General features: G+C 41.4%; 63 protein-coding genes, 1 pseudogene and 1 riboswitch (1 of these 65 only partly in view). Of the genes and pseudogenes, 38 read left to right on the top strand and 26 right to left on the bottom strand.

From position 1 onward, the window contains the following. Window positions 1–503, bottom strand: partial view of a class II fructose-bisphosphatase gene (glpX, locus tag HRJ06_RS02535; protein ID WP_174728350.1) — the 5' portion only. It extends 466 nt beyond the left edge of the window; the window shows 503 of its 969 coding nt (coding positions 1–503); its start codon is at window positions 501–503; the stop codon falls past the left edge of the window. A gap of 243 nt (window positions 504–746) precedes the next feature. On the opposite strand from glpX, the gene HRJ06_RS02530 reads away from it, so the two are divergent. After that, window positions 747–1,184, top strand: a complete 438-nt coding sequence (locus tag HRJ06_RS02530) for a HepT-like ribonuclease domain-containing protein (RefSeq protein ID WP_174729289.1) — start codon at window positions 747–749, stop codon at window positions 1,182–1,184. Window positions 1,185–1,253: 69 nt separating this feature from the next. Further along, window positions 1,254–2,021, top strand: coding sequence for a TIGR01457 family HAD-type hydrolase (locus HRJ06_RS02525; RefSeq protein ID WP_174728346.1), 768 nt, complete (start codon window positions 1,254–1,256; stop codon window positions 2,019–2,021). Between the two features lie 341 nt (window positions 2,022–2,362). On the opposite strand, the gene HRJ06_RS02520 is transcribed toward HRJ06_RS02525, so the two are convergent. Next, the gene (locus HRJ06_RS02520) at window positions 2,363–2,866 is read right to left on the bottom strand and encodes a phosphatidylglycerophosphatase A family protein (RefSeq protein ID WP_174728343.1); all 504 of its coding nucleotides are present in this window, start codon (window positions 2,864–2,866) and stop codon (window positions 2,363–2,365) included. Window positions 2,867–3,074: 208 nt separating this feature from the next. Here HRJ06_RS02520 and yutH point away from each other — a divergent pair, with 208 nt between their 5' ends. From yutH to thrB, 5 genes are all read left to right on the top strand, one after another. After that, window positions 3,075–4,085: a spore coat putative kinase YutH gene (gene yutH / locus HRJ06_RS02515; protein WP_422392708.1), complete on the top strand. Its 1,011-nt coding sequence runs from the start codon at window positions 3,075–3,077 to the stop codon at window positions 4,083–4,085. 79 nt (window positions 4,086–4,164) lie between these two features. Further along, window positions 4,165–5,148, top strand: a complete 984-nt coding sequence (locus HRJ06_RS02510; RefSeq protein ID WP_174728338.1) for a 2-hydroxyacid dehydrogenase — start codon at window positions 4,165–4,167, stop codon at window positions 5,146–5,148. A gap of 440 nt (window positions 5,149–5,588) precedes the next feature. After that, complete coding sequence (locus HRJ06_RS02505) at window positions 5,589–6,887, top strand: homoserine dehydrogenase (protein ID WP_174728335.1); 1,299 nt, start codon at window positions 5,589–5,591, stop codon at window positions 6,885–6,887. Next, a complete protein-coding gene (gene thrC, locus HRJ06_RS02500) occupies window positions 6,884–7,945 on the top strand; it encodes a threonine synthase (RefSeq protein WP_174728332.1) in 1,062 nt (353 codons plus the stop codon). The genes HRJ06_RS02505 and thrC overlap by 4 nt, the downstream gene beginning before the upstream one ends. Next, a complete protein-coding gene (thrB, locus tag HRJ06_RS02495; protein WP_174728330.1) occupies window positions 7,942–8,862 on the top strand; it encodes a homoserine kinase in 921 nt (306 codons plus the stop codon). The genes thrC and thrB overlap by 4 nt, the downstream gene beginning before the upstream one ends. 75 nt (window positions 8,863–8,937) lie before the next feature. Here thrB and HRJ06_RS02490 read toward each other — a convergent pair whose 3' ends face one another. Beyond that, window positions 8,938–9,183, bottom strand: coding sequence for a NifU family protein (locus HRJ06_RS02490; protein ID WP_174728326.1), 246 nt, complete (start codon window positions 9,181–9,183; stop codon window positions 8,938–8,940). Window positions 9,184–9,332: 149 nt separating this feature from the next. Here HRJ06_RS02490 and HRJ06_RS02485 point away from each other — a divergent pair, with 149 nt between their 5' ends. Next, on the top strand, window positions 9,333–9,659 hold the full coding sequence (locus tag HRJ06_RS02485) for a YuzD family protein (protein ID WP_174728323.1): 327 nt from the start codon (window positions 9,333–9,335) through the stop codon (window positions 9,657–9,659). A 106-nt stretch (window positions 9,660–9,765) separates the two neighbouring features. Here HRJ06_RS02485 and HRJ06_RS02480 read toward each other — a convergent pair whose 3' ends face one another. Then, complete coding sequence (locus HRJ06_RS02480; protein WP_174728321.1) at window positions 9,766–10,833, bottom strand: NAD(P)/FAD-dependent oxidoreductase; 1,068 nt, start codon at window positions 10,831–10,833, stop codon at window positions 9,766–9,768. A 312-nt stretch (window positions 10,834–11,145) separates the two neighbouring features. On the opposite strand from HRJ06_RS02480, the gene HRJ06_RS02475 reads away from it, so the two are divergent. After that, on the top strand, window positions 11,146–11,385 hold the full coding sequence (locus tag HRJ06_RS02475; protein ID WP_174728318.1) for a YuzB family protein: 240 nt from the start codon (window positions 11,146–11,148) through the stop codon (window positions 11,383–11,385). A 300-nt stretch (window positions 11,386–11,685) separates the two neighbouring features. Here the strand turns inward: HRJ06_RS02475 and HRJ06_RS02470 are convergent, their stop codons facing one another. Next, complete coding sequence (locus HRJ06_RS02470) at window positions 11,686–11,895, bottom strand: hypothetical protein (RefSeq protein ID WP_174728315.1); 210 nt, start codon at window positions 11,893–11,895, stop codon at window positions 11,686–11,688. A 172-nt stretch (window positions 11,896–12,067) separates the two neighbouring features. Between HRJ06_RS02470 and HRJ06_RS02465 the strand changes: the two genes are divergently transcribed. Then, complete coding sequence (locus HRJ06_RS02465) at window positions 12,068–12,430, top strand: HesB/IscA family protein (protein WP_174728312.1); 363 nt, start codon at window positions 12,068–12,070, stop codon at window positions 12,428–12,430. A 66-nt stretch (window positions 12,431–12,496) separates the two neighbouring features. On the opposite strand, the gene HRJ06_RS02460 is transcribed toward HRJ06_RS02465, so the two are convergent. Both HRJ06_RS02460 and HRJ06_RS02455 read right to left on the bottom strand, forming a co-directional pair. Next, window positions 12,497–12,715 carry a hypothetical protein gene (locus tag HRJ06_RS02460; RefSeq protein ID WP_174728309.1) on the bottom strand — a complete coding sequence of 73 codons (219 nt, stop codon included), beginning with the start codon at window positions 12,713–12,715 and terminating at the stop codon, window positions 12,497–12,499. A 150-nt stretch (window positions 12,716–12,865) separates the two neighbouring features. After that, window positions 12,866–13,861 (bottom strand): FAD-dependent oxidoreductase, encoded by a 996-nt coding sequence (locus HRJ06_RS02455; protein ID WP_174728306.1) that lies wholly within the window; start codon window positions 13,859–13,861, stop codon window positions 12,866–12,868. Window positions 13,862–14,304: 443 nt separating this feature from the next. Here HRJ06_RS02455 and HRJ06_RS02450 point away from each other — a divergent pair, with 443 nt between their 5' ends. The 5 genes from HRJ06_RS02450 to HRJ06_RS02430 all read left to right on the top strand — a co-directional run bounded on the left by HRJ06_RS02450 (window position 14,305) and on the right by HRJ06_RS02430 (window position 18,196). Then, complete coding sequence (locus HRJ06_RS02450) at window positions 14,305–15,522, top strand: NAD(P)/FAD-dependent oxidoreductase (protein WP_174728304.1); 1,218 nt, start codon at window positions 14,305–14,307, stop codon at window positions 15,520–15,522. A 102-nt stretch (window positions 15,523–15,624) separates the two neighbouring features. Then, on the top strand, window positions 15,625–16,107 hold the full coding sequence (locus tag HRJ06_RS02445) for an NUDIX domain-containing protein (RefSeq protein ID WP_174728302.1): 483 nt from the start codon (window positions 15,625–15,627) through the stop codon (window positions 16,105–16,107). Between the two features lie 156 nt (window positions 16,108–16,263). Continuing rightward, window positions 16,264–16,389 (top strand): YuiA family protein, encoded by a 126-nt coding sequence (locus tag HRJ06_RS02440; protein ID WP_174728299.1) that lies wholly within the window; start codon window positions 16,264–16,266, stop codon window positions 16,387–16,389. Window positions 16,390–16,809: 420 nt separating this feature from the next. Further along, window positions 16,810–17,133, top strand: coding sequence for a YuiB family protein (locus tag HRJ06_RS02435; RefSeq protein ID WP_174728297.1), 324 nt, complete (start codon window positions 16,810–16,812; stop codon window positions 17,131–17,133). Window positions 17,134–17,485: 352 nt separating this feature from the next. Next, window positions 17,486–18,196 (top strand): 3D domain-containing protein, encoded by a 711-nt coding sequence (locus tag HRJ06_RS02430; RefSeq protein WP_174728294.1) that lies wholly within the window; start codon window positions 17,486–17,488, stop codon window positions 18,194–18,196. 45 nt (window positions 18,197–18,241) lie between these two features. Here the strand turns inward: HRJ06_RS02430 and HRJ06_RS02425 are convergent, their stop codons facing one another. Both HRJ06_RS02425 and HRJ06_RS02420 read right to left on the bottom strand, forming a co-directional pair. Next, the gene (locus HRJ06_RS02425; protein WP_174728291.1) at window positions 18,242–19,018 is read right to left on the bottom strand and encodes a cobalamin-binding protein; all 777 of its coding nucleotides are present in this window, start codon (window positions 19,016–19,018) and stop codon (window positions 18,242–18,244) included. Between the two features lie 17 nt (window positions 19,019–19,035). Then, complete coding sequence (locus tag HRJ06_RS02420; RefSeq protein WP_174728287.1) at window positions 19,036–19,506, bottom strand: divergent PAP2 family protein; 471 nt, start codon at window positions 19,504–19,506, stop codon at window positions 19,036–19,038. A 394-nt stretch (window positions 19,507–19,900) separates the two neighbouring features. Between HRJ06_RS02420 and HRJ06_RS02415 the strand changes: the two genes are divergently transcribed. The 5 genes from HRJ06_RS02415 (at window position 19,901) to HRJ06_RS02395 (ending at window position 24,434) form a co-directional block, all read left to right on the top strand. Next, window positions 19,901–20,281, top strand: coding sequence for a DUF309 domain-containing protein (locus HRJ06_RS02415; RefSeq protein ID WP_174728285.1), 381 nt, complete (start codon window positions 19,901–19,903; stop codon window positions 20,279–20,281). Window positions 20,282–20,344: 63 nt separating this feature from the next. Next, window positions 20,345–21,847 (top strand): leucyl aminopeptidase, encoded by a 1,503-nt coding sequence (locus HRJ06_RS02410; protein WP_174728282.1) that lies wholly within the window; start codon window positions 20,345–20,347, stop codon window positions 21,845–21,847. Between the two features lie 221 nt (window positions 21,848–22,068). Beyond that, the gene (locus tag HRJ06_RS02405; protein ID WP_174728279.1) at window positions 22,069–23,382 is read left to right on the top strand and encodes a Na+/H+ antiporter family protein; all 1,314 of its coding nucleotides are present in this window, start codon (window positions 22,069–22,071) and stop codon (window positions 23,380–23,382) included. 121 nt (window positions 23,383–23,503) lie between these two features. Continuing rightward, the gene (locus tag HRJ06_RS02400; protein ID WP_174728276.1) at window positions 23,504–24,100 is read left to right on the top strand and encodes a sulfite oxidase-like oxidoreductase; all 597 of its coding nucleotides are present in this window, start codon (window positions 23,504–23,506) and stop codon (window positions 24,098–24,100) included. 118 nt (window positions 24,101–24,218) lie between these two features. Continuing rightward, window positions 24,219–24,434: a hypothetical protein gene (locus tag HRJ06_RS02395; RefSeq protein ID WP_174728274.1), complete on the top strand. Its 216-nt coding sequence runs from the start codon at window positions 24,219–24,221 to the stop codon at window positions 24,432–24,434. Between the two features lie 94 nt (window positions 24,435–24,528). On the opposite strand, the gene HRJ06_RS02390 is transcribed toward HRJ06_RS02395, so the two are convergent. Next, window positions 24,529–25,011 carry a YuzC family spore coat inner layer protein gene (locus tag HRJ06_RS02390; protein ID WP_174728271.1) on the bottom strand — a complete coding sequence of 161 codons (483 nt, stop codon included), beginning with the start codon at window positions 25,009–25,011 and terminating at the stop codon, window positions 24,529–24,531. A gap of 270 nt (window positions 25,012–25,281) precedes the next feature. On the opposite strand from HRJ06_RS02390, the gene HRJ06_RS02385 reads away from it, so the two are divergent. Both HRJ06_RS02385 and HRJ06_RS02380 read left to right on the top strand, forming a co-directional pair. Next, window positions 25,282–25,890: a DedA family protein gene (locus HRJ06_RS02385; protein ID WP_174728268.1), complete on the top strand. Its 609-nt coding sequence runs from the start codon at window positions 25,282–25,284 to the stop codon at window positions 25,888–25,890. A 59-nt stretch (window positions 25,891–25,949) separates the two neighbouring features. Next, entirely contained in the window at window positions 25,950–26,336 is a 387-nt protein-coding gene (locus HRJ06_RS02380) for a hotdog fold thioesterase (RefSeq protein ID WP_174728265.1), read from the top strand. 582 nt (window positions 26,337–26,918) lie between these two features. Here the strand turns inward: HRJ06_RS02380 and mnhG are convergent. Genes mnhG through HRJ06_RS02345 form a run of 7 tightly spaced genes read right to left on the bottom strand, consistent with a single transcriptional unit; the run spans window position 26,919 to window position 32,663 of the window. Beyond that, complete coding sequence (gene mnhG, locus HRJ06_RS02375) at window positions 26,919–27,278, bottom strand: monovalent cation/H(+) antiporter subunit G (protein ID WP_174729286.1); 360 nt, start codon at window positions 27,276–27,278, stop codon at window positions 26,919–26,921. After that, the gene (locus HRJ06_RS02370; protein WP_422392709.1) at window positions 27,262–27,498 is read right to left on the bottom strand and encodes a Na(+)/H(+) antiporter subunit F1; all 237 of its coding nucleotides are present in this window, start codon (window positions 27,496–27,498) and stop codon (window positions 27,262–27,264) included. Before HRJ06_RS02370 ends, mnhG begins: the two co-directional genes overlap by 17 nt. Before the next feature lie 47 nt (window positions 27,499–27,545). Beyond that, window positions 27,546–28,022 (bottom strand): Na+/H+ antiporter subunit E, encoded by a 477-nt coding sequence (locus HRJ06_RS02365; RefSeq protein WP_174728259.1) that lies wholly within the window; start codon window positions 28,020–28,022, stop codon window positions 27,546–27,548. A gap of 4 nt (window positions 28,023–28,026) precedes the next feature. Further along, complete coding sequence (locus HRJ06_RS02360) at window positions 28,027–29,508, bottom strand: Na+/H+ antiporter subunit D (RefSeq protein WP_174728256.1); 1,482 nt, start codon at window positions 29,506–29,508, stop codon at window positions 28,027–28,029. After that, window positions 29,501–29,842: a Na(+)/H(+) antiporter subunit C gene (locus HRJ06_RS02355; protein WP_174728253.1), complete on the bottom strand. Its 342-nt coding sequence runs from the start codon at window positions 29,840–29,842 to the stop codon at window positions 29,501–29,503. The genes HRJ06_RS02360 and HRJ06_RS02355 overlap by 8 nt, the downstream gene beginning before the upstream one ends. After that, window positions 29,842–30,264, bottom strand: coding sequence for a Na(+)/H(+) antiporter subunit B (locus tag HRJ06_RS02350; protein WP_174728250.1), 423 nt, complete (start codon window positions 30,262–30,264; stop codon window positions 29,842–29,844). The genes HRJ06_RS02355 and HRJ06_RS02350 overlap by 1 nt, the downstream gene beginning before the upstream one ends. After that, a complete protein-coding gene (locus HRJ06_RS02345) occupies window positions 30,261–32,663 on the bottom strand; it encodes a Na+/H+ antiporter subunit A (protein WP_174728247.1) in 2,403 nt (800 codons plus the stop codon). The genes HRJ06_RS02350 and HRJ06_RS02345 overlap by 4 nt, the downstream gene beginning before the upstream one ends. 356 nt (window positions 32,664–33,019) lie before the next feature. Here HRJ06_RS02345 and HRJ06_RS02340 point away from each other — a divergent pair, with 356 nt between their 5' ends. Further along, entirely contained in the window at window positions 33,020–33,217 is a 198-nt protein-coding gene (locus HRJ06_RS02340; protein ID WP_174728244.1) for a hypothetical protein, read from the top strand. A gap of 229 nt (window positions 33,218–33,446) precedes the next feature. On the opposite strand, the gene HRJ06_RS02335 is transcribed toward HRJ06_RS02340, so the two are convergent. Then, the gene (locus HRJ06_RS02335; RefSeq protein ID WP_338421048.1) at window positions 33,447–34,655 is read right to left on the bottom strand and encodes an MFS transporter; all 1,209 of its coding nucleotides are present in this window, start codon (window positions 34,653–34,655) and stop codon (window positions 33,447–33,449) included. 210 nt (window positions 34,656–34,865) lie between these two features. Here HRJ06_RS02335 and kapD point away from each other — a divergent pair, with 210 nt between their 5' ends. Further along, window positions 34,866–35,486 carry a 3'-5' exonuclease KapD gene (gene kapD, locus HRJ06_RS02330; RefSeq protein ID WP_174728241.1) on the top strand — a complete coding sequence of 207 codons (621 nt, stop codon included), beginning with the start codon at window positions 34,866–34,868 and terminating at the stop codon, window positions 35,484–35,486. A 62-nt stretch (window positions 35,487–35,548) separates the two neighbouring features. On the opposite strand, the gene kapB is transcribed toward kapD, so the two are convergent. After that, complete coding sequence (kapB, locus tag HRJ06_RS02325; RefSeq protein ID WP_174728238.1) at window positions 35,549–35,929, bottom strand: kinase-associated lipoprotein KapB; 381 nt, start codon at window positions 35,927–35,929, stop codon at window positions 35,549–35,551. Window positions 35,930–36,047: 118 nt separating this feature from the next. Here kapB and HRJ06_RS02320 point away from each other — a divergent pair, with 118 nt between their 5' ends. From HRJ06_RS02320 to HRJ06_RS02310, 3 genes are all read left to right on the top strand, one after another. Next, window positions 36,048–36,794 (top strand): peptidylprolyl isomerase, encoded by a 747-nt coding sequence (locus HRJ06_RS02320; protein ID WP_174728235.1) that lies wholly within the window; start codon window positions 36,048–36,050, stop codon window positions 36,792–36,794. A 43-nt stretch (window positions 36,795–36,837) separates the two neighbouring features. Further along, entirely contained in the window at window positions 36,838–37,041 is a 204-nt protein-coding gene (locus tag HRJ06_RS02315; protein WP_174728232.1) for a hypothetical protein, read from the top strand. A 372-nt stretch (window positions 37,042–37,413) separates the two neighbouring features. Next, the gene (locus HRJ06_RS02310; protein WP_174728229.1) at window positions 37,414–37,866 is read left to right on the top strand and encodes a hypothetical protein; all 453 of its coding nucleotides are present in this window, start codon (window positions 37,414–37,416) and stop codon (window positions 37,864–37,866) included. Between the two features lie 62 nt (window positions 37,867–37,928). On the opposite strand, the gene HRJ06_RS02305 is transcribed toward HRJ06_RS02310, so the two are convergent. Both HRJ06_RS02305 and HRJ06_RS02300 read right to left on the bottom strand, forming a co-directional pair. Further along, window positions 37,929–38,318, bottom strand: a complete 390-nt coding sequence (locus tag HRJ06_RS02305; protein WP_174728226.1) for a hypothetical protein — start codon at window positions 38,316–38,318, stop codon at window positions 37,929–37,931. Window positions 38,319–38,909: 591 nt separating this feature from the next. Next, window positions 38,910–40,079 (bottom strand): MalY/PatB family protein, encoded by a 1,170-nt coding sequence (locus HRJ06_RS02300; protein ID WP_174728222.1) that lies wholly within the window; start codon window positions 40,077–40,079, stop codon window positions 38,910–38,912. 82 nt (window positions 40,080–40,161) lie between these two features. Between HRJ06_RS02300 and HRJ06_RS02295 the strand changes: the two genes are divergently transcribed. Further along, the gene (locus HRJ06_RS02295) at window positions 40,162–40,422 is read left to right on the top strand and encodes a DUF1871 family protein (protein ID WP_174728219.1); all 261 of its coding nucleotides are present in this window, start codon (window positions 40,162–40,164) and stop codon (window positions 40,420–40,422) included. Between the two features lie 66 nt (window positions 40,423–40,488). On the opposite strand, the gene HRJ06_RS02290 is transcribed toward HRJ06_RS02295, so the two are convergent. Next, complete coding sequence (locus HRJ06_RS02290; protein WP_174728217.1) at window positions 40,489–41,316, bottom strand: alpha/beta fold hydrolase; 828 nt, start codon at window positions 41,314–41,316, stop codon at window positions 40,489–40,491. A 180-nt stretch (window positions 41,317–41,496) separates the two neighbouring features. On the opposite strand from HRJ06_RS02290, the gene HRJ06_RS02285 reads away from it, so the two are divergent. Both HRJ06_RS02285 and HRJ06_RS02280 read left to right on the top strand, forming a co-directional pair. After that, window positions 41,497–41,997 carry an Lrp/AsnC family transcriptional regulator gene (locus HRJ06_RS02285; RefSeq protein ID WP_174728214.1) on the top strand — a complete coding sequence of 167 codons (501 nt, stop codon included), beginning with the start codon at window positions 41,497–41,499 and terminating at the stop codon, window positions 41,995–41,997. Beyond that, complete coding sequence (locus tag HRJ06_RS02280) at window positions 41,997–43,166, top strand: aminotransferase (RefSeq protein WP_174728211.1); 1,170 nt, start codon at window positions 41,997–41,999, stop codon at window positions 43,164–43,166. The genes HRJ06_RS02285 and HRJ06_RS02280 overlap by 1 nt, the downstream gene beginning before the upstream one ends. A gap of 265 nt (window positions 43,167–43,431) precedes the next feature. On the opposite strand, the pseudogene HRJ06_RS02275 reads toward HRJ06_RS02280, so the two are convergent. Then, a pseudogene (locus HRJ06_RS02275) lies at window positions 43,432–43,617 on the bottom strand (helix-turn-helix domain-containing protein); the annotation flags it as partial. A gap of 96 nt (window positions 43,618–43,713) precedes the next feature. Continuing rightward, window positions 43,714–45,057 carry a sodium-dependent transporter gene (locus HRJ06_RS02270; RefSeq protein WP_174728205.1) on the bottom strand — a complete coding sequence of 448 codons (1,344 nt, stop codon included), beginning with the start codon at window positions 45,055–45,057 and terminating at the stop codon, window positions 43,714–43,716. Window positions 45,058–45,265: 208 nt separating this feature from the next. On the opposite strand from HRJ06_RS02270, the gene HRJ06_RS02265 reads away from it, so the two are divergent. From HRJ06_RS02265 to HRJ06_RS02250, 4 genes are all read left to right on the top strand, one after another. Next, window positions 45,266–45,823, top strand: coding sequence for an RNA polymerase sigma factor (locus tag HRJ06_RS02265; RefSeq protein WP_174728202.1), 558 nt, complete (start codon window positions 45,266–45,268; stop codon window positions 45,821–45,823). Next, a complete protein-coding gene (locus HRJ06_RS02260) occupies window positions 45,816–47,489 on the top strand; it encodes a hypothetical protein (protein ID WP_174728198.1) in 1,674 nt (557 codons plus the stop codon). The genes HRJ06_RS02265 and HRJ06_RS02260 overlap by 8 nt, the downstream gene beginning before the upstream one ends. Before the next feature lie 131 nt (window positions 47,490–47,620). After that, window positions 47,621–48,022 carry a S1 domain-containing post-transcriptional regulator GSP13 gene (gene yugI / locus HRJ06_RS02255; protein ID WP_174728195.1) on the top strand — a complete coding sequence of 134 codons (402 nt, stop codon included), beginning with the start codon at window positions 47,621–47,623 and terminating at the stop codon, window positions 48,020–48,022. A gap of 149 nt (window positions 48,023–48,171) precedes the next feature. Next, on the top strand, window positions 48,172–49,365 hold the full coding sequence (locus tag HRJ06_RS02250) for an ornithine--oxo-acid transaminase (protein WP_197969818.1): 1,194 nt from the start codon (window positions 48,172–48,174) through the stop codon (window positions 49,363–49,365). A gap of 290 nt (window positions 49,366–49,655) precedes the next feature. Here HRJ06_RS02250 and HRJ06_RS02245 read toward each other — a convergent pair whose 3' ends face one another. Further along, the gene (locus tag HRJ06_RS02245; RefSeq protein WP_174728192.1) at window positions 49,656–49,889 is read right to left on the bottom strand and encodes a DUF378 domain-containing protein; all 234 of its coding nucleotides are present in this window, start codon (window positions 49,887–49,889) and stop codon (window positions 49,656–49,658) included. Window positions 49,890–50,033: 144 nt separating this feature from the next. Between HRJ06_RS02245 and HRJ06_RS02240 the strand changes: the two genes are divergently transcribed. The 4 genes from HRJ06_RS02240 (at window position 50,034) to HRJ06_RS02225 (ending at window position 55,894) form a co-directional block, all read left to right on the top strand. Next, a complete protein-coding gene (locus HRJ06_RS02240) occupies window positions 50,034–51,197 on the top strand; it encodes an iron-containing alcohol dehydrogenase (RefSeq protein WP_174728189.1) in 1,164 nt (387 codons plus the stop codon). A 157-nt stretch (window positions 51,198–51,354) separates the two neighbouring features. Next, a riboswitch (cyclic di-GMP riboswitch) is annotated at window positions 51,355–51,455 on the top strand. A 183-nt stretch (window positions 51,456–51,638) separates the two neighbouring features. Continuing rightward, a complete protein-coding gene (locus HRJ06_RS02235) occupies window positions 51,639–53,561 on the top strand; it encodes an LPXTG cell wall anchor domain-containing protein (RefSeq protein WP_174728185.1) in 1,923 nt (640 codons plus the stop codon). A gap of 66 nt (window positions 53,562–53,627) precedes the next feature. After that, window positions 53,628–54,383 carry a class D sortase gene (locus tag HRJ06_RS02230; protein ID WP_174728182.1) on the top strand — a complete coding sequence of 252 codons (756 nt, stop codon included), beginning with the start codon at window positions 53,628–53,630 and terminating at the stop codon, window positions 54,381–54,383. A 161-nt stretch (window positions 54,384–54,544) separates the two neighbouring features. Further along, entirely contained in the window at window positions 54,545–55,894 is a 1,350-nt protein-coding gene (locus HRJ06_RS02225) for a glucose-6-phosphate isomerase (protein WP_174728179.1), read from the top strand. Window positions 55,895–55,958: 64 nt separating this feature from the next. On the opposite strand, the gene HRJ06_RS02220 is transcribed toward HRJ06_RS02225, so the two are convergent. Beyond that, window positions 55,959–56,048 (bottom strand): IS3 family transposase, encoded by a 90-nt coding sequence (locus HRJ06_RS02220; RefSeq protein ID WP_338421047.1) that lies wholly within the window; start codon window positions 56,046–56,048, stop codon window positions 55,959–55,961. Window positions 56,049–56,055: the final 7 nt, after the last annotated feature.

Below are 56,055 nucleotides of genomic sequence, written 5' to 3'. Positions count from 1 at the left end.
TCATGCCGATCCCGTTCCTGAATGATCACTGTAAGATCCTGGATTCGTTTGTTATTTGCTTTGGCGACAATGTCGATTGTTTTTTCAATCGGGTCATCCAGGCTGATTTTGCCAGCTGCAAGCTTTCCAACAGCAATTTTTTCCATATACATATCAGGGGCATGCAGGAGTGTTCCTTTGTCAGCAACAGCAATGACGGCCATAGCATTGTTATGGCCTTTGGCGACAATGCTTGTTCCTTCAAGTGGATCCACTGCAATATCTACTTCAGGCCCCATGCCAGTCCCTAACTTTTCTCCAATATATAACATAGGAGCCTCATCCAGCTCCCCTTCCCCGATGACGACAGTTCCTGCCATATTGACTGAATCAAACATTCTCCGCATTGCTGAAGTTGCAGCATCATCTGCCTCATTCTTTTTTCCGCGGCCCATCCACTGTGCCGAAGCAAGGGCTGCAGCCTCTGTCACTCGAACTATCTCTAAAGCAAGTTCACGTTCCAACCTTTTCCCTCCATCTTGGCAATTCCTCATCCCTATCTTACCAGAAAATGATTTTCTTTTTTAAAAAAGTTGTATTTTTCTGGTTATATAAAAAAGGACAAAGGCTATTTTGCTGGATGAACAAAGGATTGTGATTAGAAGATTATGATACAATAAAAGAGATGAGCTTATTTTAATTAGAATCTTCCGTTGGTGGGAGCGTTACTCTTTTAAAATAATGTTATTTGAGAGGATGAACGAGTGGTGTATTTTGTCGACCGTGAAAAAATTTCACAGCTTCTGCTATTTTTCGAAGGGCAGCTCGAGCATTTTGAAAGTAGGCAGGAATGGAGCACGCCTACTGAAAAAGCAGCATTGGAACGCCTTACTCATACGATGACCGAGGCGATTCTAGATGTGGGTAATGCTATGATCGATGGTTTTATCATGAGAGACCCAGGAAGCTATGAGGACATTGTGGATATTCTGGATGATGAAAAAGTTATTACCGAAGAGATGAATGAAAGTTTTAAAAAGATAATAGCCTACCGAAAACTACTTGTGCAGAGATATACTGAGGTTGATCACAGTGCACTTCAGCAGGATTTTAAGGCTGAATTGCCGATGTTAAAACAGTTTCCTCAAAAGATCAGCAGCTACCTTATTGATGAGTTAGGACCTGTTTCAGCTTTTAAAAAGTAAGCTTGGACCCTGGACTACTTTCTTAAAAGGGCAGTCGAGCTATCAGGGTAAACAGTTGGGAGTGATTTGGTGAAAAAGTATAAAGGGTACCTTATTGATTTGGACGGTACCATGTACCGAGGTTCAGAGCGAATAAGAGAAGCGGAAGGTTTTGTAAGACTTTTGATTGAAAAAGAGATTCCCTATTTATTTGTGACAAATAACTCTTCGCGAACCCCGGAACAAGTGGCTGAAAAATTAAGAAGTTATGACATTCCAGCTAAAGAGAGCCAGGTGTTTACAACAAGCCAGGCAACAGCTAATTACATATATAATCGAGTAAAAAATGCCACTGTTTTTGTAATTGGGGAAGAGGGCCTTAAGAAAGCAATTAGCGACAGGGGACTTATTGTCGCGGATGAACAGGCGCAGTTTGTAGTAATGGGTATCGATCGCAGTATATCTTATGAAAAACTCGCTGTGGCCTGTTTGGCAGTTCGGAATGGTGCTGCATTTATCTCAACGAATGGAGATATTGCGATTCCAACAGAAAGAGGACTGCTGCCTGGGAACGGCTCATTAACAGCGGTTGTTGCCGTTTCAACGCAGACCCAGCCAGTTTTTATTGGAAAGCCAGAAGCGATTATAATGGATCAGGCTCTTGAAGTACTAGGAACAACAAAGGAAGAAACACTAATGGTGGGGGATAATTACGACACTGACATTATGGCTGGAATGAATGCAGGAATGGATACTTTGCTTGTCCATACAGGGGTAACAACCAAGGAACATCTTGACGGCTATGAGAATAAACCCACCTATGTGATAGACTCACTGGACCAGTGGGAGATCCTATAGAAAAAGATTGACCTGCAAAGCAAGTAATTCGGAATTCAGACAAGTGATGGGAAGGCTATACGGACAGCGGAAGCAGGAAAAGCGGTTGATGAGTCCGACTGGGAAGGTTATTCGGACAGTACAAGCAGGAAATACGATGCGAATCCTAAACTCTGTACCCAGGGCCTCCAGTAGTTTAATTATTATAATGCTGTAATTTTGTATCGTTTTTGACCAATCTATTCAAGGGAATACAAAAGACCAAATCATTGACGATTTGGTCTTTTAATACACCATTTTTATGGTGTCCCGAAAATTTAGCACATCCTTTAGTCCGAAAATCCGTTGTGTTAGAAGGCAAATTATTCAGTATTAGCTGCACGGTGGGCAAGTCGGCTTGATGCCGCTGCAGCAATGGCTCCAACCAGATCATCTAAAAAGGTATGGCATTGCCCGGTACCTTTCTCGTTAAGCTTTACAAGTATGCCTGGTTTTTGCTTATCAATGTATCCATAATTCGTGAACCCGATTGATCCATAAATATTAACGATAGAAAATGCCAGTATTTCATCCACACCATATAAACTTTCATCTGTCTCAATAATGGACTGTAAAGGTTCCCCAAGTTGCTTTTTTTCAGCGAGGATATCAAGCTGTATGCCAGTCAAAATAGCATTTTGTACTTCTCGTTTGGATAATACCCGTTCGACATTTTCAAGGCAGTCTTCCATTTTAAGATTCGGTACATACTTCTCCTGCAGGTAAAAAACGAGTTCGCCAATGTCTTCTATTTCGACTCCTCTTTCATGAAGCCATCTTCTGGCTGTTTCTTCTGTCAAATCAATTGCACTTTTTTTCTCTTCCATCAGCGTCACCTTTTCATCGGAATTTTCCCTATATATATACCTATTTATCCTAAATTATTCGAGTTAATCGGATTTGTGCTGTTTTAAGGGAATTAATGCTCTTTTACATCTTTTCCTGAACCTGGACTCTTATTCATCTAGCAAAGTCTTAAACAAGTTTTTATCAGGGGTGAATATACATTACCTATAAAAGGTTTACGGGAGGTGTATGGAATTGTTTCAGCAAATGCTTGAAAATCAATACGGAATTAAGGCAAATAGTGAAGTAACCGATGGCCGTTTTCGGGGGTTTCAAAAAAATAATGATTTATATTTTGTTTTAAATGCATCTGCTTACGATCCGGAAGAACTTCAGGAATTAAATATGCTGTCTCGATTTATGTACGGGACCGGTGACTGGTCTGTATCACAGCTCTGCTTGACGAAAGATGGAAACATTTTATGCGAGTGGGAGGAAGGAAGGTATTGTGTATGGGAAAGCCGTAAACAGGAGCCTCCTGAGCCTGCTAAACTCGGGAGAAGGCTCGCCAAATTTCATCAACGGGGGAAACTAGTACCATTTAAACTGGAAAAGGTAAACCGAATAGGGCAATGGAAGCAGCTTTGGGAAAGGCGGCTTGATCAAATGGAAAGTGTTTGGAACAGTATGCTGTACCAGCCGCCGGAGTCGGAATTTGAGCGAATGTTTCTTGAATCTTTTCCGTATTATATGGGTCTCGCAGAAAACTCGATTCAATACCTAGTCGATACTGAAATCGACGAAAGGCCATCAGAACTGGACAGCGGGACAATTTGCCACGATCGATTCTCGGCTAAATCATGGGGGACACAATTTTACATCAAAAATCCAGTTGATTGGGTGTTTGACCATCGCGCTCGTGATGTAGCCGAATGGATAAGATCCAATTATTTCATTAATACTCAAACGTACCAGCCTGGTTTAAGGCAATTTATAAAGGATTATCAGCAACGCAGTCCTTTGTCAGTCTTTTCTTGGCGGCTTCTGTATGCGCGGCTCCTGTTTCCGCTGCACTATTTTGACTGCGTAGAAACTTATTTCATTACTGGCTCCGAACAAGAAAAGCACTTCCGCAGTGACCAGCTGCGAAAATATTTGAATCAAACCCAAGAGCATGAAGGATTTCTTGGACACTTTTTTCAAATGGCTGAAGTTCCTGTCCGCAGGCTGAAGCTCCCCAGAGTAGAGTGGCTCTATTAGTGAAATTAACTCTTCTGTAACTAGCTTAAATTGTCTGATACAATAAAAAGAAATGCTTTCGTTAAAAGGCGGGAAAAAAATGAAGCCGTATATTTTTATTACAAGAAAGCTTCCTAACGATATTGTAGATCAATTATCGCTTCGATATGAAGTAAGTATGTGGGGATATGAGGACATAGCTGTACCAAAGGAACGTCTTCTTCAGGAGGCAGCTAAGGCTAACGCTTTGTTGACGATGCTGTCAGAGCAGGTCTCGGAAGAAGTCCTTTCTGCAGGCCCTAACCTAAAAGTCGTAGCGAACATGGCAGTGGGCTATGATAATGTTGATGTAAATACGGCTGCAAAAAAAGGGATTGCCGTGTGTAATACTCCGGACGTTCTGACCGATTCGACAGCCGACCTTACTTTTGGTTTGATGCTCGCAGCGGGACGCAGAATGGTTGAATCCTCCGAATATATTAAACAAAATAAATGGCAAAGCTGGAGTCCAATGCTTTTGGCCGGACAGGATATTCACCATAAAACGCTTGGGATTTTCGGTATGGGAAAAATCGGTGAGGCGGTTGCACAAAGGGCAAAAGGCTTTAACATGAAAGTCATATATCATAACCGGACCAGAAAGACAGAACAAGAGCAACGGCTTGGAGCCAAATTCTGTTCCTTCACTGAGTTGATCCAGTCAGCTGACTTCGTTGTCTGTCTTGCTCCGTTAACTGATGAAACTAGAAAAGCGTTCACGTACGAAATCTTTAAACAAATGAAAAATACTGCTGTGTTCATTAATGCCTCAAGGGGGGGATTGGTGGACGAGCAAGGGCTTCTGACAGCCCTTCAGACAGGGGAAATTACAGCTGCAGGGCTGGATGTGTTTGAAAGGGAACCGATTTCAGCAGACCATCCCCTATTAAAACTACCCAATGTTGTAGCCCTTCCGCATATCGGGAGCAGCAGCAGAGAAACAAGAATGGCCATGATGCAGCTTTGTGTCGATAATATCATAGCCGTCTTGAGCGGTGAGAAGCCACCTGCTCTCGTCAACCAAGATTGGAAGCCAAAAAATTGACTTTACCGCGGGCATTGAAGGTGGGGAGCCGAGCTCTACGGCCGGTTCTTAATTTATGCACTCTCTTAAGGGTGCTTTTTCATTGGCGTTTAGGAAATTCAAAAAGTATGCTATGGATAATTGATGCGTTGCCTGCATCTATCTTACACTCCAATGACAGGGAAATGATCCTAACCTCCTAATGATAAGTTTAAATTTCTGGCCTTCGTGTTTCCTTTATCTAGTGGGTTTTCTCCAGATACATACGTCACTTATGGAGGCTTAGCTTATGTTCTTAAAGCTAAGCTGGGAAATTTTTTTCCTGTTATAACAGTAAGGTAAGCGGTTACAGGCCAGAGAGCTGTAAATAACCCTTGTCAAAAGGCAATAAGGGCTCTATAATGTCTACTATATACAAACAAATGTATTTACTGAACGAACAAAAGAGAGGGGAGACAATCATGAAAGCAATATCAATCGGTCTTCTGGGGCTTGGAACAGTAGGATCCGGAGTAATAAAAATAATTGAAAACCATCAAGATAAACTAATGCACCAGGTAGGCTGTCCAGTAACCATTAAAAAAATCCTCGTCAAACAGCTTGATAAGGAACGGGCAGTAAGAGTTGATCCTTCTCTTTTAACAACAAATCCTAACGATATCATCGAGGATCCTGAGATTGATGTCATTATCGAGGTAATGGGTGGTATTGAAGAAACTAGGGAGCATTTATTGAATGCCCTTAATAATAAAAAGCATATCGTGACAGCGAATAAGGATTTAATGGCTCTATATGGCTCACAGCTTTTGACAGCAGCCTCAGAAAACGGCTGTGATTTATTTTATGAAGCAAGTGTAGCGGGCGGAATTCCAATCTTGCGCGGACTCGTTGACGGGTTGGCTTCTGACCGTATTACAAAAATGATGGGTATCGTTAACGGTACGACTAACTTTATTTTAACGAAAATGTCCAAAGAAGGGCTGCCATATGAGGAAGTGCTGGCAGAAGCTCAGGCACTCGGGTTTGCCGAATCGGATCCGACAGCAGATGTTGAAGGACTGGATGCAGCTAGGAAGATGACGATCCTCGCCACACTGGGCTTTTCAATGAAAATTGATTTGGATGATGTAAAAGTAACAGGAATTTCGAGTGTTACTGAAGAAGATATAGAATACGGACGACAGCTTGGCTATGCAATGAAGCTGATCGGGATTGCGCAGCGCGAAGATGAAAAGGTTGAAGTCAGCGTCCAGCCAACGCTTATCGCAGCGTCACACCCGCTAGCTTCCGTGCAAAATGAATATAATGCTGTATATGTATATGGTGAAGCTGTTGGTGAAACAATGTTTTATGGTCCGGGGGCAGGAAGCATGCCAACTGCAACTGCGATCGTTTCAGATTTAGTTGGGGTCATGAAAAACATGCGGCTCGGAGTTAACGGAAGAAGCTCGGTTACCCCGCAATACCAGAAGAAATTAAAAGAGCCAAGTGAGATGTACTCTAAGTATTTCCTAAGAATTCAAGTAAAAGATGAAGTGGGCGTATTTGCTGATATTACATCTGTTTTTTCAAAGCATAACGTTTCGTTTGAAAAAATCCTTCAGCTGCCAATTGAAGAAAAAGGGCTGGCAGAGATCGTCCTGGTTACTCACAGGGCTTCTCTTCAAGATTATAACGACATTTTAGTAGAGATAAGAGATATAGAGACTGTGAAAGAACTTAAGAGCTCGTACAGAGTAGAAGGAAGTGCGAAGATATGAAATGGAACGGCATCTTACACGAATACAAAGAATTTCTTCCGATAGACAATGACACTCCTCTTCTGTCCCTCCATGAAGGGAATACTCCCTTGATTAAGCTGGATCGACTCTCTGAGGAGTGGGGAGTTGAGCTCTATGTTAAAACAGAAGGGACTAATCCGACAGGTTCCTTTAAAGACCGAGGCATGGTGATGGCGGTTGCTAAAGCTTGGGAATCAGGCAGTAAAACCGTTATTTGTGCCTCTACCGGCAACACTTCAGCAGCTGCTGCAGCTTATGCTGCGCGAGCGGGGCTTCGTTGTATAGTGGTTATTCCCGAGGGGAAAATTGCAATGGGCAAGCTTGCTCAGGCTGTAATGTACGGTGCGGAAATCATCTCAATACAGGGGAATTTTGACCACGCTTTGAAAATGGTTCGTGAAATAAGTGAAACTGAAGATGTGACGCTTGTTAATTCAGTAAACCCATACCGGCTTGAGGGCCAGAAAACGGCTGCTTTCGAAGTCTGTGACCAGCTTGGCGGCGCACCGGATATCCTGGCAATCCCAGTTGGAAATGCAGGGAATATCAGCGCCTACTGGAAAGGATTTAAAGAATATCACGCAGCTAAAAATACTGGTTTGCCAAAAATGGTTGGGTTCGAAGCAGAGGGAGCAGCAGCCATTGTACACAATCGGGTGTTTGAGGATCCTGAAACGATTGCAACAGCTATCCGGATTGGAAACCCAGCAAGCTGGGATTTAGCAGTTGCTGCTGCTGAGGAATCTGATGGAAAAATAGACGAAGTATCTGATGATGAAATTTTGCAGGCTTATCGTAAGTTAGCGAAATCAGAAGGGGTCTTTGCAGAGCCAGCGTCATGTGCCTCACTAGCTGGTGTATATAAATTGATTCAAAGTGGACAAATACAAAAAGGTTCAAAGATCGTCGCTGTACTGACAGGAAACGGACTTAAAGATCCATCAACAGCTATTGACTCCAATACCATTAAGCCAGTTGTGCTTCCAAACAATGCTGATCTTGTTGCCGAACACATCCGGGGAGTCGTCCGCCAATGACAGGGGCGGACAGGCTATCGCTTCGTGTGCCAGGCAGTTCCGCCAACCTGGGACCGGGCTTTGATTCGATAGGTTTAGCGATTAATCTTTTTTTAGAAGTAGAAGCCGAAAGAAGCAGCCAGTGGGAAGTAGTTCCGCTTTCTGAGGAACTGAAGAAATTTCCAAGCAATGAAGAGAATTTCATTATTCAGACTGCGCTTAAGGCAGCAAAATTTTATGGAGCAGAAATGCCCCCCTGCCGGCTTGAGGTTAAAAGTGAAATTCCGTTGGCAAGAGGTCTTGGATCAAGTGCAGCTGCAATCATTGCAGGTATAGAGCTTGCAGACTGTTTTTGCCACCTTAACCTTTCAAAGAAACAAAAGCTTGAACTTGCAGCAAAGCTGGAGGGACATCCGGATAATGTTGGAGCTTCTTTGTATGGCGGTCTTGTAGTTGGAAGCCAGCTTGGAGATGATGTTGATGTAACCTGGATTCATTCATTTGATGTGGAGGCTGTTGCAGTCATCCCACAAACGGAGTTAATGACAAAGGTATCAAGGCAAGTTCTACCTGCTCAGTTTGACTATGCTCATGCAGTGCAAGCAAGTGCTGTTGCAAACCAGCTTGTCGCAGCTTTGCTGACAGGGAATTGGCTGCTTGCAGGAAAAATGATGAGAAGTGATTTATTTCATCAGCCTTACCGTAAGGCATTAGTCCCTAATTTTGAAAGGGTAGAAGTGTGCGCAGAACAAAACGGAGCCTTTGGAGCTGCTATTAGCGGGGCTGGGCCGACTGTAATATGCTTTACTGAGAACGGAAAGGGAGCTGCTTTAGCAGCTGCTTTATCGAAGGAATTTACAGATATGCTTATTCTCCCGCTGAAAATTGATAAGGCCGGGAGTACAGCCTGCCAAACGGATCAAGTTAAAAACAATTAAACTAGCAAATAAAAAAAGCGGACTTGCCTTTAGGCAAATCCGCTTTTTGAATAAAGCTCCATAAACCTCGTGTTCTTAAAATACCTGTTCTACTTCAACGATTCCTGGTACCTCTTCTAAAAGGGCACGCTCAATACCAGCTTTTAATGTTATGGTAGAGCTTGGGCAGCTGCCGCAAGCGCCGAGTAAGCGAAGTTTTACAATTCCATCTTCTACATCAACAAGCTCGCAGTCTCCTCCATCGCGGAGAAGAAAAGGGCGCAATTTGTCTAATACTTCTTGTACCTGTTGTACCTGTTCGTCAATAGCTTGTTCAGACATCTAGATCCACTCCTTTCATATGTTTATTATAATCATAATGACCGAAAAAATCTATTCTCTAAACGGAAAATCCATAAATCTACAGTTTTTTGTGAAGCACTGGTTCACAAGTTCATTGTACAATAAAGATACGATAAGGGGGAGATTTAATGCTAAAAAAAGAAATTGAATTAGTTGTTTATGGTGCAGACCAGCTATGTCCGAGCTGTGTAAACCTTCCTTCTTCCAAGGAAACCTTTGAATGGCTGGAGGCTGCCATTAGCCGGAAATATAAAAACCAGCCATTTTCGATTACATATGTTGATATCTTTAATCCTCCCGCAAATCAAGAAAAACAGGCCTTTGCCCAAAAAGTTATTGAAGAGGATATGTTTTACCCAATTGTCCTGCTGGAAAATAAAGTTGTTGGAGAAGGGAACCCGCGGTTGAAAACGATCTTCAAGGAGATGGAGCAGTTTGGCTACGGAGAAGCCTAAATTAGTAATGAAAGGCTTGTTCGATCATAGGTATTGGTTCAGGATACCGTTACTATACAATAAAAAGCCTCTAAACAATTCATTATTGTTTAGAGGCTTTCACTTTTTATCCACGATGGTATTTATACATCCAAAGAATCCCTGATTTAAGCAGCCTGGCTACCCGGCCGGTTATGGCCCTGTCGGCAACCATACCAAAACCATGCTTTTTCCCAAGAGATCCTAGAACACCCTTAAGTTTTATCGGTGGAAACGACTCTGGCGGCTTCTCGCCTTTCCAGCGTTTTTCAAGGACATCAACAATCTGCTCTGCTTGGCCTTCTGCGAGCTGGGCACTTGGAGCATGGGGAAGGCTTGCACAATCTCCAACTACATAAACATTTTCATATTCAGGGATGTTATGCTGTGGGGTTAAAACGACTCTGCCCATTCCATCTTTTTCTACATTTAAGTTTTGGACAACATGGTTAGCCTGGATCCCGGCTGTCCAAACAATTGCGTCTACCCGAACGGGCTCATCATGGTTGTAAAGCAGGTTTTCTTCTACACGAGTGATATTTGCATTATTGATGATATCCACTTTGTGATTGTCAAACCAGTTTTCTACATAGGTGCTGAGCCGCTCTGGGAATGCGGAAAGAATATGATTGCCACGGTCATAAAGCTTAATATTTAAATCACTGCGGCTCTCGTTCAATTCGCTAGCTAGCTCAACCCCGCTTAGTCCTGCACCGACTATTGCGACTGTCGACCCTGCTGGCAAGTTATTAAGTGCCTGATAGGTGCGGCGGGATTTTTCTATTGTTTGAATGCTGTAAGTAAACTCATCCGCTCCCGGAACACTATGGTACTTATCTTCACAGCCAAGCCCTATGATCAGGTCGTCAAATTGTAGAGGATCCTCATCCTTTAGAATAACTTTTTGTTCCTCAAGAGAAACCTCGGTAACTTCCGCATATTTAATTTGCAAGCTAGGATGTTCCGGAAATGATACGCGAACATGCTGGTCAGAAATCGTTCCGGCCGCCAGTGCATAATATTCTGTTTTCAAGCAGTGATATGGAACACGGTCTACCAGGGTGATCTTAACATCCTCCGGAAGATCGTCTGGCAAGAGGCGGTTCAGAACCCTCATTCCACCGTATCCACCACCGAGAATAATGAGATTTTTCATGTCAATGTCCCCTTTTTAAATGCACTATAAAGTGTACTGATAAAATTTTTTGAAAAGACGGTAGGTCTTTTTCTTTAAAAGTCAAAAAAATAATATTACGGGATGCAACGTAATCGTTTGCAAAACATTTAATAGAATATTATTTAAAAATAATTAATAACATTAGAACTGTTTAAACACCATAAAAAGTATATCTAAATTGTGACTAAATCACAACAAATATATTATTCGAATAGCAGGAATTCAGTAACCAACATTTGACGATGCCTACAAAAAACGATACGATAGACAATTAGTAGAGAGGTGAGGGGTATGTTCAAGCCAATTATCGAGTTTTGTATCAGCAATTTGGCAAGCGGTTCTCAAAAGGCCCTTGAGCAGCTTGAAAAGGATCCGAATTTAGATATAATTGAATACGGTTGCTTGGGTTATTGTGGGAAATGCGCCCGCTCGATGTTCGCCCTTGTTAATGGCGAAGTTGTATCCGCTGATACAGCCGATGAACTAGTAGAGAATATTTACCGATATTTGGATGAAAATCCGATGTTTTAATATAAGAAAGAGTGCCCTAAGGGTGCTCTTTTTCCATTGGCTCTTCAACCTTCTGTCAGCGTCCGCCTTATGCCTGTCGCCCCTGGACAGTCGGCTCCGCTTTTCTTTGTCTAGCTGCGCCTCCTAGGGGCTCGGGGTCATAAGTCAACCGCTTCGGAAGGCAAAGGACGCCTTCTGTCAGCGTCCGTCTTATGCCTGTCGCCCCTGGACAGTCGGCTCCGCTTTTCTTTTTCTAGCTGCAGCGCCTAGCTCCTCGAGTCGCTTCGGTCTTGCTGATGAAGTCAAAAAACGACTTCACCCTCAAGCCCTCCAGCGCTTGTCGGAGCTGTTCAAGGCGCTTCCGCTTTTCTTTGTCCAGCTGCGCGTCCTAGAAACTCGGCAAACTTCAATTCCTCCTACAGAAGCACAAACCGCTTCTTTGTCGGAATTTCCAGTTTGCTCGTTTCTGGACAGTCGGCTCCGCTTTTCATATTGTCTAGCTCCGCCTCCTAGAAACTCAGCAAACTTCAATTCCTCCTACAGAAGCACAAACCGCTTCTTTGTCGGAATTTCCAGTTTGCTCGTTTCTGATCAGTCGGCTCCGCTTTTCATATAATCTGTATGGTTGAGGAACTTGCACATAGTGTATATACTATAAGGTAGAGGTATTTAAGTACTAAATTTCTCAAAGGAGGAACCATTTATGAGTGATGTTGTTGTTATTACAGAAGCTGCAGGATTGCAGATTAAAGATATGATGAAACAAAATGAAGAAGAGGGTGCGTTTTTGCGCGTTGCGATTAAGGGCGGCGGCTGCAGCGGTCTTTCTTACGGGATGGGTTTTGACCATGAAGCTGGGGAAAATGATATTCAGCTGGAACAGCATGGTATCAAAATTTTGGTTCAGCAAGAAGACGAAGGAATTCTGCGCGGCACAACGATCGATTATAAGCAATCCATGATGGGCGGCGGATTTACAATTGAAAACCCAAATGCAATTGCTTCTTGCGGCTGCGGGTCCTCTTTTAAAACCGCTACCAACCAGGGAACTCCCGAGAACTGTTAAAACATTGTTAAATACTATAAAGTTTCAGTGTAAAAGCCTGTTTAGATGCCTAAACAGGCTTTTCTGTCAATTAGAATAACCGTAGCGCAGCCCCAATAGTCTTTCTTCCTTTAGAAGTTCAAGAGCCATTCGGTGCGCACGGTAAGGGCAGTCTGAATACTCTTGAACAGTAATCCCGGCTGCTTCATCGCGAGCAGTTGCAAGGTAACCTTGAAAATCAACAGGCGTTACCTCCACAGTTGTTTTACCTGTGCTTGAATTATAAATTATTCCTCGGAAATCCATGATTTCACCCCATATCTCTCTCAGGTGCTATTTAATTAATACCCTGATATAGGAGAATAAAGCATCTATTAGCAATTGTAATGTAAACGTTAAAAAAGTAAGCTCACAAAAAAAGCAAGACCACTATGGCCTTGCCTTTCAGGATTTAGTTTAATTAAACATGGAGGAACTGTGGAGTGGCTGAATCTTGGCTTTTGGATCAATGTACGCTTTGGCATTATTCACAGCAGTAGGTGCTTCGCCAAATCCGCTTGCTATCAGCTTTACCTTACCATCATAAGTACAAATGTCACCAGCAGCATAAATGCCTGGAATATTTGTTTCCATTTTGGAATTAACAACGATTGAGTTCTTTTCTATGTTAAGACCCCATTCCTTGATTGGACCAAGGGAGGAAACAAAACCATAATTCACAACAAGAGCATCAATATCAATCGTTTCGGTTTGCTCACCGTTTGTCTCTTTTAAGACAATCTGGCTAATTCCATTAACATCGCCGTTTAGCTTTACTGGAACAAATGGAGTCTTAATATTCACTTTAGAATTTTCCATGTTTTCTACACTATGTTCATGGGCTCTGAATTTATCGCGTCGGTGGACAATGGTCACCTGTTCGGCAATTGGCTCAAGCATTAAGGCCCAGTCTACAGCGGAATCTCCGCCTCCGAGAACTACAACTTTTTTATCAGCAAACTGATTCAAATCGTCAATGAAATAATGAAGGTTTTTCCCCTCGTAGGCAACTGCGTCTTCCAGGTCGATTCTGCGGGGTTGGAATGCACCATTTCCTGCTGTGATAATAATTGTTTTTGTATAATGAATCCCATTGTTAGTCGTTAATTTAAATACGCCATCATCTTGCTTTTCTAACTTTTCTACTGATTGCTCCAGAACAACTGTAGGATCAAATCTCTTCATTTGTTCCTTAAGGTTGTTTACAAGCTCCTGAGCGCGCACCTTAGGAAAGCCAGCAACATCGTATATGTATTTTTCAGGGTAAAGCGCAGACAACTGTCCGCCTAACTGAGGCAAACTCTCGATAATTTTAACTGAGGCCTGTCTCATTCCACCATAAAAGGCTGTGAACAAGCCAGCTGGCCCCCCGCCAATGATCGTAATGTCATAAACGTTTTGATCTTCTTTCACACGATATCCCCCTAACCATGTAGTAAAATGACTCTAATCTTTATATTACCATAAAAGAACTATTTCCTCACATTAATAAAGTGATTGGTGTATTATAACCGCAAATACTCCTCAGCATGAAAAATATCCATTTTTAATTAATATGAAGTTCCTAGTCCGTGAGAAAAACGTTGACATACCAGGACTTTTACTAGCAGGTAAGTTTCCAAAAGATTCTCACGTTTTTAAATCTAGCAGAATTGCTTGAAAAAGGGAAAGAAAAGGAATATCATGTAAAGAGACATTATTGTTAAGATTTTGTGACAAATTCAGAACATTTTTTTGTCTGCTTTAGTGAATAAAATCACAAACTTATCAGCAAACCAAAATATATACTAATTAATTTTTAGCGTGAAATTTGAACCGCTAAATATTGAAAATTATAAAAGGTGGAAGTGATTACTTTGAAAAAGCCGAAGATAGTTATTCTAGGGGCGGGTTACGGCGGTCTGATGACGGCAGTAAAATTGCAGAAGCAAGTTGGAGTAAACGAAGCTGATATTGTGCTGGTCAACAAAAATGATTACCACTACGAAACAACTTGGCTTCACGAGGCTTCAGCCGGAACTCTTCATCATGACCGGGTGCGTTATGAAATCCGTGATGTAATTGACCGTCATAAGGTTGAATTTATCCAAGGAACCGTTGAGGAAATTAAACTCGAAGAAAAAAGAGTCATTCTTGACAATGGTGATGTAATGTACGATTACCTTGTAGTCGCTCTAGGTGCTGAACCAGAAACATTCGGAATTAAAGGTTTAAAAGAATTCGCTTTTTCAATTGTAAACGTGAATTCAGCAAGACAGCTTCGTGAGCATATTGAGTATCAATTTGCTACTTATAATACAGAAGCAGAAAAAAGAGAAGAGCGTCTTGCAATTGTTGTAGGTGGTGCAGGTTTTACAGGGATTGAATTCCTTGGTGAATTGGCAAACCGTGTTCCTGAACTATGCCGTGAATATGACGTTGACTACCACAAAGTAAAAGTAATTTGTGTTGAAGCAGCACCTATGGTTCTTCCAGGCTTTGACCCTGAGTTGGTAAATTATGCGGTTGCACAGCTGGAGAAGAAGGGTATAGAATTTATGATTGGCACACCAATCAAAGAATGTACCCCTGAAGGAATCATTGTTGGCAAAGGTGAAGATGAGGTAGAGGAAATTAAGGCTGGAACTGTAGTATGGGCAGCGGGTGTCCGTGGAAGCTCAGTAATCGAGAAATCCGGATTCGAAGCAATGCGCGGCCGCATAAAGGTAGAACCAGACTTAAGAGCGCCTGGCCAGGAAGATGTCTTTATTGTTGGTGACTGTGCCCTCATCATAAATGAAGAAATAAATCGCCCATACCCTCCAACGGCACAAATTGCCATGCAGGAGGGAGAGGTAGTCGCCCGAAACCTTGCTGCATTAATTAGAAACAAGCAAGACCTTGAGACATTTACTCCAGATATTAAGGGAACCGTATGTTCTCTTGGAGAAGATGATGCTATAGGTGTTGCATTTGGAAAGAAGATGGTTGGCGGGAAAGCATCCTTTATGAAAAAGATGATCGATAACCGATCACTTTACATGATTGGCGGCGCCTCGTTAGTTTTGAAAAAAGGAAAATTTAACGTATTATAACCATACAAAAAAGGCGGACCTTTAAGGTCTGCCTTTTTCGATTCAATCGATAACCTTATTTGATAATCTAGAAGAGACACGTAAAGATCTGGGGGGATATTCATGCGAGAGCGGGGAAATGTGTGGCTTGCTTCAGCAGGGTTTGTCATTAACGAAAAGAGCGAATGGTTGGTTGTGAAAAAGAAATATGGGGGCTTAAAAGGGAAATGGTCTCTTCCTGCAGGGTTTGTTAACCCTGGAGAAACAGCAGATGAGGCCGCCATTAGGGAAACACGAGAAGAAACAGGTGTCAAGTGCCAGCTTGAAGGAATGATCGGTTTGAGAACAGGTGTAATTCGAAGTGAAATAAGTGATAATCTTTTGGTATTTAAGCTGAGTCCACAAGCGAATTATACAATTCAAGTACAGGAAAACGAAATCGAGACTGCAGCATTTCTGCATCCTGATCAGCTTATGATAGATGAAAATGTATCAATAATGCTACAGTACTTTTTGAAGTTATCAGATTCACCTGTAAAACCGTTAATAAATGGAATAAACCCTGGGGATCATTTTAAATATACTTCTTATAAATTGTTTTTATAATTTTCTGAAATATTACGTAAGAATTAGTAAATTGAAGTAAAAAACCTTTGTATCCGTTTTCACAGTCTAATTTGGGGAATTTTCAGTCTTTTCTTCCCTCTTAATTTTCTGGTATATTATCAGAAATTATATTTCTCTTAAAAGGAGCGGATTCAATTGACAGTAAATAACCTAGAAACAAAAGAATGTCCGTATTGCTCTGGGAAGGGTTACTTTCAACTGCTATTAGGCGGTTCTGAAACATGCGCATGCTGTGGAGGATCCGGAAAAAAGAATAAATAATACTAAACCCCTTTCGCGGCAGCGAAAGGGGTTTTTATATGGTAAGAAAGTATAAAATTTGGCATTAACTACTGTCTAGCTCCAGCGCCTAGCCAGTTTTCCCAAAAAGTTGGCTTCCCTTAGTATCTTGCGAGGAGCCGACCGGCTTCGAGCAGCTCGAGGTCGTTTCGGTTCAGATGATGAAGTCAAAGAACGATTTCACTCTCTGGCCCCAATGCATTTCGAATTGCGCCTCCTAACTTCCCGAGTGGTTTCGGTCTTCTCGAAGTTAAACAGTCGGCTTCCATATTAAGGCTTGTCGGGGCTGTTCAAGGCGCTTGCGCTTTATCTTATATTAGCACGGCGACATATTTCGATTTTCATTGACTCTAATTCATCCATTCAGTAAACTAAGTATTGATTGTATTAGGGGGAATAGGAATGGAACTCACAATTGCAACCTTGATTATTTCAATGCTGTTATTTTTTGTACTCTTCTTTGGAATAGGATTCTTGTTAAATATGCTTTTGAGAATGTCTTGGATAATGGCAATCGTTTATCCGATAATCGCTATTTTTATCATAGATGATGTTCGGTTCATTGAATATTTCCGCAATAGCAGTGAATCAACCTCAGAATTGGGACAAAAGCTGCTAAATCTAGCTCCTGCAGATGTATTAATTTTAGGCAGTGGCCTTGCAGGTGCCGTTGTTGCTGGCTTTACTATTAAACTTTTGAGAAAAAGAGGATATCAGATGTTCTAAACCTTCGCTTGAAGGTTTTTTTTCTTTTTAAAAGGCCCCCGGCGACTCATGGAGCCTCTTCTCGGCATAAAGTGCCTGCGGGGTCCTCCTGCTCGTTCTCCTACAGGACATTGATTTTAGCACCCTCGAATTACCCTTTTCAACACGATGCGAATGTATTTTGAGAAGTCGAGGATCCTCAGCTACCATTAAACAAAGCAGTTATTATAATTACTGATATATGCCGGGAAATGCTTATTTTGCCTCTTAAAAAGACTTCTAAATAATAGGTAAATGGTGCCAATTCAGCTTGTTTATGCATAACTTCTCTCAAAACGGGAAATTAATAGTTTTGGGAGGAGTGAAATTATATATGAATATCTTGAAAGTATGGTCTAAGCGTTTTTTTATGACGTTTTTATTTTTATTGGCCCTATCTACTACATATCAGTCAATTTCTGGAGTGGAAGCACAAACGGTGGCTTCTTATCTAGTCAACCATGAAGAAGCCTCACAGGAGAACGAGGATGCTCTTCTTAGCCACCAAAAGAAAGCGATTGGTCTTAGCTTTAAGTTTCTTGAGAAAATCTCAGAGTTAACGCCGCTTATTTCATCAACTGAGGCCGTAGCTAGCCCCCCGCAAACACTTGAAGAGGCATTTGATTGGACCAAATATCCTAAAAAGCAAATTATTGCAACAGGGTATACTGCCGGGATTGAATCTACGGGCAAAAATCCTGGGCACCCGCTTTATGGTATTACATATTCTGGAGTTAAAGTAAAAAGAGATTTATATTCAACGATAGCTGCCGACTTAAGCGTCTTTCCGATTGGTACGATTCTTTTTATCCCTAATTATGGATATGGAGTGGTTGCTGATAAAGGTGGAGCTATTAAAGGAAATAAAGTTGATCTGTACTATGAAACCGTTGAGGATGTTTATGAACAATGGGGAAAACAAACAGTTGATGTGTTCGTGGTCAAGCTGGGAAATGGTTCCCTGACCGAAGCAGATCTCAAGGATTTGAACGAGAATGAAACCATGCAGGTTTTTAGACAGCAATTTATGAAAAAAGAATCCTAATAAGAAAGGCAAATCCTTACTATCTGGATTTGCCTTTTTTGTCGTTTAGGACAGTTTCGGATGAATCAACCTGAACAATTTTTCAAGACCATCAAGGAGTCTTGGGGAGGGTCTACAGTACAATTCCTCTTCAAGAATTAAGATTTTCTCTTCGCTCATTCCGGGCATCAACTCCCAGCCAGGCCTCTTTGTTACGACACTGCGATTCACCTTATCCTTTCTTACTCCTACCCAAGCCAGACAAATATAATCGGGCTGCCGGCGCACTACATCATCCCAGTCAGTCTGAATGCTGGCAAGATCAACATCTTCAAATACATTTTTGGCTCCGGCTGAAGCGCTAATCTCGGTCAGCCAGTTAATTTTACCGGGAGTAAATATTGGCTTTGGCCACCATTCCCAATAGAGGAGAGGTTTCTCTTCAATTTGGCTGCTTTTTTTGACAATCGTGTCAAGCCTTGCGCGGAATTGTTTTGCCGCTATTTCACCATGCTCAGGCAGGTTAAGAGCTTGTGCAGTAATGATTAAGTCCTGTTCTATATCACTGAGACTCTGGGGGTTTAAAACAATGTGTGGAATATTCCGCTTCTGGAGTTCTTCAACGTTTTTTTCCATTCCAGGTACACTTAATGAAGCTAACACAAGATCCGGTTTAAGTTCTTCCACTAAATCAATATTAATGGACAGATCGGGCCCTAAACGTGGCAGTTTGTTAATGCTCTCAGGCCAGTCTGAATAGTCGTCTACACCAGCAAGCAGATGTGTTAAGCCCAAATAGGCCATAACTTCTGTATTACTGGGGCATAAAGATAGTACTTTCATTTTATGAGGCCACTCCTTTAAAGAAAATACAGTAGAATGGTGAGGAAAATACCGGACAGGCCTCCGAAAAATACTTCTATAGGCTTATGGCCTAGAAGCTCCTTCAGTTCCTTGCGCTTCTCCTGTTCAGGCTTTTTCTGCCATACTTTTGCTTCGTCAATAAATTTATTAAAATCAGTTACAAGCTGGTTCAGGACAACAGCCTGTTCACCGGCCTGGCGTCTGACTCCAGTTGCTTCAAACATAGTGATAATGGCAAAAATTGCAGAAACAGCAAAGACAGCTGAATCTATTCCAGCCTCTAAAGCTACGCCAGTTGATAAGGCTGTTACGGCTGCTGAATGAGAGCTCGGCATCCCGCCCGTACTGGTTAAAAGAGACCAGTCGAGCCGCCTCAGGGCAATGTATTGAATGGGTACTTTAATAAACTGGGCAAAAAAGATTGCAGCAAGCGAGGCCCATAATGGAAAATTAGTTAGCAGATTCATGGAGTATACCACCTATTCATAAGTTTAAGCTTCGTTCGCAGCTCTGACAACTTTTACCTTGGCCGTTTTAAAAAAATGACTCTGTTAAACCTGGCATTGCCCCCATTTCCCGCAGGACATGATATAACATTTCGAGTATGCTCGCGGACGAAGGAACTGCGCAACAGTTTCGAAGAACCGGTATGCTTCGAGGATCTCGAGGTGCTACGCTCCGACAGGGTACTTCCGCTTACATTTAACTAATGTGTTTAAATAACAAGTTGCATTTGGTTTGCTAAAGCGTTATTAATCTAATACCCTTTTGATTTAGATTAATACAATATTCTTATAGCTTTTGATAACATATGTAGCATAACCAATTGTGCCAGTTGAAAATCAATCAGGAGGCAAAGAGATGCAGGATTACCCGCTTGAGTATTACCAGTTCTTTATCCATTTTAATGAGGGCGATTATTATACTTGCCATGATTTACTTGAGGAAATGTGGATGACAGATAAAGGGAATTTATTCTTTAAAGGTTTGCTGCAAATGAGCGTGGCGATTTACCATTACGAGTACGGTAATGTAAAGGGCGCTCGCTTAATGATGAAGGCTGCTCATGAATATCTTCAGGAATATCGGCCTAGACACTGGGGGCTTGATTTAGAAAGAGTAAATTTTTTCATTGAAGAATGTCTAATGAGGATTCCTGCTACTGTTGATAAGGTTCCCTTTGAAGAAGTAGACAGCTTACCCTTACTTTCGAACTTGCTTCTTTATTTGGAAGAAGATTAGCAAATTCGATGTTTAAAGCTATATTGGATATAATGGGAAGTAAATATTATAGGGGGTGACAGTTTGTTTACTATAGCAAACAACTTTAATCTTAATAGCAAGCACGAAGTTCTTATTATTGGATTATTTAATAAAACAGCAGGATTTGACGGTTACCTGGAAGAGGCAGATGGGCTGCTTGACGGCTATCTTCTCGAACTTGTTAAAAGCGGGGACATGTCAGTAAAGCCAAAAGCCATTTCAAAGCTGCACACTTTCGGCAAACTTGGTGCGAAAAGGCTTTATTTTGTCGGACTGGGTAAAGAAAAAGAATTAACGTTCGAAGTATTGCGGGAGGCAATGGGACGGGCTATTAAAACCGTAAATTCAGAAAAAGCAGCAGAAGCGGCTGTACTGCTTGACACGTTTACAACGGAAAATGTTAGCGTACTTGATGCAGGGCATGCCCTTGGAGAAGCAACAGTTCTTGCAGCCTACAAGTTTGAAGGTTATAAGCAAAAAACAAATGAGCCTGACAAAAAGCTGGAAAACGTTACAGTATACAGCCAGATAGAGGAGCAAGACGACGTCAAAGCAGCAGTGGCGGTTGGTTATGCCCATGGAAAAGGAACGAATTCAGCCAGAACATTAACCAATACTCCAGGCAACCTATTAACGGCAGCTGATCTTGCCGACCACGCTGTGAAACTTGCTGATACATACGGGTTTGAGTCCGAAATTCTTGAAAAGGCTGATCTTGAGAAACTTGGAATGGGAGCTTTTCTCGCTGTAAATCAAGGTTCAGTTGAACCTCCGAAAATGATTGTTTTAAAGTACCAAGGCAGAGAAGAGTGGACTGATGTAATTGGGCTAGTAGGAAAAGGGATTACCTTTGATACAGGCGGCTATTCAATCAAAACAAAGGATGGCATCGTTGGAATGAAGACAGATATGGGAGGTGCTGCAGCTGTACTTGGCGCTATGGAAATTATTGGGGAACTTAAGCCTGAACAGAATGTCGTAGCTGTTATCCCTTCTACTGACAATATGATCAGCGGGTCAGCCTTTAAGCCTGACGATGTTATTACATCGATGAGCGGCAAAACAATTGAAGTGTTAAATACGGATGCTGAGGGACGCCTTGTACTGGCTGATGCGATGACGTATGCAAAGCATCATGGTGCGAATTATCTGGTGGACGTTGCGACACTGACTGGAGGAGTCATTGTTGCACTAGGAACGGAAACAACAGGGGCTCTGACAAACGATGAAGCCCTATTTGAACAGATACTTGAGGCTTCCTATGAAGCTGGCGAGCCAATATGGAGGCTTCCTCTTTTTGAGAAAGACAAGGAAAGAGTCCGCAGCAGCAAGATAGCTGATTTAAATAATTCACCAGGCAGAGAGGGACACGCCATTATGGGTGGAGCCTTTGTAGGTGAATTTGCTGAAGGAACACCTTGGGTACATTTGGATATTGCCGGAACATCGACAACAAAGAAGGATCATGACCTGGGACCTTCTGGGGGAACTGGTGTGATGGCAAGGACACTTGCGCTGTTCGTTGAACGGTTTGAAACGGAATAACTTAAAAGATAGGAAAAAACTTCGGACAAGATTCCGGAGTTTTTTTTCTGAACGGATTATTTTAACTAGGTGCTGTAGTTCTATTGATCATGTTTTCTGTAAAAGTGATTGACCTAAATATATAAATATGATAATTTATTATTTGTGTTTTAATTCTCTACCAATTTACCATACTAAAGCAATTATACAATATTTACTTAGAATCTGAGAGGGGAACAACTATGAATGCAGTAATTATTGCTGTTCTAGTCATGCTAGTCTTGAGCCTGCTGCGTGTAAACGTAGTGTTTGCATTAATAGCAGGGGCACTGATTGGCGGACTAACAGGCGGATTAACGATTGAGCAGACAATCGAAGTATTTTCAAATGGACTTGGAGGCAGTGCCGAGGTTGCATTAAGCTATGCTCTGCTGGGCGGTTTTGCAATTGCCATCTCAAAAACAGGTCTTCCTGATTTGATGGTAGAGTGGATACTTGGTGTTGTAAGAAGAGAAGGTGAAGCAAAGACTAAAACCTATTCCAAAGCACTTATTGTTTTTTCCATTTTGCTGATGGCCTGCTTCTCACAAAATTTAATTCCTATTCACATTGCGTTTATTCCTATACTGATTCCACCGCTTTTAAAGGTGATGAATGGCTTAAAGATTGACAGACGCTTGATTGCTTCAGTCTTAACCTTTGGACTTACGGCTCCCTATATTTTGCTGCCTGCAGGGTTCGGAAAGATTTTCCATGAAATTCTTGCTGATAATATGGCTGCTAGCGGTATGAGTATTAATATGGGAGACATACCAGTTGCAATGATATTGCCCGCTGTTGGACTTTTAGCTGGGTTATTAATTGCTATTTTCTTCACATATAGAAAGCCTAGAGAGTACAAAGAAATTAAAATTATTGAAGAAGTTAAAATCGAGTATTCAAAAATCGGCATTATTTTTTCGCTGATTGCAATAGCAATTGCTCTGGCAGTTCAACTAGTTTTAGATTCAATGATTTTCGGAGCGTTAGGCGGTATTCTAGTCATTTATTTAAGCGGTGCAATTAAATGGCGCGAGGCCGACGATCTGTTAACTGAAGGTATGAAAATGATGGCTTTCATTGGGTTTGTTATGCTGGCTGCTTTCGGCTTTGCAGATGTACTCAAAGAAACTGGCCATGTTGAATTACTGGTTGAACAAGCTGCAAATGCTATCGGAAACAACAAGGCAGTTGGCGCATTGTTAATGCTAATTGTTGGTCTGCTGGTAACAATGGGAATTGGGTCGTCTTTTTCGACCATTCCGATCATTGCGACTATTTTCGTTCCGCTTAGCCTTGAGTTAGGTTTCAGCCCAATGGCAACAATAGCAATTGTCGGAACCGCTGCCGCCCTTGGAGATGCAGGTTCCCCTGCTTCTGACAGTACTCTTGGGCCTACCGCAGGATTAAACGTAGACGGCCAGCATAACCATATTTGGGATACATGTGTGCCGACATTTCTACATTACAATATCCCACTCATATTATTTGGCTGGATCGCAGCTGTTATTCTATAAAAATAGCAAAAAAAAGAGGCAGCACCTTATTCCACGAGGGCTGCCTCTTTCAATGGTATTCTTGGAGTAGGACGGGTATACACTATAGATAACATAAAAACTCCTGCTGAGGTGTTAAATAATGTACTTCGGAAAAATTAAAAACAAGGGACAATTAGAACGAGTACCGCCTAACCAAAATATAACTACATCATTCCCTGTTCTGCATGCGGGAAATGTACCATATTATAATGATTTATCCGAGTGGAAGCTAAAAGTGTTTGGATTGGTCGAGGAAGAAAAATCCTTCAGTTATGAAGATTTATTAAAGTGGCCGCAACTTACTTTTGAAAATGATATTCACTGTGTTACAGGCTGGTCTAAGCTGGATAATAGCTGGGAGGGTGTAGCAGTAACCGAACTTATGGCGCACCTTAAACTCAAAGCTGAAGCAGAATTTGTAATTCTTCACGCTGAAGAAGGCTGGACTACCAATCTTCCAATTAGCGATTTTATTCGGGAAACTAGTCTTTTAGCCCATACTCATAATGGAAAGCCGTTATCACCAGAGCATGGATGGCCGCTTAGAGTTGTTTTTCCGCATCTCTATTTCTGGAAAAGTGCAAAATGGGTCAGAGGGATTGAATTCACAGCAACTAACCAGCCAGGTTACTGGGAAAAAAACGGATACCACCAATATGGAGACCCATGGAAAGAACAAAGATTTACCTGGGACTGACTAATGATGGTCAAATATCTTAGAAACTTTAGCCGAAAGAGGTTATCAGCCCACTCAAAAAGCTGACATGCCGCATAGTAAATAGTGTAGACATTCAGTTTTAAAGGAGGCAACCCAAATGTATAGAAACCCTTATGGAAATGTTGGGGGAGATCGCTTTTTCGGCGGCCCATTTTTCGGCGGCCCGTTTTTAGGGGGAGTAGTTGGAGGCTTACTGGGCAGCGCACTCGTTCGTCCGCGTCCATATGCCCCTTACCCATATTATGGTGGGTACCCTGGATACGGCGGATACCCTGGTTATGGATATGGATACGGCAGACCGTTTTACTGGTAAACGATAGATGGAAACAGCTCTCAGGTTTGAGAGCTGTTTTGCTTTCAAATAATAATGCAACTCCTGTTACCTCCCTAGTACCATGCTGTTGATCTTAAATTTGTCCCCATTTAACTTTTAGTGTTAGATAGCAGCAGGCTGCTTCTCCCCTAAAATCAAGAATAAGTCCATCGGGGTTAAATTTGACCTCAGGTACCTTTTTGATCCCAACTGATTTTATTAGTCTTTCTACTTCTTTTGTTTTTGATTTCTGGGCGAAATTCATTAATTCAGTTGAAAATCCCGTTGAACTTTTAATTTTGTTCAGTAAAATAGTCGCATCATTTATTAGAGATAAGGCTTTTCCAGCAGAGTCCATAAATATGTCGGGATTAACGTCAGGATATTGATTTGCTGTTGAATTAGGGGTCCGAGTCATTACTGCAGGATTAAAGGAAAGTAGAGGCTGGTAAGGTGCAAATGATTGAAAAAGATAATAAGGATAATGAAAATTAAGGTGCAGAGGCACTCCTTTATACAGAAAAGGTCCATAATACTGGAGCGGAAGAGGATACCAGTTTCCGTAAAAGGGATTCATTGCATGACCCCTTTCTTTAGTAAGATACAAAATATATATGCCAATTTATCTTATATATGATTTGACGTGCAATCTAAAAAGAAGGATGAAACAAGCAGGATTTAACATAGGATAATCTAAGCAGCAGGAAATAAAGAACGTCAAACAGTGGTTGATTTATTAAAGAAAAAAAAGGGAATGAGCAGTGAAAATAGAATTATAATGGTTATATACTAATTCTATAAAAATAACCTTCACGGAAAGAGAGAGAGGTTGAAGGAGGAGCAGTCCATGGATTTGGACTTAATTAGCATTATCGAGCAAAAAGGCTATATAGGTTTGTTTTTATGGTTGTGGTTCGGTGTATTTGTTATCCCGGTTCCGAATGAATTGATAACAATGTCAGTTGGCCTAGCATCCTCCTTAAAGATTTTAAATCCAATAACAGCTTTTATTGTTACATATTTAGGGATATTGGCGGCCCTTACAACAAGCTACACGTTTGGGCGCTTACTGAGCAAAAGATCGCTAAGTTTTTTCAGAAAGCGAAAAAGGGTTTCAAATACGATTCAATCCTCTTTAAGGTTAATGGAAAAGTATCACGCCTTTTCACTATTTCTAAGCTATTTTGTTCCAGGACTAAGAAGCTTTGTTCCCCTGTTATACGGATTTAGCAGACTTCCCTTTAAAACGTTTATGCTGTTTGCCTTTTTAGGTGCTTTTGTCTGGCTGCTGATTATGTTCACACTTGGCTACCTATTTGGCGATCACATTCATACAATCATGTATTATGGAAGAGAGCTCCTCCTCGCAATTGGGGTAATTGTTTTCATTTTAGCAGCAATAAAGATTTACCGCAGGAAAAAACGTAAAAAGGTAAATGCGCTAAATGGCGGTTAGTATGTATATACCTTTGTTAAGATTAATTCCCAAAATACCAGAAAAGGAAGTGCAAGTAATTGAACATTAATCACACGCTACTTAATTCACTAGGGATCGAAATAACAGAGCTAGGACAAGGTACTGTGACAGCTACTATGCCAGTTGACGACAGAACAAGGCAGCCCTTTGGTTTGCTTCATGGGGGAGCCTCAGTAGCATTAGCTGAAACTGTTGCAAGTGTTGGAGCATATGAACTTGTAAACAAGGAAGAAGAAGCAACAGTTGGGCTGGAAATTAACGCTAACCATATTCGAGGCAAAAAAGACGGTATCGTAACAGCAGTCGGGACAGTTCTCCACAGAGGCAAGACAACAATGGTCTGGGATATTAAAATAAGTGATGAAGAGGGCCGGTTAGTTTGTGTATCAAGGTGCACAATGGCTGTTATAAAAATAAAAAAGTAAGCAGGGGAGCATAACAACTTTCTGAGCGAGGCTCTAGGTTCTTTCAGAGGGGAATAATAAAATAACATTATTTTAGCTTGTAATATATATGCTACATTACTGCCGCTCTGGAAATACACTATGCAGGCCGCGGGCTCGAGCTGAGCCTCCTGATAACTCGTTCGTCCCTCGCTGCGGGGTCTCCTCATCTTAGCTATCCCGCAGGAGTCTTCGCGCATTTCCTCCGCTAGTATTGTATTTAGAAATGAATTCATCTTGAATGGACCGACCTATAGCGTCGCAGTGCATATCAATGGAGATAGAAAAAGAGCCGTGATTTCCAATAGTGAAATCAACGGCTCTTCTTTTTAGTGGTAAAAAACTTCCGAATTGTGGATTGTTGTTTGTGCTTCAGCGCCAGTGACTTTTGTACTTCGCCCACAATCAACATCGCGCTTCGGCTCCTCGTGTTTCCTTTATCTCAGTCGGGCGTACTCCAGTTCAAACGTCGCTTAACGGGCGCTTGCGCTTTTCTTATGCATACAGCTCCAGCGTTCCAGCGGTAAGTTCTCGGCCGCTAAACGGCGTTAATGCTTCTTTTAGTTAACTTTCCTTTTTGGCAGTTTGTTTACTTAATTTTAAATCATCCTGAACACTTTTTTCCCATAACTCCACTCCGGAATTATAAGCTGCCCTGCTGATCAGGTGACCTGCAACAGGAGAGGTTACAAGGATAAAGGCGATTCCGAGTATAATCCGAGAGTTGAAATGACCTTCAATTAGATAAAAGTATAAAAAGGTTCCGATTAAAATGGACATAACCCCTAATGTAGCGCTTTTTGAAGCGGCATGGTTTCGCGTATAGACATCAGGCAGACGTATGACGCCAAAAGCTGTAACGAGGCTTAAAAAAGCTCCAATAATGATAAAGAAGGCAATGAATAGATCAGCTATTGCGTTCACGTTCAATTATTACCCCCTTTTCAAGATATTTCGAAAAGGCCACTGTACCGATAAACGCTAAAATACCAATTAAGAGAATGATCTCTAAAAAAGCATTCGTCTTTAAAATTATCGATACGAGAGCAATGACGGCGATAAGGTTAATGCCGAGTGCATCTAGCGCGACTACTCTGTCAGGGACAGTAGGACCCTTTACAAGGCGGTAAATAAGGCCCAGCATTGCAATGGCGATACACAATAATGCGAATTGGACGACCGTTTCAAGCATTATTTGCTCACCTCCATGATTGCTTTTTCAAATGTTTGTTTAATGCTGTTTATTGCTTCTTCTGCGTCGGCAAGATCCATTGCATGTACATAAAGGATCTTGTTATCATCTGATACATCGATAACGAGAGTCCCTGGAGTCAGAGTGATCAGGTTCGCAAGCACGGTAATTTCCCAGTCTTCTTTAAGTTCTGTTGGAAGAGCGAAGATTCCTGGCCTTATATCCAGCTTCGGCTTCAGAATTACCCTTAACACCGCAATGTTAGATAAAATTAATTCCTTAATGAATAAGAAAAATAAGTTTATTACTGCGACTATCCGTAGAAGGTAGAAACGAGACTGAAAGAACCGCCTGAAAATAAAGATGACCAGCAAGCCGAAAAAGTAACCAACTAAAAAGGTAACTGGGGAAGCCGATACCTTTAAAAACATATATACAAAGGCTAGTACGATATTTAGTAAAATTTGAAAGGCCATCACATTACTCCTTTAAAACCGCATTAATATAAATATCCGGGTTGCTTAAGGTTTCTGCGGCTTGTGAGATATACGGCTGGACGGCTTCAATTCCTAAACCGTAAAATATTGCAAAAATAACAAGCAATACAGGGGCGATCATTAATTGATTAACAGGGACCTTTTTCCCTTCAGGGTAATCCTTTGGCTCTCCCCAAAACCCATTGATGAAGATTTTCATCACAGAAAACAGTACAAGCAGGCTGGACATCAGGACAATTGCAGCCCCCCAATAATGCCCTTCTTCAAACCCAGAACGGACAAGAATCACCTTGCCAATAAACCCGCTCAAAGGGGGGATGCCGGCAACTGTCAAAGCAGCAAGGAAGTAGGTCCAGCCAAGTCCTGGATAGTGAGCAATCAACCCGCTTATCTTTCTGAGATTGCTAGTACCAGTAATCTTAATCATAATTCCTACTAATAAAAATAAAGCAGCTTTTATATTCATATCATGAATTAGATAAAAAACGGAACCAGCCAGTGAATCATAGGACATGACCGATATACCGAAAGCGATTACCCCTACTGCAACGATAATATTGTAAATAATAATTTTCTTTATATCCCAGTAAGCAATAGCGCCAATAGCTCCAGTAATAATCGTTAGAATAGCCATCACCGACAAAATCTGGTGTGTATACCCTGTGTCATGAGGAAAAAGCAGTGTAAAGGTTCTCATGATCGAGTATATTCCCACTTTGGTTAAAAGCGCTCCAAAGATCGCCATCACGGGAGCCGGCGGAGCATTGTATGATCCCGGAAGCCAGAAAAACAGCGGGAATATGGCACCTTTTAACCCAAAGACAATTAGGAACAGCACCGCAATTACTGTAATTATGCCTGGCTGGTTAATCTCGCTAACTCTTTGTGATATATGGGCCATGTTCAAGGTCCCGACTATTGAATATAAGTAACCGACTGCTACGACAAACAATGCCGAGGAAATAATATTCACCAAAATGTATTTAATAGATTCCCGCAGCTGGATTTTTGTCCCACCAAGCACCAAGAGTACATACGATGACATCAGCATGACTTCAAAGAATACAAATAGGTTGAATATGTCGCCTGTTGTAAAGGCTCCGTTCACTCCAACCAGCAGAAACTGGAATATTGAGTAGTAATAAAATCTTTCGCGCTGCTCTCCAATTGAACGGAAAGAATAGATCAAGCAGGCGAAGGAAATGATGCTGGCCATAAAGACAAGAAGTGCAGACAACATATCTGAAACAAGCGTTATGCCGAAGGGTGCCTCCCAGCTGCTAAGGGCAAGAGTCTGAATCCCATCTTGCCTTACTTTTAGTAAAACAAAGGCCGACACCACTACTGTAGCAAGCGAGGAAATTCCGGATAACCAACGCTGCAGGTGTATGTTTTTTGTGAAAAATATTAAGATAATCCCGGCAAGCAGAGGGACAAGAATTGGCAGTAAAATTAAATTAGTCATTTCCTTCTGTTCCTCTCAAACGATCCATATTGTCAGTTCCAAGCTCCTGGTAAGCACGGTATGCGAGTACCAAAAAGAAGGAGGTTACCCCAAAACTGATAACAATCGCCGTTAAAATCAAAGCCTGTGGAAGCGGATCTGCATAGCTGGCTGCTTCTTCACCAAGCAAGGGTGGTGCTCCCCGCTTAAGGCCCGCCATGGTTAAGAGAAGCAGGTGAGCGCCATGACTGAGCAGGCCAGTTCCTATAATGATGCGCAGCAGGCTTTTAGACAGCATTAAATAGGTAGCTGACATAAATAAAATTCCGATTGTAAATGCCATTAAAATCTCCATTATTCACTCTCTCCTATCGTTTGAATAATGGTCAACGTAACTCCAATTACAACAAGGTATACACCAATATCAAATAAGACAGCCGTATGGAGCGATGTTTTCCCAAGCAGCGGCAAATATGCATCAGTGAATGCATGTGTCAGGAACGGTGCATCAAACAACAATGCTCCAGCTCCTGTACCGACTGCAAACAGCAGCCCGATGGCGGTTACCTTTTTAAAATCAAAAGGCAGTATTTTTGCGACTGTTTTTAGATCAAAGGCTAGCAGCAGCAGGACAATTGCTGCTGCAGTCATCAAGCCTCCGATAAAACCGCCGCCTGGATAATAATGACCCGCAAAGAATAAATGGATGGAAAAAAGAATAATTACAAAAAGGACAAGTTTTGTCGCAGTTTGCAAGATAACGTCATTTATTTTCATCCTTCTTTCCCCCTTGTCATACGAAGTTTGATCATCGCATAAATGCCGAGGGCAGCAATGCCTAGTACGCAGATTTCGAATAGGGTATCAAACCCACGGAAATCAACTAAAATTACGTTAACCATATTTTTCCCAGCAGCCTTTTCATAGGTGTTTTCTACGTAGTACTGTGAAATCGGTTCAAAGAATTTGCTGCTGTGTGCAGAAAGAGCAATCAGTGTAAAGACAGCACCTACAGCAATAGATATAAGCAGGTTCGTAAGTTTAAAGCTCATACGCTCTTCATGTCTTTTCTTTGGAAGATGATAAAAACAGAGCAGGAACAGGGCGACAGACACAGTTTCAATGACTAGCTGTGTTAACGCCAGGTCAGGAGCCCGAAATACAACGAAGAACAATGCAACTGAATAACCAACTGCCCCGAGTAAAATAATTGCAGTTAAACGGGACTTTGCAAATAGAATTGTGACTGATGCTATGGCCATAATCAGAACTATAATGATTTCATAGATTCTGATTTGAGACACATTCGATGTATCATATACGAATGCATTTTTTGCAACCAGGCTAACACTTAAGATAAAAACAAAGAAAGAAAATATATAAACCAGGTAGGTTCGAATAGATCCGTTCATATATGTCTTAGTGAAATTATATGAGCCTGTTTGTGAATTCTCAATAAGACTGTCATAAGCACGATTGAGTGAGAACCTCTCGGTGAATATCCCGTAAACTCTTGACCATTTTGGATAAGTGAAATACAGGAGGGTTCCCAGTGCAATGACGCCAATTGTCATAAATAATTCGACTGTGAAGCCGTGCCAGAAGTAAATATGAACATCGAAAGCTTGTCCTTCTACCAACAAACCAGGCAAAATAGACTCCATTGCCGGTGAGATAATGTTATGTGAAAGTATATTTGGGAAAAAGCCGAAAACAATGACAAGCGATGCCAAGATTATCGGAGAGATAAGCAGTCCAATTGGTGCCTCATGTGGGGTTTTAGGCAGCTTATCCGGCTGATGTTTCCCTGTAAATGTTTTAAATAACAGCACCATGCTGTAGATAAAGGTAAATACACTGGCGATCCACGCGATAACAGGGAAAAGGAATCCCCATGTTTCCAAATTAAAGATATCCATTTCGAGGACACGGACCATTCCAGTAAAGAACATTTCCTTACTAAGGAACCCATTAAAAGGCGGAATACCGGCCATCGAAAATGTACCAATAATTGCAAGCGTAAAGGTGATCGGCATGAAATTCATTAAGCCGCCAAGCCTGCGAATATCTCTTGTACCTGTTTCATGATCGATAATCCCGGCTACCATGAACAAGCTTCCCTTAAATGTGGCATGGTTGACTAAATGGAAAACCGCTGCAGTTGTAGCAACTGTATAAAAGCTGTCATCTAGCTGCGGGTAATGGAGTGCTGCGGCACCGATACCGAGCAGCGACATAATCATTCCAAGCTGACTTACTGTAGAAAATGCCAGAATACCTTTTAAATCAGTTTGTTTTACTGCTGAAAAGGATCCCCAGAATAAGGTCACTATACCAAACCCAGCGACAAGCCATATCCATATGCCATCATGGGCGAAGACTGGCGTCATTCTAGCTACCAGATAAATTCCTGCTTTAACCATAGTTGCAGAGTGCAGATACGCACTGACAGGTGTTGGAGCTTCCATTGCATCAGGAAGCCAAATATGAAACGGAAATTGGGCTGACTTCGTAAATGCTCCTAATAAAAAGCACAGCATGGCTGGGATAAACAGCACATGGTTCACGATGTCTCCGGACTGAAGGATAATTTCTGAGATATTAAACGTGCCAGTCATAATATGGAGAAGCAAAATGCCCCCTAGCATAGACAGACCGCCCAGGACTGTTATAATCATCGATTTTTGAGCACCATAACGGGATCTTTCTCTATGGTACCAATACCCAATTAACAGAAAGGACGAAAAGCTTGTCAATTCCCAAAAAGCATACAGAACAATCAGATTGTCAGATAATACTACCCCAAGCATGGCAGTCATAAAAAGAAGCAGGTAGATATAGAAAGTATTAAGCTTTTCGTGTTCTTTTGATAAGTAATAAACGGAATACAGTACGACGAGCGAACCGATTCCAGTAATAAGCAGGGCAAACAACAGACCAAGCCCATCAATCCGAACGGCAAAATCTACTCCGAAGGAAGGGATCCAAGGGGCTGTTTCTGTTATTACCTCTCCATTTTTAGTATGGGAGATAAACTGCAGAAAATAGATAAACAATAAGATTGGTAAAGGCAGCAGGAACCACCCTGTATGTATTTGCCGGAAGTAGCGATAAAAAATCGGTACCAGCAACGCCAGTAATAATGGAGAGATAATGGCAAGATGAAGCAGCGACAAAAAAATTCCCCCTCTATGTAAGCTTCTAGCATCAAGTCCTAGTGCTGGGCAGGAACTTGATCATTCTCGATAGTTGTAACCCTTTTATCAATATCTCCAAAATAAGGATATCAATGCACAATTTTATTCCGTTCCACTTCTATACCCCAGACAAATTATAACCTAAAATGCAGGTCGATGCATGTGTGAAACACCATTGGTTTGGGATATTCAATTTCTATTAAATAGGTAGAAAGCCGTGATTTAAGCCTGAAAAAAAGTGACAGGTTTCTGGAGATGTTTACAGAAAATGCGCTTTTTTATATGAATAAGATCCGCTTAATCCATGCATACTATTTTTAGGGTGGTGGTATGTTATGGCTAAAAAGGCGATTACAGCGATGAGCATTTTTGCAGTATTGTTTTCAGGAGGCTGGGTGTTAAACGAGCGGAGCCAGCATGAATTTTATGAGCGGGAAGAAGAGGTAGTCGACGCGATTCCAATACAGTCTCTTAACATTCAAAAACAGTTAAGGTTCCGCCCCCGTGAATATGTAAGGATCATTACTTCTTAATAATGTTGATACGCCTGATGCATTGCGAATGCATTCCGAGGAGGTCTACGTGCCTTCCAGCTCCAATCAACATAGGTCAAAGTCAGCAATTCCTATAGCTCAGCCCAATAAAAAGAGGATGAACTGAATAATTCATCCTCTTTTAGGTTCACATATAAGGTTTTTATCGGAATTAAGGAAAGATTGTGATAAGGGGGGAGAGATCTCATCCCCTTTTTGCTATTTTAGATCAGTAAGAGGTTTCTGCTGCCTGTTCGTCTTTTTTTATGTTCCACCATAGGATTGTGAAGGCAAGCAGGAAAAGGGCACTTGTTATATAAAAAACAGAAGAAATACCAAGGTAACCTGAAACAATGCCACCCATGGCAGGTCCAATGACATTCCCAAGAAAGCGGAAGCTGACGTTGTAACCTAGTACCTCTCCTTGCATTGACAGCGGAGAAACGAGCCGTATATAAGCAGTAACGCAAGGGATGACCCCGCCAACAGCAATTCCGTATAGAAACCTGAAAAGGATGAGCTGCCAAAGAGAGTCAGCTAATGCCTGTGGAATAAATAAAAGGCAGCAAAGTGCCAGAAGAATCATTATTACCCGTTCGTGTCCTATAGAATCCCCTAGTTTCCCCCACTTCCTTGTAGCGATTAGATTTCCAAAACCAGTTGCCGAAAAAGCAAGCCCTGCCAGGAAGGCCACACTGCTTGCTGCACTTAATTCATCAACATAAAGAGCTAGTAACGGTTGCACGCTAAAATTAGCAGTTTGGACAAGCAGAGAGATAAACATAACAGTTAAAAGCAGGCGGTTGTGTACAAGGTGGCTGAATACTTCCTTCCGAGAGAATTTTTCTGCGGTTTGGTCCTTGTTGCCCGGATTTATTTCTTTTATTCCGATGGCTACCATCGAGGCTGCAAGTGCGATTGCGATCGAGGTAAAAATAAAAGTGTATTGGAAACCGAACAGATCAGCAAGTATACCTCCGATAAGGGGGCCAAATAAGCCGCCTGAAACGGTCCCCATTTGCAAGGTAGCCAGCGTTTTTCCTGCGATTTCCTTTGGGGTTTGTTTAGAGATGAAAGCCAGAGAGGTCGGAATAAATCCTGTAACAGCCCCCATCGCCATTCTTAAATAAAACAACTCCAACGTTGAATTTACAAATCCCATAAGAAAAATACTGACAGCAATTCCGAATCCGGTTATTAATAAGATAGGCTTATAGCCATATTTATCTCCAAACCGCCCCCATAAAGGAGATATGAAAAAAGCAGTTACGAATGTTATACCAAAAACAAAACCTGACCATCTCTGGACATACTCATCGCTATATTGACCGAAAGTATCAATATATAAGGATAAATAAGGTAAAACCATTGTTGCACTTGCTGCAACCATAAAGTTGGCAAACCACATGATGACAAGATTTCGTTTTTCCCGATTGATTGTAAACACCTTCTATATAATTTTGCCCAGTATTTCGGTACTCTAAATAAGTGTAACGAAAAAAACAAAAAAATTCAAAGGAAGACACCTCAAAAAAGCAGAAAAGTTAAAAAATTACATTGTTTCATGCTATAATAAATTCCAATAACATTAATTTTTAAAAAATTATACGTTCATATATACTACATTTGGATTGGAAGTTGGTGAAGTATGGGAGAAAGGAAACAAGTGCTATTTATTGATTTTGAATTTACGATGCCTGATCGAAAAAGCAAACTTTACGGATTTTATCCGGAAATAATTGAAGCTGGTATTGTTGTTACCGAGGAAGGGAAAATAGTAGAGGAGTTTTCCTCCTATGTTCGACCTGAAAAGTTCCCAAAGCTCACCGAGCGCTGTAAATCCTTTCTCCATATTACACAAGGAGAGGTCAATAGTGGTATTTCCTTTGCTGAATTGGTTGATAAGTTTGTAAGCATTTGCGAGGGGAACGATTGCACTGTAGTGACATGGGGGAATATGGATATGAGGGTACTTCGGCAAAATTGTGCACAGGCTAAGCTTGAGTTTCCTTTTTCCGGCAAACAGATTGATCTTTCGATGGAATATAAGCGTTTCTTTGGGGATCAAAATCAAACGGGGCTCTGGAAAGCTGTACAGGAATACGGCAGAGAAGGTACCGGTAAACATCACCGCGCCCTGGATGATGCTTTGACAACTTTCCATATTTATAAGTTAGTAGAAAAAGATAAACAATATCTAAAAAAACACCAGCCTACCACAATAGGAGACAGAATTGATTTTTCAAAGCTGTTAAATGAATTAGCATAAAAAGCCAAATCACCGATGAGTGGTTTGGCTTTAGATTTGTATAACTCTTGATAGCACAGAACTTATTTAAAATAATCTTTTTCAAGGCTGCTGATCATCTGCAGACTGCGTTCTGACCAAACAGATGCTTTTTCGTTTAACTCTGCCTTTAATTTTTCAGTTGCTTCTTTTAGTGAAGTAAGGTAATCAGGGATTTCTTGCTCATAGTGCTTTACCATTTGTTTTGGAACATTAGTCTGTTCCCTATAGGCTAGTGCTCGCCTTTCATGGAAGAAAGTGACATCTGCATCTTTGGGATTATGAAGATCTCCTTGCATGGGGTGTTTCATCACAGCCAATACACGTACGAGATAATGCTGAGGCCGCACATCTGTTATTTCTCCGATGTACTTCCCTGTTTTGTAAATTGCGGTTACTTTATCGCCAATCTTAAATTCATCCAAAATAAAACCTCCCGTTTCTTTCCTCTACTTGGTTGCTTTCATTATGAAGGATTTTCATTGAAAAACAAAGTGCAAAATAAAGCAGAATGCAGTAAAGTGTATACTGGGGGGATGTTATATGAAAAAGGGATTATTTGTTTCGTTGCTTGCCTTTATGGTACTATTGGCCGGATGCGGGACAAGCTCTAATAATGAAAAAAACAATTCTAGTAATACTGGCAGTGAGGCAGTTGAAAGTGAAGATAGTAAAATGGTCACCAACGGGGATTATCCGCAATTATCAACTGAAGTTAAGGATAACGAAAGACTGGTTGAAATGGAAACTACCTTTGGAACCATTAAAATAAAGTTATTCCCGGACTATGCCCCTAAAACGGTTGAGAATTTTATTGCTCACAGTAAGAATGGTTATTATGAAGGGCTTACCTTCCACCGTGTTATGAATGATTTCATGATTCAGGGAGGAGATCCTGAGGGGACCGGCGGGGGTGGAGAAAGTAGTTATGGTGAGCCATTTGAGGATGAATTCTCAACAAGCCTTTTCCACATTCGAGGGGCTTTGTCAATGGCAAACTCGGGTCCAAACACAAATGGGAGTCAGTTTTTCATCGTTCAAAATCAATCTCCGCTCGATGAGGGATTGAAAGGCCAGATGGAGAAAGCAGGATATCCTGCAGAGATCCTCTCGGCTTATGAAAATGGGGGAGCTGCATGGCTTGATTTTGGCCATACTGTTTTCGGCCAAGTGGTTGAGGGAATGGATGTGGTTGATAAAATTGCGTCAGTACCTGTCTCAACAGAAGCTGAAACTAAAGATAAACCATTGGAAGATGTAGTTATTAAAAAGGTTACAGTCATTCAATAATCAAGCAAAGGCAAATTTCTCTACAGAAAGGAAGAAGCCGAGGATGATAGGTGGATTTGTACTTTCACTATTTTTGTATTTTCCTGAAGATAAATCTGAATATTTACCCGCTGCAATAACATGTGTCATCTTTTTGATCGGGGCAATTGCAGCCATGAGATATATTATAAGGGTTTCCAACAGGGAAGCAGAAAAGGCGAAAAAGTTTGAAGAAGAGTTGTTGAAGACAAATCAAGAAAAGGACTAGGACAGCTTAGAAATCATTACGGCTTTCCAGTAGCCAGAAGCTTAGAGTTTCATGGGCCCCATCAAGATGAATGTGTATGTATAGAAGTAATGCTAGCGTGATTATATTTTAGAGCTGCAGGTTATCTCGCCGTTTAGGGCTTTTTTGCTTTTATTTTAGTAGTATTATTGTTTGCTTTTTATACCGTAAGCTCATTTTTTTGAGACTATCTTCTCACCGACAGCAGTACCTTTTTAAAATTCTGTTTTTTCTATAGAATTTTCATGAAAAATGGTTTGCAATACAGAAAAACAGGGAATTATTATTTCTATTTTTTATAATTCCGGCTATAATGTCCTCTAACAGCAATTTTAATTAGGGCAGGTGAGAGCCTTGGATGAAACTTTAAAGAAGCTTGTCAGTGAGGTACTTTCACGATCAGGCAGTTCCGTACATATTAAACTGGAAACCAATTATCCTAAAAACCGCTTAGTTGGCGGTAAATATAACCTTGGGACACATACTGTTACTCTGTATATCGAACAAATAAAAGCCCAATGTTTACAAATTTTTTCTTCAGAGAGTTTCTTTTATGACTATTCACTTGTAGTGCTTGCTCATGAAATTGGTCATGCGGAAGATGGGGATCTGGCAAATCTTTCAGAACAGCTGGATACATGTTTAACAGAAATTGAAAGAACGAGAATATTGCTGAAAATCGAGGAGAATGCATGGGAATATGCTAGAAATTTCACCTCGCATTTAAATCAAGTCTTTGTCGACACGATCATTAGCGAGTCATTACAGCCATATTATAAGGCTTTAGAAATGGAGCACATAGCTTAAAGGAGTCCAGCAGACTGGACTCCTTTTTTTATGCCATATTTTATTTGGTTCAAATAGGTGTCCTATACTTTCCGAATAAGCCTGTCATTCGGACAGCGTGAAGCTAAATTCAGCAGGAACTGTCCGAATAGACCTGTCATTCGGACAGCCTGAAGGTAAATCCAGCAGGAACTGTCCGAATAAGCTCTGCATTCGGACAGCCTGAAGGTAAATCCAGCGGGAACTGTCCGAATAAGCCTGTCATTCGGACAGTCTGAGGCTAAATCCAGCAGGAACTGTCCGAATAGGCCTGTCATTCGGACAGCCTGAAGGGAAATCCAGCGGGAACTGTCCGAATAAGCTCTGCATTCGGACAGCCTGAAGGTAAATCCAGCGGGAACTGTCCGAATAAGCTCTGCATTCGGATAGCCTGAAGCTAAATCCAGCGGGAACTGTCCGAATAAGCTCTGCATTCGGACAGCCTGAAGCTAAATCCAGCGGGAACTGTCCGAATAGATGATGCGCCTAGCCAGTTTTCATTCTCAAGTCATCAACCTTGAGTATCTAGTATCTTGCGGGGAAGTGATAGGTTTCGAGCAGCTTGAGTCATAAGTCATGTCCTTACTGAAGGCAAAAAGCGCCTTCATTCAGGCCCTGCCTTATGCTTGTCGGGGCTGAACAAGGCGCTTCCGCTTTTCTATTTGTCTAGCTGCGCCTCCTAGAAACTCGGCAAACTTCAATTCCTCAGGCAGAAGCAAAGACCGCTTCTTTGGTCGGAATCTCCAGTTTGCTCGTTTCTGGGCAGTCGGCTCCGGTTTTCTATGTCTAGCTGCGCCTCCTAGGGGCTCGGGGTCATAAGTCAATCGCTTCGGAAGGCAAAGTACGCCTTCTGTCAGCGCTCGCCTTATGCCTGTCGCCCCTGTTCAGTCGGCTCCGCTTTTCTATATCCAGCTGCAGCGCCTAGCCCCTTGAGTCATAAGTCATGTCCTTACTGAAGGCAAAAAGCGCCTTCATTCAGGCCCTGCCTTATGCTTGTCGGGGCTGAACAAGGCGCTTCCGCTTTTCTATGTCAATGCGGTTTTTAGGCGGTTGAGTCCATCTGTTAGAGTTTCACGCGGGCAGGCGAAGTTTAGCCGGACAAAACCATCGCCGCCTTGGCCATATTTAGGGCCGGGCTCTAGTGCCAGTTTTCCTTTTTGGATTAGCAATGTTTTAATTTCATCATCACTCAAGCCCAGATCCCGGCAGTCAATCCAAAGAAGATAGGTGCCCTCGGGATTGATAGCCTCTATTTTTGGTAAATGTTCTTTTATAAAATTAATGGCAAAGTTCCGGTTTTCTGTTAGGTGATCCAGCAGCTGTTCAAGCCATGCCTCACCATATCTGTAGGCAGCCTCCATTCCAACAATTGCAATAGTACTTAGAGTGAAAAAACCTTGTTTCTTCTGCTGATCTTCTAACAGGGTCCGGAGCTTTTGATTCGGTATAATAATTACTGATGCTTGAAGGCCGGCAAGATTAAAGGTTTTGCTTGGAGCGATACATGTTATCACGATATCTTGAAACCTCTTATCCAGTGAAGCAATCGGGATATGCTTATTTGGTTTATAGATGAGATCTGAGTGAATTTCGTCAGAGAGGATAAGACAGTTGTACTTAAGGCAAAGTTTCCCTATCTTCGTTAACTCGTCCTTGGTCCATACTCTTCCACCGGGATTATGTGGATTGCACAGCAAAAATAATTTCACACCGGATTGCAGTCGCCTTTCAAAGTCCGCAAAATCAATTTTATATTGGCCGTTTTCCAGCACTAGTGGAGAATTCTCAACTACTCGGTCATTGTTCTCGATCATACTAAAAAAAGGTGTATAAACTGGAGACTGTACTAAAACCCGATCACCAGGCTCTGTGTATGCCTGAATGGCCATTCCTATAGCCGGTACGACTCCGGTACTATACAGCAGCCACGAGGGAGGGATATCCCAGCCATGCTGCTTTTTTACCCATCCTGTGATCGCCTTGGCTGTGCTTGGCGGAATAAATGTATATCCGTAAATACCATGTTCAGCCCGTGTGCTAATTGCTTCATTTACTTCTGCAGGGGGAAGGAAATCCATGTCAGCGACCCACATTGGCAGAATGTCGGCTGAACCAAATAATGTCTCTGTCATTTCCCATTTAACCGATGATGTGTTATCCCGGTTTATCTTTTGATTAAAATCCACGATAGACATTTTGTCACCGCCTTTATTTTATTTGTCTTGCTCTTATGATAAGATATGAACACAAAAAAGTTAAATGATAAAGGGTGAGCAAATGGATATACAAGAAATTAATATAAAAATGGTTCGAATTTTAGATAAGTGGGATCCATTTGATTTTGGTGAAGGGAACTATGCTCCCGAAGTCGCGGACGTTATTCAAGCTGTTCATGATTTGGATGATACAGGACAAATTGCTGTCAGAATACAGGCCATTTATGAATTCTCTTTCGAAAAAACAATTGCCTTAAAGGAATGCCTTGAAATCGCGATGCAGCTTGCTGCTGTAAAAGATCAGGGCGCCTGTTCCATATAAATCGAAGAGGGACTGTGATCCTATAAACAACTGTTTCTCTCAACAGATCAATAAATGTCTAAGGCTTTATTCTGAAATAAATTCTTTTATATAAGCATGGACTTTTTCTGGTTTTTCCTCTGGAACAAGATGTCCAGTATCCTTTAAGACAATCAATTCAGCATTCTGCAGATCTTTTTGCAGCCTATGTCCGGTTTTTAAGGGGACGACGCGATCGTGCTCACCCCAAATCAGCAGGCATGGGACAGTGATTGTTGTTAAGGCTTCTGGTGAAAGATCACCCTCCCTATGGCGAATCATGCTTGTCAGCCCTTTAAAGATCTCATCGTCAAGAAAAGGGGCCATATATCCATTTAGCATTTCATCATTAATCATTGACTGATTATAAACAACGTTTTGTAAATTCTTTTTCACACCTGACTTGGCAAGCCAATACTTTACATAAAGGTAAAAGTAAGGGATGTAGCTTGAAATGACAAGGGGCTTGCTAGCCCTCTTTAAGTAACCGGAGCTGCATAATAGGACTGTTTTTTTTACATTCTCAGGGTGATAATAACAAATATTTAAAGAGATTTGTCCACCCATCGAATGCCCAACCAGATGAAATGAGTCTACCCCTAGATCCTTTAGAAGAGCCACAACTGTTGCGGAGTGATTTTGATAAGAATATTGATAAGCTGCTGACTTCCCGCTCTTGCCAAATGGCGGCAAATCGACTGATACAATATTAAAATCTTCCTTCAACAACGGAATTAAGTGTCTGAAACTAAAAGATGAGGAAAGAAATCCATGGAGCAGGACAAGGGTTTCAGATGATGTAGAATGTGGAAAGTACTCATAGTAAACTTGGATTCCATTAATATTTTTTTGTTCTTGCAAAGTAGCGTCTAGCATAAAAGACTTCACCCCCAAAGAAAATGACTGAAAAGTTTACTGTTGTTTATTTTTCCCGCCATTTCCAATTTCACACATGTTATTTTAGAACAACGTCTCAATTAAAAAGTTATATGTTAGTTTGTCAGATAATTCTGTTATAATATTAATATTTTCATGAAAAATTTAAGGGGGATTCCCATGCTGTTAACTGATAAAGAAATAGAAATTGTTGAAATCCTAGAACGAGATTCTAGAATATCAAATGAGGATCTTGCTGCAATGGCAGGCCTTGAAATAGAAGAAACCAATGCAGCAATCAAAAAGCTTGAAGATCTTAAAGTAATTGTGCGTTATTCCTCAATAGTTGATTGGTCAAAGATTGATGGACATGAAGGGGTAACAGCAATGATTGATGTAAAAGTTACTCCAAAACGGGGAGTTGGCTTTGATGAAGTAGCCAAGCGCATTTATCGTTTCAAGGAAGTGAAATCTGTGTACCTCATGTCTGGAGCCTATGATTTATCCGTTATTATTGAAGGGCGTTCCATGAATGAAGTAGCTCGTTTTGTATCTCAAAAACTGTCGACACTAGACTCGGTTTTGTCAACTACGACTCATTTTATATTAAAAAAGTATAAACATGATGGGACTATATTTGAGCAAGGTGAAGAAGACAAACGGATTGTGGTGTCTCCTTAATGAAACAGACAAAGTCCTATTTATCCAAAACAGTTGAACAACTTAAACCATCAGGAATCCGCCGATTTTTTGACCTTGCGTCAAGCATGGAGGGGGTTGTCTCCCTTGGTGTCGGTGAACCAGATTTTGTTACGCCCTGGACTGTAAGAGAAGCAGCGATCTTATCTCTTGAGGAAGGGTTTACGTCATATACCGCTAATGCTGGACTGCTTGAGTTAAGGCAGGGAATTAGCAGCTATCTCGAAAATAGCTTTCAGGCAGTATACGCTCCTGAATCGGAAATTGTGGTCACAGTTGGTGCCAGCCAGGCAATTGACTTAGCATTAAGGGCTATTCTGGATCCGGGTGATGAAGTGCTTGTGATTGAGCCGTGCTTTGTTTCTTACAGCCCGCTCGTTACTCTGGCAGGAGGAACTCCCATCCCTGTTCAAACAAAAAAAGAGAATGACTTTAAAATCGATCCTGCTGATCTTGAAAAGGAAATATCAAAGAGGACCAAAGCCATTCTCCTCTGCTCACCCAATAATCCAACGGGAACGATGCTTAATAAACAGGAATTAGAGCAGGTGGGCAGGTTGGCAGAGAAGCATGATCTGCTTGTTATTTCGGACGAAATTTATGCTGAGCTTGTTTATGATGAAACTTATACGAGTATGGCTGCTATTCCGGGAATGCGTGAAAGAACGATTTTAATTTCTGGCTTTTCAAAAGGCTTTGCGATGACCGGCTGGCGGCTTGGCTATGTATGTGCACCAGAGGATATAGCGGCCTCTATTCTGAAAATCCATCAATACGCGATGATGTGTGCTCCCACTATGGCCCAGCATGCAGCGCTTGAGGCTCTCAAAACTGGAACACTAGATGTTATCGACATGAGGAAAAGCTACAGGCGCAGGCGCAATTATCTTATTAACAGCTTTAATGAACTAGGGTTGGACTGCCACAATCCTGGTGGTGCATTTTATGCTTTTCCTTCTATTCAATCGACAGGGCTGAGTTCAGAAGAATTCGCAGAGAAGCTGCTTCTTGAAGAGAAAGTTGCTGTCGTTCCGGGAAGTGTTTTCGGTGAGAGCGGAGAAGGTTTTATCAGATGCTCCTACGCCTCGTCTTTGGAACAATTACAGGAGGCTGTAAAGAGGATTAAACATTTTTTGGATAATAATCGTTAAACAGCTGTTTACAAAATTTTATCAAAAAAACCTTAGTGGATCGCTCAAGTTCCGCTCAAATGAGTTTGAGCAGATCGCTGCGAATAATAGAAAATTTCATAAAAAAAAGAGGGCATTCGTTTTCGAATGCCCTCTTCAAAGGGGGGAATACTAGAAAGCCTTATGATAAAAGGATAACCTAATTTCCCTAGATTTATACAATACATCTAAAATTTATTTTTATTTACCAGTTTCATTATGTGTTGACTGAACTATGATCCATTGTCAGTTCTGAAGCTGGAACATCTAAAATGGTAGCCAGCTTTAGGAGTGTTTGTGTGTCAGGGATTTTCTCACCTGATTCATACCGCTGAATGGTGCCAGTTCCAATCCGTGCTTTAAGAGCCAGCTCTTCCTGAGACATGTTTACCCGTTCACGGCACATTTGAATGTTTTGACCAATTGCAGACATGGTTTTTCACCCCTTTGCAAAGATCCTTTATTTGCTATTTTATCATAAAAAGGATACTGCCATGCCATTCTTTCTTGAACATTTGGTTAACATTCCCTAAAGTAGCCCTATTGATTGTAGAAATACAAGGAATATTCCTACAGGCACTATATAACGAATTGAGAAATACCATATATCAAAAAAGATTCCAGAAGTTTTTCCGCCAAGTTCAAGCTCTGCTCTGACAAGATTTCTCGGAAGGCGATAGCCGACAAACAGTGAAATCAGCAATGCGCCAAGAGGAAGTCCGATATTGCTGGCAATAAAATCGGCAAAGTCAAAGATTGATTTTCCAAATATACTTACATCAGACCATATTCCGAACGAAAGAGCACTTGGGACACCCGTCAAGAAAATTAGGATCCCTGCTGCCCATGCCGTAATCTTTCGTTTTCGCTGGTCTCCTTTTGCGATTACTGCTACGACAATTTCCAATATTGAAAAGGCTGAAGTTAAAGTAGCGAATAATAAAAGCACAAGAAATACTGTCAAAAATATACCGCCAAAGGCTAGCTGATCAAACACGGCTGGCAGAACAACAAATACAAGCCCAGGACCAGCAGTTGGTTCCAATCCAAGTGCGAAGACAGCTGGGAAAATGACAAGGCCGGCAAGCATTGAAATTAGAATGTTTAAGCCCACTACTGAAAAAGCAGAACGAGTAAGGTTCTCCTGCGAGGAAAGATAAGAGGCATAAGTGACCATTACAGATATACCAACACTCAAAGCAAAGAAGGACTGCCCCATAGCAAGCAGAATGGTTTCCCCAGTAACAGCTCCCAAATCAGGTTTTAAAAAGAATTCTATACCTTCTGAAGCTCCTTCTAAAGTCAGCGAACGTATCGCAAGAATAATAAACAAAATAAACAATGCAGGCATCATGTATCTGCTAGCACGTTCAATCCCCTTTTGTATTCCTCCCTGAACAACCCAGATAGTCAGCACCATAAACAAGAGCTGAACGACTACCGATTCAACAGGGTTCGCTATAATACTTTCGAACCTAGATCCGTACTCCTCCTGGCTTAGTCCTGAGAGAGTACCAGTGAAGCTTCGTATGAGATAGGAAAGAATCCAGCCTCCCACTACACTGTAGAATGACAGAATAATAAATGAAACCGCAACTCCTCCGTAACCCAGCAAATGCCACGCTGTACCTGGCGCCAATTTCCTGTATGCGGTCACAGCGTCTTTTTGGGTTTTCCGACCGATAATAAATTCAGCCAGCAAGATTGGAGCACCGATAAAAATAGTTAAAAGTAGAAAGATAACAAAAAAGATTCCGCCTCCGTTTGTACCAGCCATATAAGGAAACTTCCAGATAGCCCCGAGACCAATAGCAGATCCGGCCGCAGCCAAGATAAACCCAATCTTAGAAGTCCATTGTTCATGCTTGTTCATAATAAAACCCCTTTACAATATCAGAAAAGTATTTTTCAATGTTACTATGAATTTTGGGAAAAGTGTAGTTTTTTTGATAAAAGGCAAAGTGGTAAAAATTTAAACCAGAAATGAAACAAATGATAAATAGCAGCGTTATATAAGGGAGATTGCTAACTCACGCAGTTTCTAGGAATCAATAGAGCAGGAATAAAGGGGGTATGGGGGGATGAAAGAGGATGAGTTGATAAGCAAAGCTCGGGATGGCAGCATGCAGGCCTTTGGTGAGATTGTTGATATCTATTCCCCAGTTGTCCGAAAATTTGCATTTCAGCTTGGAAACCGCTACGAGGAAATAGATGACATCACCCAGGAAGTATTCGTCAGAGTATACCGGTTTCTTGATCAATTTTCACAAGCCAAGTTCACGACATGGCTTTATAAAATTACACTCAATGTAACAAGGGACTTCTCACGTAAGCAAAAGCGCCAGCTAAGTAAAGTACTTAAGTTTAAGAAAGAACCCAAGCCGGCAGCAGTGCTAGTTGAGGAAAAACTTCTCCGTAATGAGGAAGACAAATTGCTTCATTTTTGCATTCAAAAACTAGATGAAAAATATCGAATTCCGATTATCTTATTTTACTTCCATGGAAAAAAATACGAAGAAATCGGTGATATCCTGGGCCTATCACTAGCAAATGTAAAAACAAGGTTATTGAGAGGCAAGGAGAACTTAAAAAAAATGCTAGCTGATGCGGAAAAGAGGGAGGGTAAGTTTCATGGATGATAAGTTGCTGGAAGAGCGTCTTTCAAACTTAAAGGACAGTTATGACAACATGCCAGAAGATACAAGAAAAGGAGAAATTCTGGCAGCCATCAAAACAGAGCAGAAACGCAAACTTCCCAAGCAGTGGCATCACCTTCCCTATGTAGCGAGTTTCATAGGAGTAGGGATGATTGCAGGTATTCTGTTCATGCAATTCGCCGGGGATTTTGGAATCTCACCAGGCAGTGAGACAGAAAATTCCCACACTAGTTCGGCTGCTCTGGCAAATCAGAATGAAATTGACAAAACGTTTATTGAGCTAAATGAATATTACAATCAAAAACACGAGGAAGCCGAGACAGAACTTGGCATGGAGACGGATGAGATTTTTATTGCCCGCGAGATTCGTTCAAGGCTGATTGAAGAAGAAGCAAATGTTAATCATATTCGTGAACCTAGCAAGGAGGATCTTGCTGATCTTAAGTCAAGGCTAATCAAATTAATGGACGAAGAATTTACAACTCCAGCCCAATTGATAAAAGAGATAGAGTCAAATCCGAACGGTCAAAAAACAGATCAATTAATCGAGGGCCAAAAATTACTCAGTAAACTGGATGGATATAAAAGGCACTATCAATATTACTTGTTGTCATCTTTATATTTAGGGCAATTGAGTGAAGCAGAGAAGGCTGCACTAGTTGAGCAGCTGCAAAGCGGTGAATCAGAAGTAATTAACGTTCTTGTTCAAGGGGCAGAGGATAATGGCTACAGGGTAGTTTCAGAAAAAGGGCAGCTAGTGGTGCAAATTGACTATAAAGGTATTGCCGAAAAATTAACTGATGCTTTACCTGCAGACTTTCGTGAGTTTTTACATTTGAAGGACGTACAGGTGTTTACAAATGATGGGACCTTGATTTTAGCTTGGAAAGAGATCGGGGATTTGCTGGTCCGGTATGAGGAATTATATAGTAGTACAAATAGTTCTATAATTAAAGACTGGATAAAATCAGATGTTGGACATTCTTTATACCCGCTTTTTGTACTTGGTCACTCTTCTAACTCCTTATTCAAGGAAAATGAATTGAAATCAGAGGTTCGAGCCGCATATAGCTATGTAACTGCTGAATATCCGTCTTTTTCAACAGCTGCCGCAATAAAAGTGGAGCTTGAAGCATTAAAGCTGAACAGTTATAAAAAACCATTAAATTTTGAAGAAAAACTTGTTCTGCTTCCAGACTATTTAAACATGCCGAAAGATCTGCAGCAGGCTGGAATGAAACCGATTGAAGAGCCCATTTTACCTCTCTCAGACCAGTTGATGGAAGTATACGAAACGTTTAGGGCTGAAAAATCAGAGGAGGCCCTTATAGGAGTTGGCCCCTTCAATATAATGCGCTTATATTATTACGCCGATTCAATCAAGGACTATTCGACAAAGTATGCTTTATACTCTGACGCTGCCCAGCTTCCAGCACTGGAGGATTATATTGAAGATCAGTCTGAGAAACCTGTTTCTTTAGCGGACTCGTTGGAAGGCTACCGGTTTGCTACTTTATATTATACTGACGGGGATCGCCGCCAAATTAAAGGGCTCCGGCTTCGCTTTGATAATAATATGGAGGGATTGTTGTTTGGTATGACTCATGAAAATGGAGTGTGGAAGGTTAATTTTCTGCCTCTGCAATAAAGTCCGGGAGACAAGGAGTGCCTTTTTTCGACAACCTGCTGACATAATTTTTTGATAAATCCTCCTTTCTGTGATATAATTTTATATTGCGTATAAAAGTGATAAATTAAATCATATTTAGGAGTGTTCCCATGTCAGAAAAGATTGAAGTAGGAAGCGTAGTAACAGGTAAAGTAACAGGCATCCAGCCTTATGGAGCGTTTGTTGCACTAGATGAAAATACACAAGGGCTTGTTCACATTTCCGAAATTACACACGGATATGTAAAAGATATTAACGACCATTTAAAAGTGGGCGACGAAGTAAACGTGAAAGTTTTATCAATTGATGAAGCAGCAGGAAAAATCGGGCTTTCAATCCGCGCAACTGAAGAAGCACCTGAACAGCCTGCCAGAGCGAAAAAGCCACGCAATAAGCGCCCTGCAGCTGCAGTTACTCATCAAGATGATAACTCACAGGGATTTAATACACTTAAGGATAAACTTCAAGACTGGATCGACCAATCAGAACGTGAAGATCTCCTAAAGAAGTAAGACACAAAAAACCGGGCCTCCCGGTTTTTTTTTGATTAAGACCATCCAATATTACCCATTAACCTAGATAAGCCCATGATTTTATACAATCGCTTTCAGGGGTTACAATAGATAATATCTAGACCATTCTATTGGAACGGAGGATTCTTATGGCTAACAAATCAAACTCTTTAATTGAGCAAACTGAAAAATATGGTGCTCCAAACTATCACCCTTTGCCAATCGTCATTTCAAAAGCAAAAGGCGTCTGGGTAGAAGATCCCGAAGGTAATAAATATATGGATATGCTTAGTGCCTATTCTGCGGTCAATCAGGGCCACTGCCACCCTAAAATTATTGAAGCGCTAAAAGATCAGGCTGACAGGGTCACTTTAACCTCGCGTGCTTTTCATAATGATCAGCTTGGCCCTTGGTACGAAAAGGTTTGTAAGCTGACTAATAAGGAAATGGCTCTTCCAATGAATACCGGTGCTGAAGCTGTTGAAACGGCTGTTAAGGCAGCACGCCGCTGGGCTTATGATGTCAAAGGCGTAGCAGAAAACCAGGCGGAAATCATTGCCTGTGTTGGGAATTTCCATGGCAGGACCATGACTGCAGTTTCATTGTCATCAGAGGAAGAGTATAAACGAGGATTTGGTCCGATGCTTCCAGGAATTAAACTTATTCCATACGGTGACCTTGATGCGCTGGAGGAAGCTATTACGCCAAATACAGCTGCTTTTATAATTGAGCCAATTCAAGGAGAAGCAGGGATTGTCATTCCGCCGCAAGGCTTTATGAAAAAAGCACTTGAGACTTGCAAGGAGAAAAACGTGCTATTTATTGCTGATGAAATTCAGGCGGGCCTTGCACGTACAGGTAAAATGTTTGCCTGTGAATGGGAAGATGTCGAGCCTGATATGTACATATTGGGTAAAGCCTTAGGCGGTGGGGTTTTCCCAATCTCTTGCGTTGCAGCTGACAGTGATATACTTGGAGTTTTCAACCCTGGATCACACGGATCAACATTTGGCGGGAACCCAATGGCCTGTGCTGTATCCATTGCTGCCTTGGATGTGCTCTTGAATGAGGATCTTTCCGAGCGCTCATTGAGGCTTGGAGAGTATTTCATTAAACAACTGACTGAAATTAAGAACCCTAAAATTAAGGAAGTCAGGGGCCGCGGTCTATTTATTGGAGTAGAACTGACCGAACCGGCCCGGAAATATTGTGAGGAATTGAAAGAACAGGGACTATTATGTAAAGAGACACATGATACAGTTATCCGGTTCGCTCCTCCGTTAGTAATCAGTGAAGAAGACCTTGATTGGGCAATTGAACGCATTAAATTAGTTCTATCCTGACCACTGCAGGAGATAAAGGGACATGTAGACATTAATATCAAAAAGCCGATCTCCTTCCGAATATTTGGAAGGAAATCGGCTTTTTCTTAGCGGACATCTAAAATAGTATACCTGCAAATTAGCAGCGGCCTCGCAGCTGTGCAGGAGACTTTGTTTGAATGCTGTTTAAGGCGCTCATATTATCTATTGTCTAGCTGCGCCTCCTAGAATTTCAAGAAACTGCAGCCAACCCTAAGAAATATCCCTTTTTAGAAGGCTTCAGTTCTATGTTTCTAAGCAGTCGGCTTAGCTTATCTGGTTGGTCTAGTTTCAGGAGATTTTTCTGCTTGTTCACTTGGTGCGAACAATAGCCCAATATTGATTAAGCCAGCGATACCGACTAAACCATAGATAATTCTGGCTAAAGCAGATGTCTGCCCTCCAAAAATTGCGGCTACGAGGTCGAATTGGAAAAATCCAACCAATCCCCAGTTAACGGCGCCGATTACGGTAAGGACTAGTGCAATACGTTGTATGGTACTCATGTAGTTTCCTCCTTTAGATGGCTTCGTTATAGGTTTGTGCATTGAGTTCAAATTTATGCATGCATGGAAAAGGAAATAAAACGTAATTTTTGCATTACAGATGCAAGTAACAGATAATAATAACGAAAAAGGAAGGTGAATGATTTGGATAATTTCACATTTTGGAATCCAACTAAATTAATATTCGGAAAAGACCAGCTACGGCAGTTAGGTAAGGAAGTAGGCAGGCATGGAAAAAAGGTCTTACTTGTGTACGGTGGTGGAAGCATTAAGAGAAATGGATTATATGATAATGTTCTTAAGCAATTAAATGAGCTTGGCGCCGAAGTTCACGAACTTTCAGGAGTTGAGCCGAATCCACGCTTAACGACTGTCCGCAAAGGGGTTGAAATTTGTAAAACTGAGAGAATAGAATTCCTTTTGGCTGTTGGCGGCGGAAGTGTGATTGACTGTACAAAGGCGATTGCTGCGGGGGCAATGTATGATGGTGATCCTTGGGATCTTGTCACCAGAAAAGCGGCGGCCAAAAAAGCCCTTCCATTCGGAACGGTGTTAACCCTTGCAGCTACGGGGTCGGAAATGAATGCAGGTTCGGTAATTACAAATTGGGAAACAAATGAGAAGTACGGCTGGGGCAGTCCTGCTGTCTTCCCGAAATTTTCAATCCTGGATCCAGTCAATACTTTTACCGTACCACGGGACCAAACAATCTACGGGATTGTTGATATGATGACACATGTATTTGAGCATTATTTCCACTTGGAGGAAAGTACTCTTCTGCAGGATCGGATGTGTGAATCCTTGTTATTGACAGTGATGGAAACCGCACCCAAGCTCCTTGAAGATCTTGAGAACTACGAACACCGTGCCACAGTCCTATATTCCGGCACAATGGCTTTAAATGGAATGCTTTCTATGGGTTATCAAGGGGATTGGGCTACTCACAATATCGAACATGCAGTGTCTGCAGTTTATGATATTCCTCACGGAGGGGGCCTGGCCATCTTATTCCCCAACTGGATGAAGCACAATCTGAAAGTAAAGCCGGCGCGTTTCAAAAAGCTTGCCGTCCGTGTCTTCGGAGTGAATGCTGAAGGAAAAACAGATGAAGAAGCTGGACTGGAAGGAATAGAGAAGCTTCGTGAATTCTGGGATAGCATTGGTGCACCATCACGACTTGCTGATTATGATATCGATGATAGCAAACTTGACGTCATGGCTGATAAAGCAATGGTGAATGGAGAGTTTGGCAACTTTGCGAAATTAAAGCGAGAAGATGTGTTAGAAATTTATAAAGCTTCATTATAATTTTTGAGAACCTGGCAGAATCTTGTCGGGTTTTTTTGACTTTTTAAAAAAAACTTAAATTTTTGGTTTACCTGCTAAGTTGCTGGGTAATTTTTATAACTGTAAGGCGAAAGACAAACTAACACTTCCTACATAAGGAAAAAATATTCATCATACTTCATGTAAATCGCAAACCATCTGAAAAGATGGGACGCAAAGTTTGGAGTCTACGGTAATGTTTCTAAATGAAACAATTACTATGATCGTCCGGCTGCCATGGATAAGCTACATTAGTCCCTGGCAGCTTTTTTTGTTGTCCAAAAAGGGTAAACCGGATTCAATGAATCCTTTGAAATAAATATAAGGAGTCCTGGGAAGGAGGCTATTTTCGGAATAAAAATACAGAATATTCCGCCTGTTAAGTGCGGACTTTTTCAAAAAAACTGAAAGAGGGGAAACACATTGACCAAAAATTTTGTTAAAAAGGCATCGATTTTGCTTACTATTTTCCTTGTTTTATTTACTTTATTGCCTGCCAGTGGAGCATTAGCTAATGAGAATGATAGTGGGAACAACTCAGCAAACATTGATGAAAACAATGAAAATCAGGTGCCAATAGAAACTGGAGAGGCAATAGTTAATGATGATGAGGTGTCAATAGAAACTGGAGAGGCAATAGTTGATGATGATGAGGTGTCAATAGAAACTGGAGAGGCAATAGTTAATGATGATGAGGTGTCAATAGAAATTGAAGAACCAATGGTTAGTGATGATCAAAAGTCATTGGAAAGTAAAGAAATCCTAAATACTGAAGGCCAAGACTCAGATGAAACTGAAACTGCCCTGATTAATGAAAATCAAGAAAAAGTTGAAGAACCCATTGTTAGTGAGAACAATGAATCTGCGGAGAATGGAGAAACGACAACGCAGGAATCTAATGAAAAATCTCAGGGGAAAGAGAGTGAGGAACTAGAAGACAATGAAGAGGCTTCAGGAGAGATTACCAATGCTCTTAACGTTAAAACCGAAATCCATTTGCATTTAAATGCATGTATTGATCAAATCAGCAAGGTACTCGTGAACCTGAAAGGTGAATTGCATGAGATGTCTAATCCGGGCAATTCCCCAATATATACGTACCCAGATGATGGTACTTATATCAAGGAAGACGTTGTTGGGTTTAAGGTGGTTACAGAAGATGGAGAGGAAACAGAGATCCATTCAGATAGTTTGAGATTAGACGTGGGAAAAGAAGCAGAAGGAACTATTAATTACTGGCAAGATACATGTGAGAAAACAGAGGATTCAGACGGCGGGACCAATAATGAAAATAACAACGATCAAGAGACTGAAGAACAAACTGACACCCCAGGCCAAGAACCTGAAGAGACTGAAGAAACACCAGCTAGTGACAACACAGTAGAAACACAAATTAACTTGCATTTAAATGCATGTATTGATCAAATCAGCAAGGTGCTCGTTAACCTGAAAGGTGAATTGCATGAGATGGCTAATCCGGGCAATTCCCCAATATATACGTACCCAGATGATGGTACTTATATCAAGGAAGACGTTGTTGGGTTTAAGGTGGTTACAGCAGATGGAGAAGAAACAGAGATCCTGTCAGAAAGTTTGAGATTAGACGTAGGAAAAGAAGCAGAAGGAACTATTAATTACTGGCAAGATACATGCGAGAAAACAGAGGATTCAGACGGCGGGACCAATAATGAAAATAACAACGATCAAGAGACTGAAGAACCACCAGCAAATGACGACAATACAAGAAACACACAAATACACCTGCATTTAAACGAATGCATTGACCTAATTAGCAAGGTGCTCGTTAACCTGAAAGGTGAATGGCATTCGATGGAAAACCCGGGAAACTCCTCCATATATACGTACCCAGACGGTGGGAAGTATATCAAGGAAGAGGTTAGAGGATTTAAGGTGATTACAGTCGCTGGAGAAGAAACAGAGTTCCACCCAGATAATTTGAGGCTAGACCTCGGAACCGAAGCCGAAGGAACAATCAACTATTGGCTGGAAGACTGTGAAGTATCTGAGGATGAAAATAACCAAGATGGAACACCAGATAATGACGGTAAGGAAGACGAAGCAACTGAAGTTCCAGAAGAAGATAAAAACGGGGAAGGCACAAAACAAGGTAATGAAGAAGATGAAGCAGATGAAGCAGGGACGCCTGGAGGCGAGGATGCTGATAATGGGGGAGAAGTAAACGATTCTGATGGCTCTCAAGGGGACAAGTACAGTGATGGGGTACTCCCACAAACAGGAGAGAAAAGTAACATGATGTTTTATGTGTTAGGATCTTTACTTGCTGCAGCCGGAGCTATGCTTCGTTTCAGAAAGACATCGGTTTAATAATGCAGGTGAAATAGAGGGGAATTCTTTCCCCTCTATTTTTTTACCAAAAAAAGAGGTGATTGGATGAGAAAACTAGTATCTTTTCTATTAATAGCTAGTGGAATAGCAGTATTCTTTTACCCTTCGGCCATCGATTTCTACTTTGAATATCAGCAGGATAAGTTAATTGAAGCATGGGATAATAATGACCCATCTTTAAGGGCGGAGGCTTCAGGAAATGCCGAATCTGCGCAAGAAAGCTATGCCAAGCTGGACAAAGTATTTGTGGATTATTCTTCTCAACCGCAGGAAGACGTCACAGTGGAAGATGATCAATCAAAGATTAAAGAAAAGACAGACACAGAAGGGGTAAGAATGGTCACAAAACCAGAAGCAGAAACGCAAATGGCAAGTCCGACTGCCGAAGCAAACTCTCAAACTTCTAGAATGCTGGGCATCCTTGAGATTTCAAAGATTAGTGTAAAGCTTCCCATCCTTGCAGGGGCTACTATGCAGAATTTGGATGTTGGAGCTGGCCATTTAAGTGGGACGGTTTTTCCTGGAGAGGGTGGAAATGCTGCGATAGCAGCCCACCGCAGCCGTTCGTATGGAAAAATGTTCAACCGGTTAGATGAACTCGATTCAGGTGACATCATAAGCGTTAGGAATAAGGAGCAGACAATTCAATATAAAGTTACCAGCACCCAAGTAGTCACGCCCTCTGATGTTTCTGTTCTAGGAAGCACTGGTAAAGACACCGAGACACTCACGCTTATTACATGTACGCCGATTGAAACGGCTACACACCGGCTAATTGTTAAAGCAGAGAGGATTAACTGATTGACAGAGAAAAAGTCGAGTCTTCAAGGAGTAGGAAAAGTATAAAAGTCAATGTTAAAAAAGCTTCACAATTGGACACGCTTACAATGTGGGTGTTCCTTGATTCTTGGCACACGTTTCGATAAAGTGAGAAAGAAATAAAAATTAATGGAGGATCAGAGATGACACATGTGCGTTTTGATTACTCAAAGGCTCTCGATTTCTTTGGTGAGCATGAGGTTACATATTTAAGGGATTTTGTGAAAGTTGCCCATCATTCACTTCACGAACAAACCGGTGCAGGAAGTGATTATTTAGGCTGGATTGACCTTCCTGTTGATTATGACAAAGAAGAATTCTCTCGCATTCAAAAAGCTGCTGAAAAAATTAAAAAAGATTCTGATGTTTTAGTCGTTATTGGAATTGGAGGATCTTATCTGGGTGCTAGGGCAGCCTTGGAACTTTTGCAGCATAGTTTTTATAATGCTCTTCCAAAAGAAAAGCGATCCACCCCGCAAATCATTTTCGCAGGAAATAATATCAGTTCTTCCTATATGAAAGACTTAATGGATTTGCTAAATGGCAAAGACTTTTCTGTTAATGTTATTTCAAAGTCTGGAACAACAACAGAACCAGCAATTGCATTCCGGATTTTCAAAAAACTGCTTGTAGAGAAATATGGTATCGAGGAAGCGCGCCGCCGAATTTTTGCTACAACGGATAAGGCTAGAGGAGCTCTAAAAACGCTGGCTGATGAAGAAGGGTATGAATCCTTTATTATCCCGGATGATGTTGGAGGGCGCTATTCTGTTTTAACAGCAGTTGGTCTATTGCCTATTGCAGTCGGTGGTGCTGATATTGAGCAGATGATGCAGGGTGCAGCCAAGGCAAGAGAAGACTTCAGTAAGTCTGAACTAGAAGAAAATATAGCGTACCAGTATGCGGCTGTCCGAAATGTTCTTTATAACAAAGGCAAAACGATTGAGATGCTAATTAATTATGAACCAGCACTTCAATATTTTTCTGAATGGTGGAAACAGTTATTTGGAGAAAGTGAAGGAAAAGACCAGAAAGGAATTTTCCCAGCATCAGCAAATTTTTCGACTGATCTTCACTCAATGGGACAATATGTTCAAGAGGGGAGGAGAGACCTGTTTGAAACGGTTATCAAGGTTGAAAAAGCCCGTCATGAACTGACCATTGAAGAAGAAACAAGTGATCTGGATGGATTAAATTATCTTGCCGGCAAAACTGTTGATTTTGTTAATAACAAGGCATTCGAAGGCACGATGCTTGCTCATACTGATGGCGGGGTTCCAAACTTAATTGTGGAGATCCCAGAGTTAAATGAATACACTTTTGGCTATCTTGCCTATTTCTTTGAGAAAGCCTGTGCCATGAGCGGCTATCTGCTTGGTGTTAATCCATTTGACCAGCCAGGTGTTGAGGCTTATAAGGTGAATATGTTTGCATTGCTTGGAAAACCAGGATTTGAAGAAAAGAAAGCCGAGTTAGAAAAACGACTTAAATAAAAGAAAAGAGGGTGTCTCAAAAGTGAACTAGGCCCCATATTTCGGACACTTTAATAAAAAGTGCCTATGCTGCTAATAAATGATCCCGGTATTGTACCGGGGTCATTTTCTTTAATCCCCATTGATACCGTTGACAGTTATAATCTTCAATCACACGGTCT

It is taken from the genome of Mesobacillus harenae (assembly GCF_013343715.1).
In the GTDB taxonomy this organism is placed as follows: Bacteria; Bacillota; Bacilli; order Bacillales; family Cytobacillaceae; genus Mesobacillus_A; species Mesobacillus_A harenae.
This window is presented reverse-complemented; position numbering and strand designations above follow the sequence as displayed.

Bases quoted from the DNA above. Each gene is read 5' to 3' on its own strand.
- HRJ06_RS02360 (WP_174728256.1), bottom strand. From the start codon at position 29,508: ATGACTAATTTAATTTTACTGCCAATTCTTGTCCCTCTGCTTGCCGGG.
- HRJ06_RS02420 (WP_174728287.1), bottom strand. From the start codon at position 19,506: ATGAATCTGCTAACTAATTTTCCATTATGGGCCTCGCTTGCTGCAATC.
- HRJ06_RS02280 (WP_174728211.1), top strand. From the start codon at position 41,997: ATGAAACAGACAAAGTCCTATTTATCCAAAACAGTTGAACAACTTAAA.
- HRJ06_RS02305 (WP_174728226.1), bottom strand. From the start codon at position 38,318: ATGCAGAGCTTATTCGGACAGTTCCCGCTGGATTTAGCTTCAGGCTAT.
- HRJ06_RS02265 (WP_174728202.1), top strand. From the start codon at position 45,266: ATGAAAGAGGATGAGTTGATAAGCAAAGCTCGGGATGGCAGCATGCAG.
- HRJ06_RS02245 (WP_174728192.1), bottom strand. From the start codon at position 49,889: ATGAGTACCATACAACGTATTGCACTAGTCCTTACCGTAATCGGCGCC.
- HRJ06_RS02505 (WP_174728335.1), top strand. From the start codon at position 5,589: ATGAAAGCAATATCAATCGGTCTTCTGGGGCTTGGAACAGTAGGATCC.
- HRJ06_RS02230 (WP_174728182.1), top strand. From the start codon at position 53,628: ATGAGAAAACTAGTATCTTTTCTATTAATAGCTAGTGGAATAGCAGTA.
- HRJ06_RS02270 (WP_174728205.1), bottom strand. From the start codon at position 45,057: ATGAACAAGCATGAACAATGGACTTCTAAGATTGGGTTTATCTTGGCT.
- HRJ06_RS02435 (WP_174728297.1), top strand. From the start codon at position 16,810: ATGGAACTCACAATTGCAACCTTGATTATTTCAATGCTGTTATTTTTT.
- HRJ06_RS02445 (WP_174728302.1), top strand. From the start codon at position 15,625: ATGCGAGAGCGGGGAAATGTGTGGCTTGCTTCAGCAGGGTTTGTCATT.
- HRJ06_RS02405 (WP_174728279.1), top strand. From the start codon at position 22,069: ATGAATGCAGTAATTATTGCTGTTCTAGTCATGCTAGTCTTGAGCCTG.
- HRJ06_RS02320 (WP_174728235.1), top strand. From the start codon at position 36,048: ATGAAAAAGGGATTATTTGTTTCGTTGCTTGCCTTTATGGTACTATTG.
- yutH (WP_422392708.1), top strand. From the start codon at position 3,075: ATGGAATTGTTTCAGCAAATGCTTGAAAATCAATACGGAATTAAGGCA.
- HRJ06_RS02510 (WP_174728338.1), top strand. From the start codon at position 4,165: ATGAAGCCGTATATTTTTATTACAAGAAAGCTTCCTAACGATATTGTA.
- kapD (WP_174728241.1), top strand. From the start codon at position 34,866: ATGGGAGAAAGGAAACAAGTGCTATTTATTGATTTTGAATTTACGATG.
- HRJ06_RS02355 (WP_174728253.1), bottom strand. From the start codon at position 29,842: ATGGAGATTTTAATGGCATTTACAATCGGAATTTTATTTATGTCAGCT.
- HRJ06_RS02340 (WP_174728244.1), top strand. From the start codon at position 33,020: ATGGCTAAAAAGGCGATTACAGCGATGAGCATTTTTGCAGTATTGTTT.
- HRJ06_RS02315 (WP_174728232.1), top strand. From the start codon at position 36,838: ATGATAGGTGGATTTGTACTTTCACTATTTTTGTATTTTCCTGAAGAT.
- HRJ06_RS02430 (WP_174728294.1), top strand. From the start codon at position 17,486: ATGAATATCTTGAAAGTATGGTCTAAGCGTTTTTTTATGACGTTTTTA.
- HRJ06_RS02300 (WP_174728222.1), bottom strand. From the start codon at position 40,079: ATGTCTATCGTGGATTTTAATCAAAAGATAAACCGGGATAACACATCA.
- HRJ06_RS02425 (WP_174728291.1), bottom strand. From the start codon at position 19,018: ATGAAAGTACTATCTTTATGCCCCAGTAATACAGAAGTTATGGCCTAT.
- HRJ06_RS02290 (WP_174728217.1), bottom strand. From the start codon at position 41,316: ATGCTAGACGCTACTTTGCAAGAACAAAAAAATATTAATGGAATCCAA.
- HRJ06_RS02480 (WP_174728321.1), bottom strand. From the start codon at position 10,833: ATGAAAAATCTCATTATTCTCGGTGGTGGATACGGTGGAATGAGGGTT.
- HRJ06_RS02490 (WP_174728326.1), bottom strand. From the start codon at position 9,183: ATGTCTGAACAAGCTATTGACGAACAGGTACAACAGGTACAAGAAGTA.
- HRJ06_RS02390 (WP_174728271.1), bottom strand. From the start codon at position 25,011: ATGAATCCCTTTTACGGAAACTGGTATCCTCTTCCGCTCCAGTATTAT.
- HRJ06_RS02520 (WP_174728343.1), bottom strand. From the start codon at position 2,866: ATGGAAGAGAAAAAAAGTGCAATTGATTTGACAGAAGAAACAGCCAGA.
- HRJ06_RS02285 (WP_174728214.1), top strand. From the start codon at position 41,497: ATGCTGTTAACTGATAAAGAAATAGAAATTGTTGAAATCCTAGAACGA.
- thrB (WP_174728330.1), top strand. From the start codon at position 7,942: ATGACAGGGGCGGACAGGCTATCGCTTCGTGTGCCAGGCAGTTCCGCC.
- HRJ06_RS02415 (WP_174728285.1), top strand. From the start codon at position 19,901: ATGCAGGATTACCCGCTTGAGTATTACCAGTTCTTTATCCATTTTAAT.
- HRJ06_RS02460 (WP_174728309.1), bottom strand. From the start codon at position 12,715: ATGGATTTCCGAGGAATAATTTATAATTCAAGCACAGGTAAAACAACT.
- HRJ06_RS02395 (WP_174728274.1), top strand. From the start codon at position 24,219: ATGTATAGAAACCCTTATGGAAATGTTGGGGGAGATCGCTTTTTCGGC.
- HRJ06_RS02295 (WP_174728219.1), top strand. From the start codon at position 40,162: ATGGATATACAAGAAATTAATATAAAAATGGTTCGAATTTTAGATAAG.
- HRJ06_RS02465 (WP_174728312.1), top strand. From the start codon at position 12,068: ATGAGTGATGTTGTTGTTATTACAGAAGCTGCAGGATTGCAGATTAAA.
- HRJ06_RS02370 (WP_422392709.1), bottom strand. From the start codon at position 27,498: ATGCTGGGCCTTATTTACCGCCTTGTAAAGGGTCCTACTGTCCCTGAC.
- HRJ06_RS02475 (WP_174728318.1), top strand. From the start codon at position 11,146: ATGTTCAAGCCAATTATCGAGTTTTGTATCAGCAATTTGGCAAGCGGT.
- HRJ06_RS02260 (WP_174728198.1), top strand. From the start codon at position 45,816: ATGGATGATAAGTTGCTGGAAGAGCGTCTTTCAAACTTAAAGGACAGT.
- HRJ06_RS02350 (WP_174728250.1), bottom strand. From the start codon at position 30,264: ATGAAAATAAATGACGTTATCTTGCAAACTGCGACAAAACTTGTCCTT.
- yugI (WP_174728195.1), top strand. From the start codon at position 47,621: ATGTCAGAAAAGATTGAAGTAGGAAGCGTAGTAACAGGTAAAGTAACA.
- HRJ06_RS02485 (WP_174728323.1), top strand. From the start codon at position 9,333: ATGCTAAAAAAAGAAATTGAATTAGTTGTTTATGGTGCAGACCAGCTA.
- HRJ06_RS02385 (WP_174728268.1), top strand. From the start codon at position 25,282: ATGGATTTGGACTTAATTAGCATTATCGAGCAAAAAGGCTATATAGGT.
- thrC (WP_174728332.1), top strand. From the start codon at position 6,884: ATGAAATGGAACGGCATCTTACACGAATACAAAGAATTTCTTCCGATA.
- HRJ06_RS02250 (WP_197969818.1), top strand. From the start codon at position 48,172: ATGGCTAACAAATCAAACTCTTTAATTGAGCAAACTGAAAAATATGGT.
- HRJ06_RS02400 (WP_174728276.1), top strand. From the start codon at position 23,504: ATGTACTTCGGAAAAATTAAAAACAAGGGACAATTAGAACGAGTACCG.
- HRJ06_RS02225 (WP_174728179.1), top strand. From the start codon at position 54,545: ATGACACATGTGCGTTTTGATTACTCAAAGGCTCTCGATTTCTTTGGT.
- HRJ06_RS02365 (WP_174728259.1), bottom strand. From the start codon at position 28,022: ATGGCCTTTCAAATTTTACTAAATATCGTACTAGCCTTTGTATATATG.